At 72.0% G+C, this 55,486-nt stretch carries 54 protein-coding genes and 1 tRNA gene (2 of these 55 cut by a window edge); 24 read left to right on the forward strand and 31 right to left on the reverse strand.

What is annotated here, in order from left to right; all coding sequences use genetic code 11:
• Window positions 1-230, reverse strand: partial view of an MFS transporter gene (locus ACIP89_RS21990; RefSeq protein WP_402116270.1) — the 5' portion only. It extends 1,408 nt beyond the left edge of the window; the window shows 230 of its 1,638 coding nt (coding positions 1-230); its start codon is at window positions 228-230; its stop codon lies off the left edge, out of view.
• A 161-nt stretch (window positions 231-391) separates the two neighbouring features.
• On the opposite strand from ACIP89_RS21990, the gene yhfZ reads away from it, so the two are divergent.
• The 9 genes from yhfZ to ACIP89_RS22035 all read left to right on the forward strand — a co-directional run bounded on the left by yhfZ (window position 392) and on the right by ACIP89_RS22035 (window position 8,540).
• Window positions 392-1,330 carry a GntR family transcriptional regulator YhfZ gene (gene yhfZ / locus ACIP89_RS21995; protein ID WP_401929042.1) on the forward strand — a complete coding sequence of 313 codons (939 nt, stop codon included), beginning with the start codon at window positions 392-394 and terminating at the stop codon, window positions 1,328-1,330.
• Window positions 1,331-1,425: 95 nt separating this feature from the next.
• Window positions 1,426-1,812, forward strand: coding sequence for a transcriptional antiterminator (locus ACIP89_RS22000; protein ID WP_401928494.1), 387 nt, complete (start codon window positions 1,426-1,428; stop codon window positions 1,810-1,812).
• A gap of 64 nt (window positions 1,813-1,876) precedes the next feature.
• Window positions 1,877-2,233: a DUF2620 domain-containing protein gene (locus ACIP89_RS22005; RefSeq protein ID WP_024491812.1), complete on the forward strand. Its 357-nt coding sequence runs from the start codon at window positions 1,877-1,879 to the stop codon at window positions 2,231-2,233.
• Window positions 2,234-2,276: 43 nt separating this feature from the next.
• Window positions 2,277-3,611 (forward strand): YhfT family protein, encoded by a 1,335-nt coding sequence (locus ACIP89_RS22010; RefSeq protein ID WP_402116272.1) that lies wholly within the window; start codon window positions 2,277-2,279, stop codon window positions 3,609-3,611.
• Between the two features lie 89 nt (window positions 3,612-3,700).
• The gene (locus ACIP89_RS22015; RefSeq protein ID WP_402116274.1) at window positions 3,701-4,657 is read left to right on the forward strand and encodes a phosphotriesterase; all 957 of its coding nucleotides are present in this window, start codon (window positions 3,701-3,703) and stop codon (window positions 4,655-4,657) included.
• A gap of 1 nt (window position 4,658) precedes the next feature.
• Entirely contained in the window at window positions 4,659-5,783 is a 1,125-nt protein-coding gene (locus tag ACIP89_RS22020) for an aminotransferase class V-fold PLP-dependent enzyme (RefSeq protein ID WP_401928490.1), read from the forward strand.
• A 2-nt stretch (window positions 5,784-5,785) separates the two neighbouring features.
• Window positions 5,786-6,949, forward strand: a complete 1,164-nt coding sequence (locus ACIP89_RS22025; protein WP_402116275.1) for an alanine racemase — start codon at window positions 5,786-5,788, stop codon at window positions 6,947-6,949.
• Window positions 6,950-6,959: 10 nt separating this feature from the next.
• Window positions 6,960-8,201, forward strand: a complete 1,242-nt coding sequence (locus ACIP89_RS22030) for a phosphopentomutase (protein WP_402116277.1) — start codon at window positions 6,960-6,962, stop codon at window positions 8,199-8,201.
• Between the two features lie 87 nt (window positions 8,202-8,288).
• A complete protein-coding gene (locus ACIP89_RS22035; protein ID WP_402116278.1) occupies window positions 8,289-8,540 on the forward strand; it encodes a hypothetical protein in 252 nt (83 codons plus the stop codon).
• A 398-nt stretch (window positions 8,541-8,938) separates the two neighbouring features.
• On the opposite strand, the gene ACIP89_RS22040 is transcribed toward ACIP89_RS22035, so the two are convergent.
• Both ACIP89_RS22040 and ACIP89_RS22045 read right to left on the reverse strand, forming a co-directional pair.
• Window positions 8,939-9,478, reverse strand: coding sequence for an AAA family ATPase (locus ACIP89_RS22040; protein WP_402116279.1), 540 nt, complete (start codon window positions 9,476-9,478; stop codon window positions 8,939-8,941).
• Between the two features lie 40 nt (window positions 9,479-9,518).
• A complete protein-coding gene (locus tag ACIP89_RS22045) occupies window positions 9,519-10,322 on the reverse strand; it encodes a sulfite exporter TauE/SafE family protein (protein WP_402116281.1) in 804 nt (267 codons plus the stop codon).
• 93 nt (window positions 10,323-10,415) lie between these two features.
• Between ACIP89_RS22045 and ACIP89_RS22050 the strand changes: the two genes are divergently transcribed.
• Entirely contained in the window at window positions 10,416-11,207 is a 792-nt protein-coding gene (locus tag ACIP89_RS22050; protein WP_401928478.1) for an AraC family transcriptional regulator, read from the forward strand.
• On the opposite strand, the gene ACIP89_RS22055 is transcribed toward ACIP89_RS22050, so the two are convergent.
• Window positions 11,208-12,416, reverse strand: a complete 1,209-nt coding sequence (locus ACIP89_RS22055; RefSeq protein ID WP_402116283.1) for an MFS transporter — start codon at window positions 12,414-12,416, stop codon at window positions 11,208-11,210.
• Window positions 12,417-12,470: 54 nt separating this feature from the next.
• Between ACIP89_RS22055 and ACIP89_RS22060 the strand changes: the two genes are divergently transcribed.
• The gene (locus ACIP89_RS22060; protein WP_402116284.1) at window positions 12,471-13,214 is read left to right on the forward strand and encodes an AraC family transcriptional regulator; all 744 of its coding nucleotides are present in this window, start codon (window positions 12,471-12,473) and stop codon (window positions 13,212-13,214) included.
• Between the two features lie 51 nt (window positions 13,215-13,265).
• Entirely contained in the window at window positions 13,266-13,922 is a 657-nt protein-coding gene (locus tag ACIP89_RS22065) for a GNAT family N-acetyltransferase (protein ID WP_402116286.1), read from the forward strand.
• Here ACIP89_RS22065 and ACIP89_RS22070 read toward each other — a convergent pair.
• Window positions 13,898-15,010: an alkene reductase gene (locus tag ACIP89_RS22070; RefSeq protein ID WP_401929061.1), complete on the reverse strand. Its 1,113-nt coding sequence runs from the start codon at window positions 15,008-15,010 to the stop codon at window positions 13,898-13,900. The two genes, ACIP89_RS22065 and ACIP89_RS22070, sit on opposite strands and share 25 nt — an antisense overlap.
• A gap of 53 nt (window positions 15,011-15,063) precedes the next feature.
• Between ACIP89_RS22070 and ACIP89_RS22075 the strand changes: the two genes are divergently transcribed.
• Window positions 15,064-15,462, forward strand: a complete 399-nt coding sequence (locus tag ACIP89_RS22075; RefSeq protein WP_402116288.1) for a MerR family transcriptional regulator — start codon at window positions 15,064-15,066, stop codon at window positions 15,460-15,462.
• Between the two features lie 83 nt (window positions 15,463-15,545).
• Here ACIP89_RS22075 and ACIP89_RS22080 read toward each other — a convergent pair.
• Window positions 15,546-15,619 (reverse strand) — tRNA-Met (locus tag ACIP89_RS22080).
• A gap of 150 nt (window positions 15,620-15,769) precedes the next feature.
• Between ACIP89_RS22080 and ACIP89_RS22085 the strand changes: the two genes are divergently transcribed.
• Window positions 15,770-15,958, forward strand: a complete 189-nt coding sequence (locus ACIP89_RS22085; protein ID WP_401928466.1) for a DUF6381 family protein — start codon at window positions 15,770-15,772, stop codon at window positions 15,956-15,958.
• A gap of 101 nt (window positions 15,959-16,059) precedes the next feature.
• Here the strand turns inward: ACIP89_RS22085 and ACIP89_RS22090 are convergent, their stop codons facing one another.
• The 8 genes from ACIP89_RS22090 to ACIP89_RS22125 form a co-directional block, all read right to left on the reverse strand.
• Entirely contained in the window at window positions 16,060-16,458 is a 399-nt protein-coding gene (locus tag ACIP89_RS22090; RefSeq protein WP_401928464.1) for a DUF6221 family protein, read from the reverse strand.
• Between the two features lie 263 nt (window positions 16,459-16,721).
• Entirely contained in the window at window positions 16,722-17,168 is a 447-nt protein-coding gene (locus tag ACIP89_RS22095; protein WP_401928461.1) for a nitroreductase family deazaflavin-dependent oxidoreductase, read from the reverse strand.
• 808 nt (window positions 17,169-17,976) lie between these two features.
• The gene (locus tag ACIP89_RS22100) at window positions 17,977-18,492 is read right to left on the reverse strand and encodes a lytic polysaccharide monooxygenase auxiliary activity family 9 protein (RefSeq protein ID WP_402116289.1); all 516 of its coding nucleotides are present in this window, start codon (window positions 18,490-18,492) and stop codon (window positions 17,977-17,979) included.
• 323 nt (window positions 18,493-18,815) lie between these two features.
• Window positions 18,816-19,538, reverse strand: coding sequence for a DUF4230 domain-containing protein (locus ACIP89_RS22105; RefSeq protein ID WP_401928454.1), 723 nt, complete (start codon window positions 19,536-19,538; stop codon window positions 18,816-18,818).
• A gap of 387 nt (window positions 19,539-19,925) precedes the next feature.
• Window positions 19,926-20,753, reverse strand: a complete 828-nt coding sequence (locus ACIP89_RS22110; protein ID WP_401929072.1) for a DUF4389 domain-containing protein — start codon at window positions 20,751-20,753, stop codon at window positions 19,926-19,928.
• Window positions 20,754-20,902: 149 nt separating this feature from the next.
• Window positions 20,903-21,694 (reverse strand): VanZ family protein, encoded by a 792-nt coding sequence (locus ACIP89_RS22115; RefSeq protein ID WP_402116291.1) that lies wholly within the window; start codon window positions 21,692-21,694, stop codon window positions 20,903-20,905.
• A gap of 206 nt (window positions 21,695-21,900) precedes the next feature.
• On the reverse strand, window positions 21,901-23,151 hold the full coding sequence (locus tag ACIP89_RS22120) for an NAD(P)/FAD-dependent oxidoreductase (protein WP_402116293.1): 1,251 nt from the start codon (window positions 23,149-23,151) through the stop codon (window positions 21,901-21,903).
• Between the two features lie 146 nt (window positions 23,152-23,297).
• A complete protein-coding gene (locus tag ACIP89_RS22125) occupies window positions 23,298-24,302 on the reverse strand; it encodes a MerR family transcriptional regulator (protein WP_402116294.1) in 1,005 nt (334 codons plus the stop codon).
• A gap of 171 nt (window positions 24,303-24,473) precedes the next feature.
• On the opposite strand from ACIP89_RS22125, the gene ACIP89_RS22130 reads away from it, so the two are divergent.
• The 4 genes from ACIP89_RS22130 (at window position 24,474) to ACIP89_RS22145 (ending at window position 29,053) form a co-directional block, all read left to right on the forward strand.
• Window positions 24,474-25,091, forward strand: a complete 618-nt coding sequence (locus ACIP89_RS22130; protein ID WP_402116295.1) for a sigma-70 family RNA polymerase sigma factor — start codon at window positions 24,474-24,476, stop codon at window positions 25,089-25,091.
• Window positions 25,092-25,294: 203 nt separating this feature from the next.
• Window positions 25,295-26,839, forward strand: a complete 1,545-nt coding sequence (locus tag ACIP89_RS22135; RefSeq protein WP_402116297.1) for an SDR family oxidoreductase — start codon at window positions 25,295-25,297, stop codon at window positions 26,837-26,839.
• 70 nt (window positions 26,840-26,909) lie between these two features.
• Complete coding sequence (locus tag ACIP89_RS22140) at window positions 26,910-28,283, forward strand: cryptochrome/photolyase family protein (RefSeq protein ID WP_402116299.1); 1,374 nt, start codon at window positions 26,910-26,912, stop codon at window positions 28,281-28,283.
• Between the two features lie 101 nt (window positions 28,284-28,384).
• The gene (locus ACIP89_RS22145) at window positions 28,385-29,053 is read left to right on the forward strand and encodes a YoaK family protein (protein WP_402116300.1); all 669 of its coding nucleotides are present in this window, start codon (window positions 28,385-28,387) and stop codon (window positions 29,051-29,053) included.
• A gap of 209 nt (window positions 29,054-29,262) precedes the next feature.
• Here ACIP89_RS22145 and rpmG read toward each other — a convergent pair whose 3' ends face one another.
• On the reverse strand, window positions 29,263-29,427 hold the full coding sequence (rpmG, locus tag ACIP89_RS22150) for a 50S ribosomal protein L33 (protein ID WP_402116301.1): 165 nt from the start codon (window positions 29,425-29,427) through the stop codon (window positions 29,263-29,265).
• A gap of 641 nt (window positions 29,428-30,068) precedes the next feature.
• Here rpmG and ACIP89_RS22155 point away from each other — a divergent pair.
• Complete coding sequence (locus tag ACIP89_RS22155; protein ID WP_402116303.1) at window positions 30,069-31,526, forward strand: PP2C family protein-serine/threonine phosphatase; 1,458 nt, start codon at window positions 30,069-30,071, stop codon at window positions 31,524-31,526.
• Window positions 31,527-31,565: 39 nt separating this feature from the next.
• Here the strand turns inward: ACIP89_RS22155 and ACIP89_RS22160 are convergent, their stop codons facing one another.
• Window positions 31,566-33,065: a hypothetical protein gene (locus ACIP89_RS22160; protein ID WP_401928432.1), complete on the reverse strand. Its 1,500-nt coding sequence runs from the start codon at window positions 33,063-33,065 to the stop codon at window positions 31,566-31,568.
• Window positions 33,066-33,296: 231 nt separating this feature from the next.
• Here ACIP89_RS22160 and ACIP89_RS22165 point away from each other — a divergent pair, with 231 nt between their 5' ends.
• Window positions 33,297-34,433 carry an aminoglycoside phosphotransferase family protein gene (locus ACIP89_RS22165; RefSeq protein ID WP_401928429.1) on the forward strand — a complete coding sequence of 379 codons (1,137 nt, stop codon included), beginning with the start codon at window positions 33,297-33,299 and terminating at the stop codon, window positions 34,431-34,433.
• 91 nt (window positions 34,434-34,524) lie between these two features.
• On the opposite strand, the gene ACIP89_RS22170 is transcribed toward ACIP89_RS22165, so the two are convergent.
• Window positions 34,525-35,856: an N-acetylmuramoyl-L-alanine amidase gene (locus ACIP89_RS22170; protein WP_401929088.1), complete on the reverse strand. Its 1,332-nt coding sequence runs from the start codon at window positions 35,854-35,856 to the stop codon at window positions 34,525-34,527.
• A 297-nt stretch (window positions 35,857-36,153) separates the two neighbouring features.
• Between ACIP89_RS22170 and ACIP89_RS22175 the strand changes: the two genes are divergently transcribed.
• Window positions 36,154-38,367 carry a germacradienol/geosmin synthase gene (locus ACIP89_RS22175; RefSeq protein ID WP_402116305.1) on the forward strand — a complete coding sequence of 738 codons (2,214 nt, stop codon included), beginning with the start codon at window positions 36,154-36,156 and terminating at the stop codon, window positions 38,365-38,367.
• Here the strand turns inward: ACIP89_RS22175 and ACIP89_RS22180 are convergent.
• The 7 genes from ACIP89_RS22180 to ACIP89_RS22210 form a co-directional block, all read right to left on the reverse strand.
• Entirely contained in the window at window positions 38,343-40,583 is a 2,241-nt protein-coding gene (locus ACIP89_RS22180) for a glycosyl hydrolase family 95 catalytic domain-containing protein (RefSeq protein ID WP_402116501.1), read from the reverse strand. The two genes, ACIP89_RS22175 and ACIP89_RS22180, sit on opposite strands and share 25 nt — an antisense overlap.
• Before the next feature lie 315 nt (window positions 40,584-40,898).
• Complete coding sequence (locus tag ACIP89_RS22185) at window positions 40,899-41,399, reverse strand: hypothetical protein (RefSeq protein WP_073738907.1); 501 nt, start codon at window positions 41,397-41,399, stop codon at window positions 40,899-40,901.
• A gap of 89 nt (window positions 41,400-41,488) precedes the next feature.
• Complete coding sequence (locus ACIP89_RS22190) at window positions 41,489-41,896, reverse strand: ACT domain-containing protein (RefSeq protein ID WP_402116307.1); 408 nt, start codon at window positions 41,894-41,896, stop codon at window positions 41,489-41,491.
• 67 nt (window positions 41,897-41,963) lie between these two features.
• Window positions 41,964-43,130: a thiolase domain-containing protein gene (locus tag ACIP89_RS22195; RefSeq protein ID WP_402116308.1), complete on the reverse strand. Its 1,167-nt coding sequence runs from the start codon at window positions 43,128-43,130 to the stop codon at window positions 41,964-41,966.
• Complete coding sequence (locus tag ACIP89_RS22200) at window positions 43,123-44,175, reverse strand: thiolase domain-containing protein (RefSeq protein WP_402116310.1); 1,053 nt, start codon at window positions 44,173-44,175, stop codon at window positions 43,123-43,125. Before ACIP89_RS22200 ends, ACIP89_RS22195 begins: the two co-directional genes overlap by 8 nt.
• Window positions 44,176-45,117, reverse strand: coding sequence for a Zn-ribbon domain-containing OB-fold protein (locus ACIP89_RS22205; RefSeq protein ID WP_402116311.1), 942 nt, complete (start codon window positions 45,115-45,117; stop codon window positions 44,176-44,178).
• A 14-nt stretch (window positions 45,118-45,131) separates the two neighbouring features.
• Window positions 45,132-45,932 (reverse strand): crotonase/enoyl-CoA hydratase family protein, encoded by an 801-nt coding sequence (locus tag ACIP89_RS22210; RefSeq protein ID WP_401928413.1) that lies wholly within the window; start codon window positions 45,930-45,932, stop codon window positions 45,132-45,134.
• 166 nt (window positions 45,933-46,098) lie between these two features.
• Between ACIP89_RS22210 and ACIP89_RS22215 the strand changes: the two genes are divergently transcribed.
• The 3 genes from ACIP89_RS22215 (at window position 46,099) to ACIP89_RS22225 (ending at window position 50,153) form a co-directional block, all read left to right on the forward strand.
• Entirely contained in the window at window positions 46,099-47,727 is a 1,629-nt protein-coding gene (locus tag ACIP89_RS22215) for an acyl-CoA synthetase (RefSeq protein WP_402116313.1), read from the forward strand.
• 237 nt (window positions 47,728-47,964) lie between these two features.
• Complete coding sequence (locus tag ACIP89_RS22220; RefSeq protein WP_401928408.1) at window positions 47,965-49,038, forward strand: nitrous oxide reductase family maturation protein NosD; 1,074 nt, start codon at window positions 47,965-47,967, stop codon at window positions 49,036-49,038.
• 35 nt (window positions 49,039-49,073) lie between these two features.
• Window positions 49,074-50,153 carry a methyltransferase gene (locus ACIP89_RS22225; protein ID WP_401928406.1) on the forward strand — a complete coding sequence of 360 codons (1,080 nt, stop codon included), beginning with the start codon at window positions 49,074-49,076 and terminating at the stop codon, window positions 50,151-50,153.
• Window positions 50,154-50,228: 75 nt separating this feature from the next.
• Here ACIP89_RS22225 and ACIP89_RS22230 read toward each other — a convergent pair whose 3' ends face one another.
• The 7 genes from ACIP89_RS22230 to ACIP89_RS22260 form a co-directional block, all read right to left on the reverse strand.
• On the reverse strand, window positions 50,229-50,561 hold the full coding sequence (locus ACIP89_RS22230; protein ID WP_401928404.1) for a TcmI family type II polyketide cyclase: 333 nt from the start codon (window positions 50,559-50,561) through the stop codon (window positions 50,229-50,231).
• Window positions 50,562-50,636: 75 nt separating this feature from the next.
• On the reverse strand, window positions 50,637-51,116 hold the full coding sequence (locus tag ACIP89_RS22235; protein ID WP_401928402.1) for an SRPBCC family protein: 480 nt from the start codon (window positions 51,114-51,116) through the stop codon (window positions 50,637-50,639).
• 1 nt (window position 51,117) lies between these two features.
• Window positions 51,118-51,375: an acyl carrier protein gene (locus ACIP89_RS22240; protein ID WP_401928400.1), complete on the reverse strand. Its 258-nt coding sequence runs from the start codon at window positions 51,373-51,375 to the stop codon at window positions 51,118-51,120.
• A gap of 40 nt (window positions 51,376-51,415) precedes the next feature.
• Window positions 51,416-52,663, reverse strand: coding sequence for a ketosynthase chain-length factor (locus ACIP89_RS22245; RefSeq protein WP_401928398.1), 1,248 nt, complete (start codon window positions 52,661-52,663; stop codon window positions 51,416-51,418).
• Window positions 52,660-53,928, reverse strand: a complete 1,269-nt coding sequence (locus ACIP89_RS22250) for a beta-ketoacyl-[acyl-carrier-protein] synthase family protein (RefSeq protein WP_328697915.1) — start codon at window positions 53,926-53,928, stop codon at window positions 52,660-52,662. Before ACIP89_RS22250 ends, ACIP89_RS22245 begins: the two co-directional genes overlap by 4 nt.
• The gene (locus tag ACIP89_RS22255; RefSeq protein ID WP_401928395.1) at window positions 53,925-54,365 is read right to left on the reverse strand and encodes a cupin domain-containing protein; all 441 of its coding nucleotides are present in this window, start codon (window positions 54,363-54,365) and stop codon (window positions 53,925-53,927) included. The genes ACIP89_RS22250 and ACIP89_RS22255 overlap by 4 nt, the downstream gene beginning before the upstream one ends.
• Window positions 54,366-54,441: 76 nt before the next feature.
• Window positions 54,442-55,486 carry the 3' portion of a TcmI family type II polyketide cyclase gene (locus ACIP89_RS22260; protein WP_401928392.1) on the reverse strand. Its footprint extends 77 nt past the window's final position, so 1,045 of the gene's 1,122 nt are visible here — the last part of the coding sequence; its start codon lies beyond the right edge, outside the window; the stop codon is at window positions 54,442-54,444.

A 55,486-nucleotide genomic window follows, 5' to 3' on the forward strand; every position in this document is an offset into this window, starting at 1 on the left:
GCGGCGAGCGTGAGCAGGTAGGCGTTGATGACCCATTGCATCTGCGAGGAGGTGAGACCCAGCTCGTGAATGATGTCGGGGGCGGCGATCGCCACGATGGTCTGGTCGATGAACGTCATCGACACGGCGAACATCATCGCGGCCAGTGCCAGTGTCTGGTTCGGCGGCCCGCTCGCACCGGCCTTCGCGGGGTGGTCCGGACCCTGCGCCCGTGGCGCCGAGTTGCTCATGGCCTCATGTTGTCCGCGCCCGTCCCGCCCCGCACGCCGGACGGATCAGCGGGAGGAGACCCGGGCACGCGGGGCGGCCGGAAGGGGTTCTGGGAGGGGTTCCGGGAGGGGTTCCGGGAGGGGCCTTGTCAGTATCCAGAATCCTGGTTACTGTTTGATTCGTGAACGACTTCGACGACCGCTTCCTCACCCGCAACGGCCTCGCCGCGCGGCAGCTCGCCGTCCTGCTCCTGCACCACGAGCCGGACACCCGCCTGCCCCGTGTGCGCGACTTCGCGCAGGAGCTGGGCTGCGGAAACGGAACCGTTCAGGCCGCCCTCCACCTGCTGGAGGAGGCCGGCGCGATCTCGACGACCGCCCGCGGCCATCTCGGCACCTTCCTCGTCCACTCGGACCGCACCGTCCTGTGGCGGCTGTCCGGCCTGGGCACCCTGCTCGCGGCGATGCCACTCCCCTACTCACGGCGGTACGAGGGCCTGGCGACCGGGCTGCGCAGCGCGTTCGAGGAGGCCGGCGCGCCGTTCGCGATCACGTTCATGCGAGGCGCCGGAGCCCGGACCGCGGCGCTGCTGGAGGGCAAGGTCGACCTGGTCGTCCTGTCCCGGTTCGCCGCCGACCAGCTGATCGCCGAGCACCCGGTGGAGCTGGTGGCCGATCTCGGCCCCGCCACCTACGTCGGCGCGCACGGCATGCTGGTGCGGCACGGGGTGGACCTGGACACGCCCGGACTGCGGGTGGCGGTCGACCACGCCTCCGAAGATCTGCGGATGCTCGTGGAGCGGGTCTTCGCCGACCGGGAGGACGTCGTGTGGCGGGAGGCCTCCTACATGCAGCTGAGCGACTTGTTCGCGCGGAACGAGGTGGACGCGACCGTCTGGAACCTGGACGAGGCGCAGGACCGGCTCGGGGTCGGCGTCGACGTGCTCCCGCTCGGGGACGAGGTCAACCGGGAGCTGGCCCTGCGCAACTCCACCGCCGCGGTGATCGGCCGGTCCGAGGGGGCCAAGGCGCTCGCCGCGGTCCGCGATTCGCTCGACCTGTCGCTGGTGACCCGGCTGCAGAGCGAGGTGCTGCGCGGTGAGCGCGTCCCCTCGTACTGACCAGCGGGCCGCGTGACCGGGGTCTCACAACTCCGGGGCGTCGCTCGCCCTCAAAATACAAAATCCTGGTTACTGTTGATTTTAGGAGGATCACCATGGACGACCAGCTCGCACTGCGGATCCAGCTCTTTCGCGAGGGCGGCACGGTCAGGCCGGAGGTGGCCGACTTCGTCACCACCGAACTGACCTCCCTGGAGGCGGAGGGCCACACGGTCACCGAAGCGACGGCAGGCATGCTGACCAGCCATCTGATGATGGCGCTCGGCCGGATCCTGGACGGCGAGGCGATCGAGCAGTTCCTCACCGACGAGCAGGTCGCCGCCGAGCTGGCCGGACATCCCGACGCCGTCGCCCGCGCCCGTGCCGTATCGGCCCGCGCCGAGCGGGAGCTCGGAGCCGCGCTCCCGGAGTCCGAGGTCAACTTCCTCGGGATGCACCTGGCCGTCCTGGCGCAGCAGCCCCCCTCCGCACCCACGTCCTGACCGGTCACGGCAGGCGTCCCGCTCCTACCCCGCAGCACAACCCGACGCAGAGAGAAGAACAGCCATGACGAAGATCCTCACCGGTGGAGTCGGCAAGGTCGAGGTCACCGCGGCCATCGGCAAGCTCGGCATCGACTCGCTCGACGTCGTCGCCTCCAGCGACATGGACGCCGCGATGAAGCTCCGGGCCGGCCAGGCCGACTACTACCTGGGTACCTGCCACACGGGCGCCGGCGCCTCGCTGGGCGTGCTCGTCGGGCTCATGGGCAGTGCCGCCTGCCACACCTTCGGGCGCAGCGTTCCGACGGAGGAGCAGGTCACCGCCCTGCTCGCCGAAGGCAAGAAGGTCTTCGGCTTCTCGATGGACCAGATCGACATCATCGCCCCCCTCATGGCGCGCGCCATCGCCGCCCGCGGCTGAACAACAGCCCGTTCTCATCATCCCGGGCACCAAGGAGTGACTCGTGAGCACCACACTCGCCGCCGGCGCCAGCCTCGACTTCACGCTGGCCCAGCAACTGACCGTGATAGCCCTCTGTGCGCTGACGGCCTACATCTCGCACATGGCCCTGGCCGTCTTCAACGACGGGGTACGCCCCTTCATGCTGGACTTCATCCAGGGGCGCACCACCCGTAGCGCGACGACGGCTGTCTCGTTCGGTCTGTCCGCCGGGTTCATCTTCGGACTGGGTGCGCCGATGGCCCTGTCCACGGGTGTGCTGAACCCGTGGCTGGTCTTCCTGCCCACGGACATCCTCGGGATGCTGGCACCGAAGAAGTGGCTCGCCCCCATTCTCGGTGCCGCCTGGGGCGCGGTGGTCGTGTTCGGGCTGAACGGCGCGAACAACGTCGCCCACGACCTGGCGGTCGACTTCCTGACCGCGATGCAGCAGATGTCGACGCCGATCCTGTTCCTGTTCTCGCTGTTCCCGGTGCTCGCCATCACCAAGCAGTTCGGCCGCAAGTGGGGCGGGATCGCGGGCGTCCTCGAACTGGCCCTCGTCGTCATGACCATGAAGCTGTGGCCGAACATGTTCGCCGGAGCGCTGGCCATGGCCGTCGGCGTGCTGATGCTCATCGGGCTCGCGGTCGCCAAGGACGTCCGGCAGCGCCGGGCCGACCGGGCGGCGGGCGTCGAGGAGGTCGTCCTGGAGGACGACCCGATGGCGTCGCTGTTCAGCGCGAGCGCGGCCCGGCTGCGCCGGTACCTGCCGCTGTTCATGGTGCTCGGGGCCGGGGTCTGTGTGCTCGCCCAGATGCACATATTCGGCGGCGGCGAGGCCACCAGCTTCCTCATCGCGAAGGGGCAGTACTCGGAGGCCGCGCAGGTCGACTTCTACCGGGTGTTCGGCTTCATCCCGCTGATCGCGACCACCGCACTCGCCTCCGGGGCCTACGGCATCGCCGGCTTCACACTGGTGTACCCGATCGGCTACCTCATGCCGAACCCGTTCCTCGCCGCGGTCGTCGGCGCGCTCGTGTTCGCGGCCGAGGTGCTGGCCCTGTCCTGGATCGGCCGGCTCCTCGGCAAGCTGCCCAGCGTCCGGGACTCGTCGGAGCACCTGCGCAGCGCCATCGGTGACACCCTCCAGCTCGCGATCCTGTTCGGTTCGCTGATGGCCGCCAACGCCATGGGAGGCGGACTCGGCATCCTCGTCGTCGGCGGGCTCTACCTGCTGAACGAGGCGATGGGCCGGCCCGTCGTGAAGATGGCCGCCGCACCCGCGGCCGTGATCATCGGCGGCATCCTGCTCAACATCCTGTACTGGCTCGATCTGTTCACCCCGGTCAAGGGCTGACACCCCCGCGGCCGGGACCTGTTCACCCCGCGTCAGGGCCGGCACGCCACTGACCGGACCGGGCCCGTACACGAAGAAGGAACCCCACGATGAACCACCCCGCCCCGCACACCCTGCGCACCGTCACCGGCGATATCGCGACCGCTTCGGTGCGCGGCCCGGCCCTCGCCCACGAGCACCTGGTCCTCGATCTGGACCAGCGGGGCGACGGTGCGGCCGTCCTGGACCCGCGGCGCCACGCGGCGGCCGTGACCGCCGAGCTGAGCGCTCTGCGGGAGGAGTTCGGGCTCTCCCTCGTCGTCGAGCTGACCTGCCGGGGCATGGGACGCGACGTCGGCGCCCTGGCCGCGATCGCCCGGGACGCGCGGGTCGCGGTGGTCGCCGCGACCGGCTGGTACTACGAGCCGTTCCACACCCCGGAGATCGACACCGCCGACGTGGAACAGCTCACCGAGGTCCTCGTCCGCGAGATCGAGGACGGCATCGGCGCGACCGGCGTCCGGCCCGGTGTGCTCGGCGAGATCGGCAGCCACGGGGACGTCCCCACCGCTCCCGAGGCCAAGGTGCTGCGGGCCGGCGCACGGGCCGCGCGGGCCACCGGGCTCTCCCTCGCCACCCACGCGCAGCTGGGCCGGGGCGGGCTCGCCCAGCTGGAACTGCTCACCGGTGAGGGGCTGCCCGCCCACCGCGTCAGCATCGGCCATCAGGATCTCCTCGACGACCCGGGCGTCCACCGGGAGCTCGCGGCGCGCGGGGCGTACGTCGCCTTCGACACCGTGGGCAAGTCGGCCTACCAGAGCGACCGGACCCGGCTGCGGCTGCTGCTGGCCCTGGTGGAGGCCGGGCACGCCGACCGGGCCCTGCTCAGCTGCGACATCTCCCGCCACGGCTACCTGCTGGACGAAGGCGGCCAGGGCTACGGGCACCTCTTCCGCGGCTTCCTGCCGGAGCTGCGCGCGGCGGGCGCCGACGACGATCTGATCGACCTGCTGACCCGACGCAATCCGCTGCGCTTCCTGACCGGCGCGAGCGTGGAGGAGAACTGACATGAGCCCCGTACCTCCCGTGCTCCCCGCCACCTTCCCGCTGGCGACCGTGGATCTGGACGACGCCGTGGCCAGGCAGTTCCGGCTGCTGGAGGCCACCGCCGCCCATTTCGAGGGGCAGCAGCTGTTCTCGTCCGACGCGGGCGTCGTACCCGGTCTCGGCCGGCCGCGCACCACCGCCCGGGTAGAGGCCGTGCTCGCGGACTTCTTCGGGGCCCAGGACGCCGCCTTCGTCCAGGGCGCGGGCACCGGCGCGATCCGGGCCGCCCTCAACGCGGCCGTCCGGGCGGGCGACCCACTGCTCATCCACCGCGCCCCGGTCTACCGCACCACAGAGGTCACGCTGCGGGGCATCGGCGTGCACACCGTCGAGGCCGACTTCAACGACGCGACGGCGCTCCGCGAGGCCCTGGAGTCCGGGCGCTTCCGGTGGGCGTACGTCCAGCACACCCGGCAGCGGCTCGCGGACTCCTACGATCCGGCGGAGGTCATCGCCGCCTGCCGGGCCGCCGGGGTGCGCACGATCGTCGACGACAACTACGCCGTGATGCGCACGCCCGCCGCCGGGGTGGAGCTGGGAGCCGACGCCTCCTGCTTCTCCCTCTTCAAGCTGCACGGGCCGGAGGGCGTCGGCCTCGTCGTCGGGGCGCGCGACCTGGTCGAGCACGTCCGCCGTGACAACTACTCCGGCGGCGGGCAGGTCCAGGGCCACCAGGCGCTCGACGCCCTGCGCTCCCTCACCCACGTTCCGGTCATGTGGTCCGTGCAGTCCCGGGTGGGCGCCGAGGTCGCGGAGCGGCTGGCGGCCGGCGAGGTGGACGGGGTGGCGGAGGTACGCATCGCCAACGCCCAGGACCGCTGCCTGCTCGTACGGCTCGACCGGCCCGTCGCGGCGGGACTGCCCGCCGTCGCCGCGCGGTTCGGCGCCGCCCCCTACCCCGTCGGCTCCAACTCCCGGTACGAGATCGCGCCGCTCTTCTACCGGATGTCCAGCTCGGCTCTCGACGACGCCCCCGAACTGGCCGACTGGACCGTACGCATCAACCCGATGCGGGCGGGCGCGGACCTCGTCATCGACATCCTGCGCCGCTCGCTCGCCGCCCTGGACGACCCGAAGGACGACTGACCGTGTTCCTCGACACCGTACTCACCCGCAATCCCGGGCTCGTGGACGCCGCGGCCGCCCTGCACCGGAACGGCGACATCCCGCCCGACACCTACGTCGTCGACCTGGACGCCGTCGAGGCCAACGCCGAGCTGCTGGCGGCAGAGGCGGACCGCCTCGGCATCAGCCTCTGGTTCGTCGTCAAGCAGCTGGGCCGCAACCCCGAGCTGATCCGGGCCATCGCCCGGCACATCCCCCGCTCGGCCGCCATCGACCCGGCGGAGGCCCGCACCCTGCACGCCGCCGGAGCCCGGCCCGGCAACCTGGGGCACCTCGTCCAGATCCCCCGGCGCGCGCTGCCCGAGATGCTGGCCTGGCGCCCGGAGACCGTCACGGTCTTCGACCTGGCCAACGCCCGCGCCGTGTCCGAGGCGGCCCGCGAACTGGGCTTCGTCCAGCCTGTACTGATCAGGCTCGAAGGGGCCGAGGGCGACGTCTATCCCGGTCAGGAGGGCGGCGTACCGCTCGGCCGCCTGGACGCCTTCGCCAAGGAGGCCGAGACACTGGGCGGCATCCGGATCGACGGCGTCACCGCCTTCCCCTGCGTACTGTGCGACCCGGTGACGGGCGTGCCCGCCGCCACCCCCAACTTCGGCCTGGCGACCGAGGCCCGCGAACTCCTGACCGCACGCGGACACCGCGACCTCAAGCTCAGCGCCCCCAGCGCCACCTCGATGGCGTCCCTCCCGCTCCTCGCCGAACTGGGCGCCACGCACGGCGAGCCGGGCCACGCCCTCACCGGCACCACCCCGCTGCACGCGGTCGATCCGGCCCAGCCGGAGAAGCCCGCGTACGTGTACGTGAGCGAGGTCGCCCACACCCTGGACGACGGCCGACCGGCGATATTCGGCGGCGGCTTCTACCCCCGCGCGCACATCCGGAGCGCGCTCCTGCCGCGCACCGGAACCCGGCTGGGGGTCCAGAACGCGCCCGCCGAGAACATCGACTACTACCGGCTGCTCGACGCGCCCGGCCGCGCGGCGGACGCCCGTGCCGGGGACACCGCGCTGCTCGCCTTCCGTACCCAGATCTTCGTCACTCGCTCGACCGTCGCCGTCGTCTCCGGGCTCGCCGCCGGCACCCCCCGGCTGAACGGGCTGTACGACGCACACGGCCGAGCCCTGTAAGGAGCACCTCATGGCCAAGACCGTCATCGTCGTCATCGACGGATTCGGCGTCGGCGCCATGCCCGACGCGGGCACCCTGCGCCCCGGCGACCTCACCGCCGACACCTGCGCTCACGTACTCGACCACTGCCGGGCCGCTTTCGGGCGGCCGTTGCGCCTGCCGGTGCTCGGGGCGCTGGGGCTCGGGCTGGTCCACCCGCACCCGGACCTGGCGCGCCGCACCCATCTGCCCGTCGCCGCGGGCAGGGCCGCGCTCGGCTACCCGGGCGCGGACACCTTCGCGGGACACCAGACCATGATGGGCGCCGACTTCAGCCGGGTGACGGTGGCCCGGCTCGCCGACCACCTCGACGAGGTGTCCGGCGCTCTCACGGCCGCCGGTCACCGGGTCGAACGCCTGGACGGCAAACCGCTGCTCGTCGTCGACGGGGCGGTCCTGGTCCACGACAACCTGGAGGCCGATCCGGGAATCAACTGGAACGCCTCCGGCCGCCTCGACGACCTCCCGTTCGACGGGCCCGGCGGCATCCTCGCCATCGCCCGTACCGTGCGCGCCGTGGCCCCGGTCGCGCGGGTCATCGCGGTCGGCGGCCACGCGGACGGACCGCTCCGCGACTTCGTCCGCCCCGGCGACGGGGAGACGGTCGGGCTGGACACTCCGGCCACCGGCTTCTACCGCAACGGCGGCCTCCAGGTGCAGCACCTGGGCGCCCCGCTCGACCACACCCGCCAGCTCCCCGAGCTGGCGGCTCGGGCCGGGATCCCGGTCACCCTGGTGGGCAAGGCCGCCGACATCCTGGTGTGCGGGGCGGCGATCCGTCATCCGGCCGTCGCCACGGCCGACGTGCTCTCGCACACCCTGGACGCGGTACGCGCGGAGGGCGACGCCCTGGTGGTCGCGAACGTCCAGGAGACGGACCTGGCGGGCCATCAGCAGGACACCGAGCGGTACGGGCAACTGCTGGAACAGGTGGACGCCGGGCTGGCCGGGCTCGTGGCACTGCTCGCGGACCCGGGCGACCGGCTGATCGTCACCGGCGACCACGGCAACGACCCCACGATCGGCCACGCGCACCACACCCGGGAGTACGTCCCGGTGCTGATCCACCGGCCCGGCGCGGACGGCGTGGAACTCCTGCCCGACGCAGACAGCCTGGCGGACGTCGGAGCCACCGCCGCCCTGTCACTGGCGCTGGACCCGGAGGGCCTCGCCGGAGGCACCCCGCTGCACACGGGCCGCCGCGCGGCCTGATCCGAACGGGAGGCTCCGGGCCCCGGACGGGTGACGTGGCCTCCATAACCTTCCCCGGGGGCGGCGGAGCGGCTATGTCTGTTGCCCATGCTCACGAACCTGCTGCGCGCCGGGGCGCCGGTCGCCCTCGCCGCCCTGTCCCTCACACTGACCGGTCCCGCAGACGCCGTGGAGGGCTCCGCGGCACACCGGGCGAACCCGTGCGCCACCGTCCTCGCGCCTCTCGGCTCCGTCTGCGTCCCGGCGCCCAAGCAATGCTTCACAACGCCGTGCTACCAGTACGACATCGTGCCGATCCTTTCCACGCCCTGGCCGCCGGGCCGGGCCCGCACCGCCTGATCAGTCCTTGTGACCGGCGGGCGATCCGCTCGACGAGGCGAAGCAGCGGCGCCCGGGGCCGGTTCCGTAGGCGGCGAGCAGTGGGCTTTGCCTTGCGGGAGCCGTTGTCGCCTACGCGGCGACGGTCCTGATCACAGTGACCACCGAGTGGTCGTGACTGCCTGGTTCCGCCGGGCGTGATGCGAGTGGGGAGCGGTTCTCACAGGAGTTCCACGGTGAGTCGGGCCGCCCCACGAACGGGGAGTGACCCCGTCTGCCCTTCGCGTACGTCACTGCGGCGCGAGGCCAGGGTCCGTCCCGACGGCCGCGGCCGCCGGCGGAAGCTGACGGCCCATCACCAGCCGCGGGCCGGGCTGGGCTGCCCGCCCGGTGGGAGCAGCCCTGCCCCGGTCAGCCGGTCACAGCCAGCCTGCCTGCTCGATGACCGATGCGGCGATGCCGGTGACCGAACCCGTGGTCGTGTCGACGGTGAAGTCGTCGACCGTCGAACGGTCGAGGATGGCGTCCAGTTCGCCGCACCGGTCCAGATGCCATCGCAGTGCTTCGGGTTCGCCGTCGTGGCGGCGGGTCAGACGCCCACGAAGGACAGCGGGATCGGCCCTGAGCCGGCACACCGTGAGTCCGGCGCCCACGGCCTCGGCCAGTCGTCGGCGCTCGTCGGGCTGCTCGATCACACCCGCGAGCACGAGACGGGTCGCGCCCGCGTCGAGATAGTTGGCGGCGACGCTCCGCACGTTCCGCAGCAGCAGGCCGAAGTTGAAGCGGTCACCGGGCAGCGCGGGCCACGACTGTCTCAGGCTGTCGAGGTCGAGCACCGCGTGGGAGATCCCGGCGTCGGCGAGGAGGTCACCCACTGCCTCGGCGACGGTCGTCTTGCCCACGCCGACGGTGCCGTTGACCAGAAGGGCGGAGGCATCGCCGTTGCCGTGTACACGCATTGCGGCATCCTAGTGTGGCGTCCCGGCCGGACCCCCGGCCCTACGCCGCGAGCGGCATCGCCACCATCACCGTGGCCAGCAGTCCGACATACGCCCAGGCATGGGTACGGTCGGCGATCCGAGGCGGGCGCCGGCGCAGCACCGCGATCACCGGCAGAGCCCCGAGAAGCAGCGCGGAGGCGGCGCGGAGGTCGACGAGACCGGCCAGGTGCGCGTGCGCCTCCGCGGCGGCGGGGACCGAGGCGCCGCACAGCGACACCGCGGTGGCCGGGAGCGCGATGGCGAGGGTGAGCGGGTTGGCCAGGGCGGTCGCCACCCGCATCGGGTGCCCGGCGCGCCGCATCGCGGGGACGGTCATCACGCTGCCGCCCACGCCCAGGAAGGCCGCGACCGCGCCGACCGGCGCGCCCAGGAGCGCGGGCAGCGGGCGCGGAGTGCCGGGGACCTCCTCGGCCCGCGGGCGCGGGCGCAGGAATCCCGGGCGCAGCAGCAGGTCGACGATGGTCAGGGCGACGTACCCGACGAAGGCCCAGCGCGCCGGACCGGCCGGGGCGAGCGTAGCGGCAGCGGCTCCGGCCGAGGCGCCGGCCGCCAGGAGGAGGAGCAGCGCGCCGCTGCCGCGGAGTGCGCGGAGCACCTGCCGGGGTGTGACGGCCGTCGCGAAGCCCGCGTTCACCACCATCACCAGCGCGGAGGTGGCCGTCGCCACCCGCATCGCGTCCCCACCGAGTGCGGCGTCCGCCCACACCACGACCGGCACCGCGACGAATCCGCCGCCGAATCCGAACAACACCGTCGTCAGCCCCGTGAGGAGTCCGATCCCTGCCAATGCCACCACGTCCATGGGCACCACTCCATCAGCGCGGGCGGGCTGCTCGCATTCGATGACCGGCACCGTTCCTTCGCGTTTCGGCCAGCGGCGTGGAAGGCTGGAACGGTGAAGAACGTTCCCCTGGCCGACGTGGACCACATCGACCGGGCCGTCCTGCCGATCGGCACGGACTACCCGCCCGGTCACGTACTGGACTGGCACGAACACCGGCGCGCGCAGTTCCTCTACGGCGCCACCGGGGTGATGGTCGTCGACACCGCCGACGGCACCTGGACCGTTCCGCCGGAACGCGCCGTTCTGATCCCGGCAGCCACCCGGCACCGGGTCCGCATGCTGGGAGTGAGTACCAGAAGCCTGTACATCGAGCCGGCCGCGGTCCCCTGGTGGCCGGTGACCTGCACGGTCGTGGACGTCTCCGCGCTGCTGCGCGAACTGCTCCTGGCCGCGGTCGGGTTCGAGAGGGATTACGCGCTGTCCGGACGGGAGGGGGCCGTCGCCGCGCTCCTCCTCCACGAGATCGCCGAGCGCGCCCCCCTGCCGTTCCACGTCGGGATCCCCGCATCCGCCGACCTCGCGAGCCTCTGCCGCGAGTATCTGGCCGCCCCTGACGCGACGGTCACCAACACCGCGTGGGCGGCGCGGACGGCCATGAGCGAACGGGCCTTCACCCGGCGCTTCCGTTCCGAGACGGGCGACAGCCCCGCTGTCTGGCGGGCGCGCGCCCGGCTGCTCGCGGCCGTCGCGCTGTTGCGGACCGCGTCGGTGAGCGAGGTCGGCGGCAGGCTCGGCTACGCCTCCCCCGCCGCGTTCACCGCCGCCTTCACCCGCACCTTCGGCCAGCCGCCGTCCCGCTTCACCGGTGACCGGCAGGGCGCCGGGAGCCGGCGCCGCTCCTGATCAGGAGGCCCCTCGCCGGACAGGAGGACCGGCCGGCCGCGCCGCCGCAGGCTTCGCAGCGGTCAGCTTCGGCGCGGTGGGCTCGGGCAGTGTGCGGAACAGCAGCCAGCTCAGGGCGGGCATCAGGATCAGTGGTGTCAGGGCGGTACGGAGGGAGGTCGCGTCGGCGATACCGCCGATGAGGGGGCTGGCCAGGCCGCCGATGCTGACGGTCAGCCCGAGGGTGATCCCGCTCGCGGTGCCGACGCGGGTGGGCAGGTAGTCCTGGCCGAGCGTGACCTGGAGCGAGAAGGGGACGTACAGACCGGCGGAGGTCAGCACCACGCATATGTAGACCGCCGGGCCGGGTACGTACACGACCCCCGCGACGGCGGCCACCGAGACGAGGTACGACCAGCGGGCGACCACGACCCGGTCCCAGCGGTTGGCCAGACTGCCGCCCAGCACCGAGCCCACCGCGCCGCCGAGATAGAGCACGAACAGCGCCGCGGTGCCGGCCGAGGTGCTGCCGCCGAGGCGCTGCTTGACGTAGAGCGAGATGAAGGTGCTCAGGCCGATGAAGGCGATGGACCGGCAGACCACGGCCAGCGACAGCTTCACGAACGACGCCCTGTCGTCGGCATCGGCCCCGGCCGCCGCGCTGCCGGAGCCGTCCCGTGCCGTCCTCTCCAGCGCCCGCAGGACGGGCAGGCACAGCACGCTGCCGACCAGAGCCGGCACCACGAACAGCGGTGCCAGGCGCAGGCCGCCGGAAGCGGCGACCGCGGTGACCATGAGCGGGGCGGCGGCGAAGCCGAGGTTGCCGCCGACCGAGAACCAGCCCATCGCGGTATGGCTGCCCCGGCTGACGAGCCGCGCGACGCGGGCGGACTCGGGATGGTAGGCGGCGACGCCGACACCGGACACGGCCACGAACGTCAGCGTCAGGGCATAGGAACCGCTCACACAGCTCAGGGCGATGCCCAGCCCGCCGAGGATCGTGCTCACCGGCAGCAGCCAGGGCATCGCCCAGCGGTCGGTGAGCAGTCCGAACACCGGCTGGGCCACCGACGACAGCAGGGACGCGGCGAGCACGACCCCCGAGACCGCCGCGTAGCTGTAGGCGCGTTCGGCGACGAAGAACGGCACGAGCGACGCGACGGCGCCCTGGTAGATGTCCACGCAGGCGTGGCCGACCGACAGCATGAGGATGGTCCTGTTTCTTGGCACATCGCCATGTTCATCGCCGGAGGACATGACGCGCTTCCGATATACTGCCAAGCAATGACGGAAATCCGCCACGAGCCCGTGGCTCCGACCCGCACCCTGTGGCTGGCGTCCGGAGCGGCCATCGACGCCCACCGCCACGACGGCCACCAGATCGTCTACGCGGGCCGGGGAGTACTGGCCGTGACGACCGGCAAGGGCACCTGGATCGCACCGGGCACGCGTGCCATCTGGGTACCGGCCGGCACCGTGCACGCCCACCAGGCCCATGGCGAACTGGAACTGCACCTGGTCGGTCTGGACGCGGGTGACAACCCGCTCGGCCTGGACGAGCCGACCGTGCTGGCGGTCGGTCCCCTCCTTCGTGAGCTGATCCTCGCCCACACGCGTATCCCGTACCACGACGGGCCCGAGCGCGGCAGGCTGCGGGCCGTGCTGCTCGACCAGTTGCGGGCCTCGCCCCAGGAGCCCCTGCACCTGCCCACTCCGACCGCCCCTCAACTGCGGGCGGTGTGCGAGATCCTGCGCACGAATCCGGCCGACGACCGCACGCTGGCCGCACTGGGCAGGGAGGCCGGCGCCAGCGACCGCACGCTCTCCCGCCTGTTCAAGGCCGATCTCGGCATGACGTTCACGCAGTGGCGCACCCAACTGCGCCTGTACCACGCGCTGGTCCTGCTCGCCGAGAACATCCCGGTGACCACCGTGGCCCACACGTGCGGCTGGTCGTCAGCCAGCGCGTTCATCGATGTCTTCCGCCGCGCCTTCGGGCACACACCGGGCGCGCACCGGCCCCGCTGACCTCCTCGACACCTACCCGCGTCTTCGTGCGGCCCGTGGCAGGGTGTGCGCATGACTATTGAGGTTCGCCCGGCTTCGGTCTTCGAGGACACCCGCACTCTGCTCGGCCCGAAGTCACTTGCTTCCACCGTCTGTTGGTGTCTCAGCCACCGCATCCCCGCGAAGCTGAGCAACGAGCTGCGGGGTCCGGCCCGGAGTGAGTACGTGGCCGAGCTGTGCCGTAAGCAGCCCCCTCCGGGGGTGCTGGCCTACGACGGCGGGGAGCCGGTCGGCTGGGCCGCCGTGGCTCCCCGCTCGGACACCTCCTTCGCGCGCAGCCGCAAGATCCCGCACGTCGACGACCTGCCGGTCTGGTCCCTGTGGTGCGTCCGGGTGCGCCCCGGCCACCGGAAGAAGGGGATCTCGCACGCGCTCATCGCGGGTGCGGTGGAGTTCGCCCGCGCCCAGGGAGCACCGGTGATCGAGGCGTATCCGCTCGACAACGGCGACGCCAGGGTCGACCTGACGATGGCGTACGCCGGGATCCGGAAGAACTTCGAGCGTGCCGGGTTCACCCACGCGGCCGACACCACCTCGGTGCTCGCCGGCCATCCCCGCGTCCTGATGCGGCTCGACCTGCGCTGCCCGTCAGCTGCCCCGGCGCGCCCGTCTGCGCCGAACCGCCGTCATCCGGTGCGCGTGGTTCACGGACGGCCCAGTGCGGGGTAGTCGTTGTAGCCCTCCGCCCCGTGCACGTGCATCAGCAGTTCCGGGCGGATCTCGTTGAGGGGCGCGCCGGTGCGCAGCCTCTCGACGAAGTCGGGGTTGGCGAGGAAGCCCCGGCCCAGCGCGATCAGGTCGGCGCCCTCGGCCAGCAGCCGCTCGCCCCGCCGCTTGCCGCCGTCGGCCGCGCCCTCCTCGCGGGAGAGGACCGGGTTCGCCATCAGGGTGCCGGGCCAGGCCTTGCGGATCCCGGCGAAGAGCGCGCTGTCCGGGTCGGCGTAGACCAGGTGCAGATAGACCGGGTCGATGCGCGCGAGGGCGGGGAGCAGCGCCCGGTAGATGTCCTCCGTGTCACCCTCCTCGACACTGTTGACGCCCACTCCGGGTGAGATCCGCACGCCGACCCGGTCAGGGCCGATGGCTTCGGCCACGGCCCGAACCACCTCGGTGGTGAACCGGATCCGCCCCTCCGCCGGCCCGCCCCAGCCGTCGGTCCGGCGGTTGGTGTTCTTCGCCAGGAACTGCTGGAGCAGATGGCCGTTGGCGGAATGCACCTCCACACCGGCGAACCCGGCCTCGACGGCGTTGCGTGCGGCGGTGGCGAAGTCCGCGATGGTGGACCTGATGTCGCGGACGGTCATCGCGCGGGGTTCGACACCGCGCTGCGGTCCGCTGGGGGTGTGCAGCGCTTCCGGGAACCGTACGGCGGAGGGGGCGAGCGGGATGTGGCCGCTGGTGTCGGGGTGGCCGACCCGGCCGCCGTGCTGCAACTGGAGGAACATCCGGGTGCCGGAAGCCGCGCGCACCGCGTCGGTGACACGGCGCCAGCCGGCGATCTGGGTGGAGCTGTGGATGCCGGGGATGTGGGGGTAGGTCTGGCCGACGGGGTTCGGCGTCGTGCCCTCCGCGATGATGAGGCCGGCCGAGGCGCGCTGCGCGTAGTGGGTCGCCATCAGCTCGCCGGGAACCCCGTCGGCCCCGGCCCGGTTACGGCTCAGCGGTGCCATGACGAGCCGGCTGGACAGCTCCAGGGGGCCGAGGCGGGCGGGCTCGAACAGCCGGGATACGGCGGGGGCCTGCTGTGTGTTCGTCATGCCGGTAACGTAGAACCTGACATTGATGTCAGGTTCAAGTCGCGGGGTGGGAAGTGCGTATCGGAGAACTGGCTTCACGCACAGGTGTCAGCGAGCGGTCGCTGCGTTATTACGAGGAGCGGGGACTGCTCGCGTCCAGCCGGACGCCCGGCGGCCACCGGGACTTCTCCCCATATGCCGTCGATCGCGTCATCCGCATCCAGGAGCTCTACGCGGCAGGGCTCCACAGCTCAGCGATCGGGCGGATCCTGCCCTGTATGCGGGACGACGACGGGGGCCCGGCCGCCAACGCCACCCCGGCGCTGGTCGCCGAACTCACCACCGAGCGGGACCGGATCGACCGCACCGTCAACGACCTGCTCCGCTCGCGCGACGTCCTGGACCAGGTCATCAGCACCGCTGCGGCCGGGAGCGCTCCGGTCCCGCAGGGCCAGGAGCGGCCCCGGGGGTGAGAGGCGGTGGGTCCCCGCCCCGGACCGGCCGGAGGAAACCAGCAGGGCCCGGAACCTTGTGGTTCCGGGCCCTGCTGCGAAAGTAGCGGGGACAGGATTTGAACCTGCGACCTCTGGGTTATGAGCCCAGCGAGCTACCGAGCTGCTCCACCCCGCGTCGTTGTGATCCCCACCCTACGCCACCTCGGCGGGCGTCCCGACCACCTCGCGGCGCATTCGTAGCAGTCGGTCACCGTTCGAGATGCAGGTGCGCGGGAGCGCTGATTCGCTGGGGGCGTCGGCTCTCCCCCGAGATCCAGGAGTGATCATGAGTGTTGCGGACGAATCCGGAGGCCGCGCCGAGCGTATTCGCGCCAAGGCGCAGGAAATGCAGGAGGCCGCCGAGCGGGCCTCCGATCCACATGAGCGGGAGCGCCTCAAGGACAAGGCGCGCCGGCTCCAGGAGCGAAGTGATCAGGTGAGCACGAAGGGCGACGGCGGCATGAATGCCCTCTGAGCATCCCGGTGAGGTCCCCGTCGGCCGCCGTCCGCGGGTGCGGTGGTCACCGGGGCCGGTGGGCGGCCGGGCAAGAGCGCCGCGGCGGCCCGGCCGCGTCGCTACTGGGTGAACCGCGGCAGCCACTTCACCTGGTAGTCCGGGTGTCCCGCGTGCTCGGCGGCCATCTGCCGGACCACGAACCCCAGGCCGAAGGCGCGCCCCGAGGCGAAGTCCCGCTCGGGGCGGTCGGTGTCCAGCGCGGCCACCTCCGCGTACTCGTCCAGGAGCACGCGGCTGGTCTCGATGCGCTGGAGAGTGCGCGCGGGATCCTGCCGGGCGATGTGGTGATTGTAGCCGTGCGTCCGCAGACTGAACGCGATCGCGCCGGCGCGGTCGTGGATCTCGCCCGGCACCTCGGCCGGACACCGCCAAGCCTCACCACCGGCCGCACGCGCGACGTCTTCTTCCTCGTCGAGACGCGCCCGGACGAACGCGACCAGGCGGACATTGTCTGTCATCAGGTTCTGAATCCTTCCCACTCGGCCCCGCACCTCAAGGGGCCGTGCTGGAGAGTATCCCGCCGCGCCGGGTGCCCCGTAGCAGCTCATCGCCCGCCGTGTGTCCGCCGTTGCGCACGGGGCCGCGGGGCAGGTGTCCCCGGCCCGGCGTGAGGACCGGAGAGACGGCCGGAGGCCCCACAGTCCCGGAGGGAACCGGTGGGGCCTCCGGGGCGCGCTCAGCGGTACGGCCGCGCCCCGTTCTCGTACCCGTGCCGGGCCGGTCAGTGGCCGGTCTCCGCCGGTTCCAGGACGAAGACCGGGATCTGCCGGTCGGTCTTCTTCTGGTAGTCGGCGTAGTCGGGGAACGCCTCGACGGCCCGCTCCCACCACAGCGCCTTCTCGTCCCCGGTCACCTCGCGGACGTTCATGTCCTGGCGTACCGGGCCGTCCTGCAGTTCGGCGCGCGGGTCCGCGGTGAGGTTGTAGTACCAGACGGGGTGCTCGGGGGCTCCGCCCTTCGAGGCGACCACCGCGTACACCCCGTTGTGCTCGACGCGCATGAGCGGTGTCTTGCGGATCTTCCCGCTCCTGGCTCCCCGGGTGGTCAGGATGATGACGGGCAGGTCCCGCATCGTCGTCCCTTCCGTACCGCCCGAACTCTCGTACTGCTCGACCTGGTTCCGGACCCACTCGGAGGGGCTCGGCTCGTACTCACCTTGCAGAGGCATGATGTCTGTCCCGTCTTCGACGATCCGGCCGTGACACTTCATCGGCCGCAATTCCTCATCATCGCTTCAACCGTATCGGCCGCCCCGAATCCCGGGCGCGGCCGACGTGTCGCGTCGGCCGGTGTGAGCCGTGGGGCCGGCGTCCGTAGCCGCCGCGCCCGCGGGCGGCGGTGACGAAGCCGCCGACCGCGAACACCCCCAGCCCGGCGGCGCCTCCGGCCACCGCGAGCACCAGCGCCCCGGTACCGGGCGCCGAGCGGCCCGATGGCCTCGCCGCTGTCCGGCCCGAACGCGCCGGGCGGACCGGGCGGACCGGGCACCAGCACCGTCGCGGCCCTGACGTCTCCGTCCCGGCCCGGTGCGGCGCGTACGGCCTCCGCCGCCGCGACCGGCACCGCTCCCGCGCTCAGCGCCACGACGAGGACGGCCGCGAAGGCGTATCCGCGACGCCAACGCGCCCATGCACCGGAAGGACCTGGGCGGCTGAGGCCCAGAGGGTTCGATATGAGCATGCTGATCCCGTTTCTGCGGACGCGGTGACGGACTCAGCGTCGCCGTGCCCGGCCGGATCGGCGCGGCCCGTACAGCATGCGGGTGACGGGCCCTGCCATCCGGGTACCGCCCGCCCGGCGCCCCGTCCCGCCGCCGGGGCGGGGCGAGCCGGGATCGCGGTGGCCCTGCGGGACCGCTGTGCCACGAGAAGGACCCCCGCCCGGTACCGGGCGGGGGTCCTTCTCCTACCGGCCCGCCGAAGGCGGCGCCGTGGCCGGCCACGGCCCTCCGGGGCGGCGGGGCGGTGCGTGCGGGGTCAGCTGACGTTGACGTCGATGCACGCGTAGAAGGCGTTGGCCGTGTCGGCGATGTTCCAGACCGCGAGGACCTTCTGCCGGCCCTTGAGGCCGCCGAAATCGACCTGGTGGATGACGGTCGCGCCGGGCTGGGCGCCGTTGTCGTTGAACTCCGCGATCTTCTGGCCGCTCGCGAAGTACTGCCAGGTGCTGGTGGAGTGACGTGCCGTCAGCACCCACTGGAACGCAGTGCTGGAACTCACCGGAGTGACCTTCCAGCCCTTGGCGTCGTCGTCGAGTTCGGCGAACGCGCTGTTGCCGCCGCTGCAACTGGTCAGCCCCTTGGGGCCTTCCACGCTCTGGGGCTCGTAGGTGATGGAACCGCAGCTGACCGTACCGGCGGCACACTGCGCCTGCCTGCTCGGCGGTGACGAGATGTAGCCGTGCGCGCTGGCCGGCCCCGCCGGGAGGGACAGGGCGAGTACCGGTGCGAGTACGGCACCGACGGCTACGGCGGTCTTCCTTTTCGCGTGCATGCTTCTCCTTCACATGAGGCGTCGCTGCGACGCGGGCGGGCCGTGGGGGGCCCGGTAGCGGCAGTCCAGCCTCTCAGGTGTGGGGCCAAGAGGCGCGAAGGGAACGGCAGGATCCATGACCGGACATACCCCTGGAATGCGGAAGTCCGGCGCCGTCCCTGCACTTGGACTAGACCATACCCATCGAGGCGCAACCGTCAAGGGTGCGGCATCCCAAGGGAGTTGGGATGCCGCACCGCGGGGAGTCCGGCGAGGTACCGGCCGGGAGCGAAGTCGGGGACCGGAGCCGGGCGGCGGCGCCGGACCCGCCCGGTGGCCGTGTCCTACTTTCGGGCGTCACCGTAGTGGACCGTGACCTCCTCGAAGCCGAGCGAGCCGAGCAGCCCCTGGAGCATGGCGGTGGTGTTCTTCTCGGCGCGCTGGGTCAGCCCGCTCTCCTTCGCCGCCTCACCGATGTGCTGGGCCGCCAGCTTGTTCACCGCCTGCTCGCTGCCGGGATTGTCGGAGAAGAAGTCCCCGATCCGGTCCAGGAGCCCGCGCTGCTTGGACACCGCGTAGGAGCGGTCGGGATCGAGGGCCGGTTTCCCGAGCACGGCGTGCGGCAGGCGGAGTTCGGCCGTGGTCCGGTCCTCGTTGACGACGACTCCGTTCTCGGCGACGTCACCCAGGTCCACGGAGGCGCCGACCGTACCCGCGCCCACGTACAGCGTGCGCGAGCCCCGGATCGCGTCGGGGAGGAACTTCGTGTCCTTCTCCAGATCGACGACTACCTGGAAATTGCCCGCTGCCGCCTCGTACTTGCTCATGTCGCGAATCGACTTGAGCACGGCGGGGCCGGAGCGGTCATGGGTCTTCTCGCCGAAGATGTCACCCAGCCCCGGGAGCAGACTGAGCCGCGTGCCGAGGAGAAGCAGCGCGACGGCGACCGCGAGGACCGCGGCCGCCCTCCCCCATCGCCGGCCGCGGCGGGGGCCGTTGCCACGGCCGTCGCCCGCTTGCCCGTCGGACTTGCCCGGTGCGTCTGTCGGTAAGTCGGTGGAAGTCATACTCACCGTGTGACCCGCCTGTCCGGATTCACTCCGCCTCCGCCGCGGTTCCGCTCGATTCCGTACCTTGATACAGACGGCCGGCCGCGCCGGCCCTGCGCTCACGCCCCTGTGACTCCGTCCAGCCGCTCGCTCACCGGGCCGGCGTGGCCGATCTGGCGGGTGTACTCGCTGATCAGATGGCTGTGCACCATGCGCGGGCGGTGGACCCCGCCGTCCTGGGTGAAGGTGTCGTCGAACGAGGCGCCGGCGACGGCCTCGTCGGCCAGCCGGGCCCCTCCACCAGCCGGGCGCAGTCCTCGGCGGCGGTGGCCGGATCGAGACGGTCGAAGTCCGCGTCCTCGCCGTCCGCGGCGCGTGTGCGCACTGCTTCAGTGGCTGTCCATGTCATCGCCCGGCCATGTCTGTTGACGGGTGCACGACGCGGCCGTTCTGCTGCCGCATCCACGCATCGGTGTCGTCGGAGGATGGCCGGGTGGCGGAGGTCGTGATGGCGCTCACGAGCCCGAGGACCAGGAAGAGCACCAGTAGCGCCTTGGCCCCGCCGCTCATGACCAGCGGCCGGGTGGCGGAGCGCCCCTGCCGCTCCGGCACGGAGAGCGCGTCCTCGCCGAAGAGACGCTTGGGGTAGGCGGGGCTGAGCAACGACATGTAGGCGGACACGCGCATCTCGTAGCGCAGCGTGGCGGCCGTGGCCTGGAAGAGGGGGCGGGGCATACGTCCCAGGATCAGCGTGATCAGCCACCACAGGATCGCCAGGACGTACCAGCCGGACGTGACGAGGCTCTGCACGATCGCGGCGGGGATGACCAGGATCAGCCGGAAGAAGACGGCCAGCCTGTTCAGCCTCGTCGGGCGGACGTCGATCTGAACCGGATAGCCGGGCGGCGGGTTCAGCGCGAAGGGCGGATAGCGGTCGATCAGCAGCATCGCGCTCGCCGCGACCCTCGTTCGGTAGCCGAGCACTCCGGCGAGGAAGCGGAAGACGGGCTCGGGCAGCCGGCCCAGCACGAGCGCGGCGAACCAGCCGAACACGGCGGTGAAGAAGGCCGCGATCTCCAGGAAGAACAGCACGACGAAATGCGGAATCAGCAGGAGCAGCCGGAGCAGGACGGTGAGCCGGCGCTGACGGATGGGCTCGATGAGGTCCAGCACGGGCAGGAATTCATCCGCGTCCCCCGCCCTTCGCCCCGGGCTCCACTGGGCGTCGGCCATGGCGCTCGCCTCCGGCAGGTGATCGCGTACGCCCTCTGCGCACTCCGCGTCCCCCACCCTCGGGCCCGGGTAACCGGCCCGCAAACGGTCACGGGCCGATCGGGTGCCCGCCGGTCCGGCCCGGACGGTCAGCGACCGGGCCCGGACGGTCAGCGACCGCGGAACCGGTCCAGCAGCGCGCGGCCCGGGCCGGTGCGCTCCTTGTCCTCACCCGGGGTCCTGCCGCGTGCCACCGCGGACTTGGGCTTGGCCGTTGTGGCACCGGACTTGGGCTTGGCCGTTGCGAGGGGCTTCGCGACGGGCTTGGGCGGGATCTTCGCGTCCGCCCCGGCCTTCGCCGCCGGTTGCTTCGAGGGTTTCGTCTCTGGTGTCGTCGCCGGCTTCGTCCGTGCCGTGGCCTTCGCCCACGCCCCCTGCCAGGGCCGACGGCGCGTCTCCGTCTCGTGCGCGCCGCTCCCGGCCGGCCCGGCAGTACGCGTGCGTTCATCCGCCGGCTCCGGGACCGGCTCCGGTCCGGCCGCGAGCACGTGGTAGCGGTGGCTCAGGCGACGGCCCAGCAGCAGATAGCCGAGGAGCGCTCCGGCGGTGTTGAGGATGACGTCATCGACGTCGAAGGCCCGCCCGGCGACGAGCGCGCCCTGCACCAGTTCGACGATCGCTATGACCAGCACGGTCAGCAGGATCATCCGGATCATCCGCAGGCGGCGCGGTACCAGAATGGGCAGAAGCACGCCGAACGGCATGCCCAGCACCAGGTTTCCGCCCGCCTGCTTGCACGCCGCGAGGAACGTGTAGTCCTCGGCGTACTGCCGCAGCGAACGGCCGGGATGCAGATTCGACTTCACGAGTTCCTCCGAGGCCGGCGACGGGGTCAGCGTCACCTTCGCCAGTACCACGGAGAAACCGACCATGGCCAGGAAGGCCAGCACCAGGAAGGTCACCTGCAGAAGTACGCTTCCCCATGTTCTGCGCGGCGTTCCGCTCCGCGTACCACTCTGCGTACCGCTCTCAGCCTCTGCACTCATGGGCGACAGTTGCCCCCGTCCGGTGGTACCACACCTGGCAGTTGGAGCCGTCCCGGAATCGGCGCGCCCCTTCGGCACCGCGGAGCCGGCCCCCGTACGGCGGAACAGCCGTGGCCACGCGGTCAGCCCCGGTCCGCGAGAACCTCACGGGCCGCACGTGCCCCGGAGGCGAGTGCTCCCTGCACCGACCCGGTCGCGCGGTGGTCTCCGCACACGTACCGGCCCGGTCCGACGCGTGAGGTGCGGGACAACGGCCACGGGGGCGGCATGGCGGGCAGCGCTCCCGGCACCGAGTAGGTGGCGACCAGGTCCCAGGCGGCGGTGTCGGTGGCGTGGACGTCCGCGAGATCCCGCCGGATCCGCGCTTCCCGGCCCGGCGCGTCGGCGCCCGTCACCGATGTCGAGACCAGCGCGTACCCGACGGGTGCGCAGCCGGGTACGACCTCGCTGAGTACCACGGTGTTCAGGAAGCGGCGCCTGCTGTCCACGAGCAGGGTCGGTTCCCGCAACGGGGACGAACGGGCCACGTGGTAGTACGTCGTGACGGTGCGGGTCTCCGGAACCGTCAGGCCGGGCAGCAGCCGCGCGGCCCGTTCCGGTCCCGTCGCCACCACCACGGCGGCCGCGGGACGCTCCGTACCGTCCTCGCAGAGCACGCCGTCGTCGGTGAGGCCGTGCACGGGGGTGTCCACCGACAGGGTGCGCGGCGGCAGCGCCGCGGCGAGCGCCGCCGGTACGGCTCCGATGCCGGCTGCGGGCAGACAGAGGGTGCCGCGCAGCATGCTGCGCCAGACGAGGTGGAAGACGCGGGACGAGGTCTCCAGTTCCTCCTCCAGGAAGACGCCCGACAGGAACGGCTGGAGCAGGGTCCGCACCAGCTCCTCGGAGATGCCCGCGTCGGCCAGTTCGGTGCGCGTCGTGCGGTCGGCGCGCCGCTTGATCGCGCTCACCGGGCCGAGCATGTCCCGGGCCGAGAGCACCCCGAGCGCCAGCAGGTCGCGGCCGGAGGCCAGTCGTCCGGGCAGCAGTTCACGGACGGAACCGGGGCGGCGGGTCGGGTCGCTGAACCGGACTCGGCCGGTGGAGCCGGTCCCGGTCTGCACGAGCATGCCCGGCGTGAAGGGGTGCAGCCGCAGATCACGGAGGGTCAGACGCTTCCTGACCTGCGGGTAGGACGTGTTGAACACCTGGAACCCGCGGTCGAGGAGGAAGCCGTCCCGGCGGTCGGTACGCATGCGGCCGCCCACGTCGTCCGATGCCTCCAGGAGGTGGACGGAGAGTCCGGCAGCGGTCAGGTCGGCCGCACAGGCCAGGCCTGCCACTCCCGCTCCGATCACGACGACATCGGACCGGGGCTCCGCTGGGTTCGCCATGGGATTCGCCTTTCGTACGGGCTGGGGGCCGCGGCCGGGGCCCGGCATGGAGCCGGACCCGTGCGACCGGTTCGGTCCGTGCCGGGCTCATCGCGCATGTTCCCAGCTCGGGGCGGATCCGCCCGGCAGGCGGTGGGCGGCGCGTCCTACCGCGCGCACAGTCCGGTGAGCATCCTGATCGCCTCGGCCAGCTCCCGTGGCCGGTGCGTGCCCGGCATCGGGGGGCCCGCCCAGCCGGGCCCGGCGATCAGCACGGCCGGACGGGTCCTGGCGCCCCGTACCCCCCGTTCGCTGGATGCCACGTGGTGCGCCAGCGGGCGGGCAGCCGTGTTCCGCGACTGGGACCACAGCACCACGGCCGACGGGCCGGTCCTGCGGACCGCCTCGGTCAGCGCCTCGCCCGGCACCGACGCGCCGAACATCCGTACGCCCAGGCCTCGTTCGGTGAGGCAGGCGGCCAGCGCCTCCAGGGGGAGCGTGTGCGTCTCGCCCGGTGTGCAGGCCAGCAGGGCGAGGCCGGTCCCGTCGTCGGCGGCGGCGGCCTGCGGTACGGTCACCCGCCGCAGGGCACTGGAGACGTGCCAGGACAGCAGGTGCTCGACCTCGACGTACTTCTCACCGGACGTCTGCCATTTGCGCCCCACCGCGTGCAGCGTCGGCATGATCACCTGGTCCCAGGCGGCCACCGGTCCGTACCGGCCGATCGCGGAGGTCAGCCGGTCGTCGATGGTCCGCGCGTCCAGCCGGAGTGCCGCACTCATGAGCCCTCGGCGTTCGTGGCGCGCGGCGTCCGGTGCGAGCTCGTCCGGCTCCGCGCGGGAGGACGCCGGGCGCGGCGGGAGTGCGGGGGGCACCGGGTGGTGCGCGGCGGCCCGGGTCCGAGCGCCGGGAGCCGCGTTGAGTGCCGTGCGGGCGGCCTCCGCCGGGGGGACGCCGGAGCCGGTCAGATCGCACATGTGTGCCAGTACGGCGATGTCCTCGGCCGTCCACCGCCGGTGCCTGCCGCCCTGCCTGCGGGCGGGGCCGATGCCGTAGCGGCGGTCCCAGGTCCGGAGTGTCGTCGGCGCGACGCCGAGCCGGCGTGCCACTGTGCCGGTGGTCTGGCCCTGGGCGGTGGTTCCGGCCTGGGCCCGTTCCGTGGAGGACGCCATGCGTTTGATCATACGACGCAGAATCGACGCAGCTTGTCCGGGCGGGATCGCTGTTGGAACGCTGCCGGTCGAGGGCCCCCGACGGAGGCCCGGAGAGCAGACCGGACGGCGCCGGCCGGCCGCGGCGCGAGACGCGGCTCCTGGGCCGGGGCGCCCGGAGGAAGGACGGCCATGACCGCGCTCGCACCGCAGGACACGCTGCCCGGCAGACCGGACCCGCGACCGTGCGTCGCGCAGGACCTCGCCGACGAGGAGCTGGCCGCCGGCCTGGTGCGCGGCAGCGAGGACTGCTTCGCCGCCGCCTACCGGAGGTGGGGCGCGCTCGTGCACTCCCTGGCCGCCCGGTCCCTGGGCGACAGCCGGGAGGCGGAGGACGTCACCCAGCAGGTCTTCATGGCCGCCTGGCGCGGCAGGCTCGGCTACCGTCCGGAGCGCGGCCCGCTGCCCGGCTGGCTCGTCGGCATCACCCGGCGCAAGATCGCGGACGCGCTCGCCGCCCGTACCCGCCGCGCCGAACTGGCCGCCGCGACGGCGGCGCGGCTGCGGCTCCTGGAGGCCGGCGCGGCCGGGGGGCCGGACTCGGCGCTGGACCGGGTCCTGGTCGGCACGGAGCTGGGGAAGCTGCCCCAGGTACAGCGGCGCATCCTGCACATGGCCTATTACGACGGTCTCCCCCAGACCCGCATCGCGGAACTGACGGGGCTCCCGCTCGGCACGGTCAAGAGCCACGTGCGCCGCGCGCTGCACCGGATCCGGCGCTCGCTGTCCGGCGGCGACGCGGAGCCCTGACCGGCCGGATGGGCAACCGGGACGCGGCGGCAGCCGAGGCGCAGCGTGTTACCGACGCACAACCGACGCGGCGCGCCTCGGGACCCCGCGAGTGTGACCATGAGCGGATGCGTCCGCCGCATCCGGACGCCTCGGAGAGCGTGATGCGTGACGACGAGGCACGGTGAAGCGAGCGGTAACCGGCCGGCCGATGCGGAGAACCCATGAGGACGAACAGCACGGAGAAGTCCGAGAAGCTCTTGCGCTGCCTGGTGACCGGGGCCACCGGATACATCGGGGGCCGGCTGGTGCCCGAGCTCCTGGAGGCCGGGCACCGGGTGCGGTGCATGGTCCGCACCCCCCGGAAACTGCGGGACTACCCGTGGGCCGCGGACGTCGAGATCGTCCGGGGCGATGTCACCGACGCGGAGTCCGTCGCCTCCGCGATGGCGGACATCGACGTGGCCTACTACCTGGTGCACGCGCTGACGACCGGTGCGGACTTCGAGGAGACGGACCGCAGGGCGGCCACGGTCTTCGCCGGGGCGGCCGTCCGGGCGGACGTCGGCCGGATCATCTATCTCGGCGGGCTCACGCCGCCCGGCGTACCCGAGCGGGAACTCTCGCCGCATCTGCGCTCGCGCGACGAGGTCGGCAGGATCCTGCTGGATTCCGGGGTCCCGACCACGGCCCTGCGGGCCGCGGTCATCATCGGATCCGGTTCGGCCTCGTTCGAGATGCTGCGCTATCTCACGGAGCGGCTGCCGGTCATGGTGACGCCGAGCTGGGTCTCGACCCGGATCCAGCCGATCGCGGTCCGGGACGTGCTGCGCTACCTCGTGGGCAGTGCCCGGATGCCCCGGGACGTGAACCGTACGTTCGACATCGGCGGCCCCGACGTCATCACGTACCGCGAGATGATGCAGCGGTACGCGGAGATCGCGGCGCTCCCGCACCGGCTGATCCTGCCCGTACCGATGCTGACACCACGGCTGTCCAGCCACTGGATCGGGCTGGTCACGCCCGTCCCCAGATCGATCGCGCGGCCGCTCGCGGAGTCGCTGCGGTACGAGGTCGTGTGCCAGGAGCACGACATCGCGCGGTACGTGCCCGACCGGGCCGGGCAGCCCTTCACGTTCGAGAAGGCCCTGCGACTGGCCCTCCAGCGGGTGCGCGAGGCCCGGGTCACCACCCGGTGGTCGTCGGCGTCGGTGCCCGGCGTGCCCAGCGACCCGCTGCCCACCGACCCCGACTGGGCCGGCGGCAGCCTGTACACGGATGTGCGGGAACTCGACGTCGAGGCCTCGCCGGAGGCCCTGTGGAAGGTCGTCGAGGGCATCGGCGGCGATCACGGCTGGTATTCGTTCCCGTTGGCGTGGGCCGTGCGGGGCTGGCTCGACCGGCTGGTGGGAGGGGTGGGCCTGCGCCGCGGGCGCCGGGACACCGACCGGCTGCGGGTGGGCGACTCGCTGGACTTCTGGCGGGTCGAGGAGATCGAACCCGGCCGCCTGCTGCGGCTGCGCGCGGAGATGCGGCTGCCCGGCCTGGCCTGGCTGGAGATGTACGCGGAACGGGACGAGCGGGGCCGGGCGCACTACCGGCAGCGGGCGCTGTTCCATCCCCGCGGACTGCTCGGCCACGCGTACTGGTGGAGCGTGTCGCCGTTCCACGCGATCGTGTTCGGCGGCATGGCCCGCAACATCGCACGGGCTGCCGCGGCGCTGCCGTCCTCCCCGGCGGCCGAGGACCACGGTGCGCTGACCCGGTGACCACCGCATCCGCCGGGTGCCCGCGGACGGAACAGGAACATGTCCACGCCCCCGAGCAGGAGTTTGCGCCATGACCGTAGCGGTCGTCCTCTTCACCGCCGATCTCCGTCTGCACGACCATCCGCCGATGCATGCCGCGCTCGCGTCCTCGGACGAGGTCGTGCCGCTGTTCGTCCGCGACCCGGGAATCGACGCGGCGGGGTTCGGCGCCCCGAACCGCCTCGCCTTCCTCGCCGACTGCCTGCGGGATCTCGACGCGGCGCTGCGCGAGCGGGGCGGCCGGCTGGTGATCCGCTCGGGCGACACGGTCACCGAGGTGTGCCGGGTCGTCTCCGAGACCGGTGCGGTCGACGTCCACCTGGCCGCGGGGGCCAGCGCCTACGCCCGCCGCCGCGAGGAAGGGCTGCGGGCGGCCCTGGAGTCCGGCGGGGCCCGGCTGCACGTCCACGACGGCGTGGTCACCGCGGTCGCGCCGGGCGCCGTGACCCCCGCGGGCTCGGACCACTTCGCCGTGTTCACCCCGTACTTCAGGCGCTGGTCCGGGGAGCGGATGCGTGACCCCTTCGGTGCGCCGCGGGCGGTACGGGTGCCGGACGGTCCGGGGTCCGAGGACGTGCCGGTCCGCGCCGCCGTGTCCGGCGTCTCCGCGGGGCTCGCGGAGGGCGGCGAGCGGGAGGCCCGTAAGCGGTTCACGGCCTGGCGGCGCCACGGGCTCGCGGCGTACGAGGACAACCACGACGACCTGCCGGGAGACGCCACGTCCCGCCTCTCGCCGCATCTGCACTTCGGCACCCTCTCCCCCGCGGAACTGGTCCACCGGGCGCGCGCTGCCGGTGGCGTGGGAGCCGACGCGTTCGTACGGCAGCTCTGCTGGCGCGAGTTCCATCACCAGGTCCTCGCGGCCCGGCCGGGGGCGGCCCGCCTCGACTACCGGACCCGGCACGATCACTGGCGGTCCGGGACCGCTGCCGCCGAGGAGACCGAGGCCTGGCGGCAGGGCCGCACCGGCTATCCGGTGGTCGACGCGGCCATGCGCCAGCTGCGCCACGAGGGCTGGATGCACAACCGCGGACGGCTGCTCACCGCGGGCTTCCTGACCAAGACCCTGTACGTGGACTGGCGCGTCGGCGCCCGGCACTTCCTGGAGCTGCTGGTGGACGGAGACGTCGCCAACAACCAGCTGAACTGGCAGTGGATGGCCGGAACGGGGACGGACAGCCGCCCCAACCGGGTGCTCAATCCGGTGCTCCAGGCCAAGCGCTACGACCCGGACGGCGACTACGTCCGACGGTGGGTGCCGGAGCTGGCGGCGCTGGCAGGACCCGCCGTGCACGAGCCGTGGAAGCGGAGCGGCGCGGAGCGCGCCCGGCTGGACTACCCGGATCCGGTGGTGGACCTGGCCGAGGGGCTGGGCCGGTTCAGGCAGGCGCGCGGCCTGGAGTGAAGGACGCGGGCGCTCCGGTGTGCCGCACGGCCGGTGCGACGCGGCACGCCGGTCCGGCGGCAACCCGCCCCTGCGGGCCGCGCGCCAGCGAAAATGCGGCCATGCCGACTCCCGACGCGCCCGCCGCCCCGGCCGGCCCCGCCACCGTGGACGAGCCGCGCGGCCATACGGCCCTGCTGCTCCTGTCGGCGGCGTCCGGCGCGGCGGACGCGTTCGTCTTCATCTGCGTCGGCCAGGTCTTCGCCGGGGTGATGACGGGGAACCTGATCCTGCTGGGGGCCTCCGCCGCCGGGGCGGGTGAGGAGGGGGTGGCGCTGCGGGTGGTGACCGCGCTCGTCTCGTACGGCCTCGGGGTGGCGTGGGGTGCGGTGGCGGGCGGGCGGGTGTGGCGGCGGCTGCCGGTCATGCTGGCGGCCGAGGTCGCGCTGCTCGCCGCGGCCGCTGTGCTGTGGGGGCTGGGTCTGATCACGTCGGACGCGGAGCGGCTGGGCCTGCTGTCCCTCATGGGGCTCGCGATGGGGATCCAGGCCCGGCTCCGCGCCACGCCGACGAACTACTTCACCGGCACGCTGACCTCCCTCGTCGGCCGGCTGGCCGCGGGGTCCTGGCGGCGGGGCGACGGCTGGGCGGCCGCCCAGCTGGCGGCCGTGGTGGCGGGGGCGGCGGCGACCGCGCTGGCCGTGCGCGAGCGGCCGGATACCGGGGCTGTGGCAGCGGCGGCGCTCGCCGCGGCGGCGCTGCTGGTCGAGGCCGCACCGCGCCGGCGGTGAGCCGGGGCGGGGCCGCGACCCCGCAAAACAGCGAAGCCCCGGCCGGATCGGGGGAATCCAGCCGGGGCAGTTCTTGGGTGTGTGCGCTCAGCGCGTCATCACATATAGGTGAACGATAAACCATCGCCTCGCGTTCCCGGGAATCCGCGCCCCGGACTGTGATCCGAAGCACGGACGGACGGGCGGACGGGCGCCGGGATGCCCAGCGGTCAGCGCTCCTCGCGGAAGAGGACGTGCCGCCCGGCGGCCGGGTCGTACTTGCGCAGGACCAGCCGGTCGGGGCTGTTGCGGCGACTCTTGCGGGTCACATACCGCTGCCCCGTTCCCGCGGTCGAACGGAGCGTGATGACGGGACGGGCTTCACTTCGGGCCATGGGAACCTCCGCACTCGCGAACCGGACCCACTCTTGATGGGAACGGGATTCGTTTTCGTTCTGCCGGTGCAACGCGGCACCGGGCGGCCGCATTCCCACCGGCTTCCCGGCCCGGATTCCGGAGCGGGCGGCCTCAGGCCCGACGCTCGTCCACCACGGGTCCGGCACTCTTCCACGACGCCGTCACGCGAGGCCGTCACGCTCGTTGACCGCAGTACCCGGCACAGCGAACGACCGCCCGAGGAATATGACCCATGCACCCCAAGAGCCTCCTCTCCGCCGTCACGACCACCGCGATGACCCCGCCCGCGCACTGACGGGGGCGGGGCCCGGCGGCCGCCCACGGAACCCGGCCCGCGGAACCCGCGTCCCGCATATGCCCCGACGTGTGCCGCGCGCACCGCACCGGTCCGGCGCGAAAGGGCACACGGGGGACCTCCACGCACCGGACCGCCTGGCTCAACAGCCTTTGAAAGAAAGGCTGTTCGAAAGATCGTCACACCGCTCAGCCGCTGGCATATGTCAGAAGCAAGAACGCGTCGAGTGTTACCAAACCGCTTACGGGCCCCAGCCGGCTGTGCGACAGTCGTATTCGGTCCACCCTCAGACCTGGTTGTACCGCGCCTGTATCGGAGTACGTCATGCCGTCCCATCTGTCCGCGGACCGCCCCGCCCCCCAGCCGCCCGAGCGCGATGCCGTCGACGCGTTGATCAACCGGACGCGCCGGCTGCGCGGCGATGTGGACGCGGTGCGGCGCGACGCCGTGGCTGTCGACGCGGACGATCCGCAGCTGCGCTGGCAGCGCGCGCTCTGCGATCTGGCGGTCCATCACCTGGACGATCTCGGCGCACATCTGGGACAGCTCAGGGAGGGGCTCCCGCCGGAGGCCGCGGAACAGCTCGCGGCCGAACTGTCGCTGGGTACGGGTCCGGTGCCCCTCAGCGAGGAGCGGGCGGGTTCGCTGATCGGCCGGGTGGGCAGCGCCGAGTGGAATCTGCTGACGGACGAGGTCAGCTGGTCCGAGGAGCTGCTCCAGATCTTCGGCCGGACCGCGGAGGCCGGACCGCTCTCCCTGGACGACCTGCCCACCGTGCTGTTCCCCGAGGACCAGCCCTTGCTCACCGCCCTGGTGACGGACTGCCTGGTCGACGGCAAGCCGATAGACGGCGAGTTCCGGATCCGCCGCGCCGACGGGGAGACCCGGACCCTGCACATGATGGGCGAGCCCGTCCTCGACACGGACGGCTGCACCGCTTCGATGTGGGCGGTCCTCCGTGACGTCAGCGAACTGCGGCGCAGCCAGCAGACGGTGCGCCGCACCCATGACTCGCTCCGCCGCCAGCAGCACATCGACCGCACCGAGCGCCGGATCGCGGTCGAGCTGCAGGAGGCCGTGCTCCCGCCGTGGCGGGGTTCGCTGCGTCTCCCGGACCGGGGGCCCGGAGTCCTGGACATCGCCGCCCACTACCTCCCCTCCGGTTCCGGCGACCTGATCGGCGGCGGCTGGTACGACGCCATGGAACTGCCGGACGGCCGGACGCTGCTCACGGTCGGTGATCTGACCGGTCACGGCATCCAGGCCACGTCGGCCATGGCGATGATCCTCGGTGCGCTGCGCGGCATGGCGATGGCCGGCATCGACCCGGGAGCCCTGATGGGGCATCTGAACCAGTTGCTGGAGACGTCGGTCCAGCCCGCGCTGGGCAGCGCGGTATGCTGCCGGTTCGACCCCGCGACCCGCACCCTGGACTGGGCGCAGGCCGGGCACCCCGCACCGCTGCTGTTCCGCGACGGAACGGGGCGCCCGCTGCCGCAGCCCGACGGTGTGCTGCTCGGAGCGGCCTCCGGGGTCGCCTACGAGCAGGACGAGGCGGCCCTGCTGCCCGGAGACGTGCTGGTGCTCCACACCGACGGACTGGCCCGGACCGACGAGGGGCGGGGCGGCCTCCGTCAGGGCACGGAGACGCTGCTCGGACTCGCGCCGCGTTTCGCCGTGGCCCGTACCGCGCAGGACTGCGTACGCGCCGTCGCCGAGGAGTTCGGCGGCGCGAGCCGGCTGGACGACGCCTGCGTACTGATCGCCCGCATCGGCGGCTAGGGTCTGTCCGGTGGATCAGGGTCGGATCCGTGCCCGGGGTCAGATCTCGGAGCTCCTGGTCCGCTGCTTGACGAGGGTCCTCTGGGGCAGTGAACGCTCGATCTCCTCGCGCAGGTCCTCGATCTTCCCGTGGCCCGCGAACTGGCCGGTGAGCCGGTACATCTCGCGCAGCCGGTCCCAGGTGCGGTGCGAGGAGGTCTCCCCCATCGACACCAGGGCGAGCCGGGCATAGCGGTCGGCCTGCTCGGGGTCGTCGGCGATGAAGCACGCGGAGGCGAGCGAGATGTAGTCGAAGATCTTCGACCGCTGGCGCCCGTTGACCCGCAGTTCGAGTGCTTGTTTCGCGTGCCGCTGGGCCATGACGGCGGCCGAGGGCTCGTGCTCGGCGAGGGTGCGGAACGCCAGCGCCTGCATACCGTGCAGATCCGCCTCGTCGAACATCTGCATCCAGCTGGGCGATGGGACATCACCCTTGTCCGAGACGAAGAGCTCCTCGGCCAGGCCCAGCGTGCGCCGCATGGCCTGGCCGCGCCCCATCGAGGCCTGCGCCCAGGCCTCGATGGTGTAGAGCATCGCCTGGGTGCGCGGCAGAACCATGTCGCCCGAGCCGGACTTGGCGAGCTTCATGAGGTCGAGCGCGTCGTCCGGACGGCCCAGGTGGACCATCTGACGGGCCGCCCTGGACAGCGCCTCGCCCGCGCGGGGCCGGTCGCCGCCCTCGCGCGCCGCGTGCGCCGCGATGACGAAGTACTTCTGAGCCGTTGGTTCGAGGCCGATGTCGTGGGACATCCACCCCGCCAGTACGGCGAGGTTGGCGGCCACGCCCCAGAGGCGTCGCTGCAGATGGTCGGGGTGGCGGTAGGCCAGCATGCCGCCCACCTCGTTGAGCTGGCCCACCACGGCCTTGCGCTGGAGACCGCCGCCCCGGGAGGCGTCCCAGGCGCGGAACACCTCCACGGACCGCTCCAGCTCCTCGATCTCCTGCGAACCGATGGGCGCGGCCTCGTACCGGTCGAAACCGGCCGGGTCCGCGTGCACGGGATCGTCGATGCGTGGGGCGTCGGCCGCCAGTACGGGGTCGGTGTGCAGCCAGTCGTGCATGGGGCCGGCGATGGTGGAGCCGGCGGCGAGCGCGGCGCCCGCGCTCACCAAGCCGCGTCGGTTGAGCATGAGGTCCATTCCCGTGAATTCGGTGAGGACCGCTGCCGTCCGCTCGGGCGCCCAGGGGAGTTGGTCGGGATTGTGTTCCGTCCCGGTCTCACGCCGTTTCCCCACACGCCCGCGCCGGCCGAACCCGAGGTCCTCGATGGTCACGACACGGCCGAGCCGCTCGGTGAACAGGGCTGCCAGCACTTCCGGGACGGGATCGCGGGGGGACTCCCCCATGTCGATCCAGCGTCTCACCCGCGAGGTGTCGGTGGCGAGCTGGGGGTGGCCCATGGCCGCCGCCTGCCTGTTCACCATTCTCGCGAGTTCGCCCTTGGACCAGCCGGCAAGGCCGAACAGGTCCGACAGACGGGTGTTGGGTTCTCCGGTCACGTCAAGCCCCCAGGTTCTCGGCTGTGTTGACAGTAACCCCCTGTCAGACGCCCTGCGACTATTCGCCAGGGTTCGCCAGGGTCCGCCACATGGTCTGCCACCCGCGCGCCGGTGTCAGGTAGGAAAGCGCCACCCCGCCCGGCAGCCCTAGGTACTCCCCAGGGTGCCGAACGGCCGCCGGCCGGGGCGGCGCACGCAACTTGTCGGCGCGCGAAGGGATCTGTCTCGCCCATGTACACAGCATCGTCCTCCGTGTCCGCCCCGCCCCGGCCGCTCCGTCCTCTCGGGTCGGGCGGCGGACCGTATCTCGACCCCCGCGCCGCTGTTCCGGCGCCCGGCATGGGTCGGGCCCGGCGCATGGCAGGGCCGGGTGCCCCCTCACTCAGCGGGAGACTGGACCTGTCCGGCCCGCAGGGCGCGCAGCTGAGGATGGCGATCGCCTCGGTGCACCGGATCTGCCCGGAGTTCAATCCGGTGCAGGTGCTGCGGCGCAGCGGCCGTTCGGTGCTGCTCGTCGGTTCGACCGGACGCGCCACCGCGGTCGCCAAGTGCTTACTGGACCACTCCCCGGCGTGGTCGGAGCGGTTCCGCCACGAAATAGCGGCATACCGGGCGTTCGTCCGGCACCGCCCGCCGGTACGGGTTCCCCGGCTCATCGCCGCGGACCCGGAGAACTGCACCCTGGTCATCGAACGGATGCCCGGCCGGGTGGCGGCGCTGACGAGGCATCCGTCGGAGGCGCCGCCGCGGGCCGATCTGCGGGCGGTGCTCGGAGCGGTCAGCCGGGTGAACGCCTGGCGGCCTCCGTCCGGACTCTTCGAGGCCCCGCTCGACTACGCGGCGCGCATCAACCGCTATCACGAGCTGGGGCTGTTCACCGACCGCGACCTGGGTGACCTGCAGAAGCTCCTGCACGGTCTGGCCCACGCGGGCGGCCGTCAGGGGATGGGACAGTTCTGCCACGGTGACGCGCTGCTCTCCAACATCCTGCTGTCGCCCACCGGTCCGGTGCTGGTCGACTGGGAGCACGCCGGCTGGTATCTGCCGGGGTACGACCTGGCGACGCTGTGGACGGTGCTGGGCGACGCCCCTGTGGCCCGGCGCCAGATCAGCCAGCTGGCCCAGGTCGCGGGCCCGGCGGCGCGGGACGCGTTCCTCGTCAACCTGATGCTCGTGCTGACGCGGGAGATCCGTACGTACGAGACGGCCGTGCAGCGGGCCATGCGGGACACCGCGGGCCCCCGGGCCGGTCAGGACCGGCCGGGCGCCCTCTCGTCGGGCGAGGAGCAGCGTCTGCTGCTGCGCCGGCTGCACGACGACTGTGCGCTGGCCAGGCGGGCCGTCCGAGCCGCGGTCGGCACTCGCTAGACCCTCCAGGGGGACGCGCGCTGCGGGTCCGGTGCCGACACACCGGACCCGCAGCGCGCTGTGTCGCGCCCGCCGCCGGACGGGCGCGCTCTCAGTGCGCGCGGACGATGTCCACGTCGGCGGCCTTCACGAAGGCGATGCGGTGGCCGATCTGGACGGTCACGTACTTCTCCTTGCCCTTGAAGAAGGCGTGGTCCAGCGGGTAGGAGGCGTCGATCGTCGGCGCGTAGAAGAAGCCGGTGGGGGCCTCGCCGCCGCCGGGGTAGGACTGGCCCGCCTTGATCGTGTACTGGAGCGGCGTGCCCACCCGCTGGTCCGCGAAGTCCGCGGGGTACTCGGACTTCTCCGGGTATGCCACGCCGTACACGGGCACCTCGGCCCTGCCCGCCTTCGGCCTCACGACGTAGCCCTTGGTGGGGGTGGTGGTGCGGGTGCGGGCCGGGGTCTCGAACCAGGCCTTCTGTCCGTACCACCAGATCGCCGTCCAGCCGGGCGCGTGGCCGGCGACGACGGCCTGCTGGGTCGCGCTGATCTTGCTGCCCCAGTCGGCGGCGCAGTTGGTGCCGGGCGAGCCGTCGGTGTGCAGCCCCGGGTCGGAGAAGAGCGGTGCGTCGGTGGCGGGCCCGGTGTGGAGCGGGACGGCGCTGGAGCCCTGGACGGGCAGGTCGACGTCCTTCTCGCAGTCGCGGAACGCCTGCTTGTTGTCCTTGAACCGCGGGCTGACGGTGATGAGTTCGCTGCTCTTGCGGGCCGTCGGCACGGTGGGCCTGCCGAGCAGGGCCATGAAGCGGTTCCAGTCCCAGTAGGGGCCCGGGTCCCAGTGCATGCCGGCGGTCCCGGAGGCGCTGGTGGGCGGTACCCCGTCGTGGCCGATGATGTGCTGGCGGTCGAGCGGGATGTCGTACTTGGCGGCGAGGTAGCGCACCAGTGCGGCGGTCGAGCGGTACATCTCGGGGGTGTACCACTTGGCGCCGTCGACGGCGACGCCCTCCTGCTCGATGCCGATGGAGTTGGAGTTGAGGTACCAGTTCCCGGCCTGCCAGGCGACGTCCTTGTTCTTCACCATCTGGGTGACATGGCCGTCCCCGGAGCGCACCACGTAGTGGGCGGAGGTCTGCTTCAGCGGGTTCTGGAAGATGTCCAGGGTGGTGTCGAAGTCCTCCTCGGTGTCATGGAGGACGATGAATCTGATCTTGTTGGTGTGCGGCCGGTCCGCGGTGTCGTAGTTGCCGTACGTCTCCTTGTCGGCCGGGTCGCCGGTCTGCTGGTAGGCCGCCGGGACCCAGTCGCATTCGAGGCCGCGCGGGCACTCCGGCCGCACCCCGTCCGCACCGGCCTGCGCCGTGGGACTGAGCAGCGCGAGACTCAGTGCGCCGACGGTGGTGAACGCGACCGCGAGTCCGGTCCTCTGCTTGGACGTCATGACAACCCTTCTTGGAACTGTGCGCTTTCCGGGCTTTGCCTCGTGCGCGCACACTCTGTGACCTGAGGTGAGAGGACGTCAAGAGCACTGTGAGGGCGATGGTTCGAGCCAGTGGACCAGACCACTGGCAGGGGTGCTGACCTGCGAAGGGCGGTGGGCGACGACTATCTGACAACATCAAGGTTTGTATGACTATTCAGGGTTGCGCGTACCCCGAACGGCCGAAGGGTAGTGCTCGCGCGGACACGACGAACCGCGTGACGCTCACGCGAAGGCTCATCGAAAGGCCGTACGCACATGGCTCAGCCCTTCACCCTGCCGGACTTCTATGTTCCGTATCCGGCGCGGCTCAATCCTCATGTCGAGGAGGCCCGGCAGCACACCAAGGGGTGGGCGCGGGCCATAGGGATGCTGGAGGGGTCGGGCATCTGGGAGGAGAAGGACCTCGATTCCCACGACTACGCGCTGCTGTGCGCGTACACCCACCCCGACTGCGCGGCAGAGGCGCTGTCGCTGGTGACCGACTGGTACGTGTGGGTCTTCTTCTTCGACGACCACTTCCTGGAGCTGTTCAAGCGCACCCCGGACCGCGCGGGCGGCAAACGCTATCTGGACCGGCTGCCCGCCTTCATGCCGATGGAGCGCGGCGCGCCGACGCCCGAGCCGGAGAACCCGGTGGAGGCGGGGCTGGCCGACCTGTGGGCGCGGACCGTGCCGGGGATGTCCGACGGCTGGCGGGCGCGGTTCGCGGAGGCGACGAAGAACCTGCTCAACGAGTCGCTGTGGGAGCTCGCCAACATCAACGAGGGCCGCATCGCGAACCCCGTCGAGTACATCGAGATGCGCCGCAAGGTGGGCGGCGCCCCGTGGTCGGCGGGTCTGGTGGAGTACGCGGCCGGTGCGGAGGTGCCCGACGCGGTGGCCGGTGAGCGGGCGTTGCGGGTGCTGCGCGACGCCTTCTCCGACGCCGTCCATCTGCGCAACGACCTCTTCTCGTACCAGCGCGAGGTCGAGGACGAGGGTGAGAACAGCAACGGCGTGCTGGTTCTTGAGCACTTCCTGGAGTGCTCGACCCAGGAGGCCGCCGAGGCGGTGAACGACCTGCTGACGTCGCGGCTCCAGCAGTTCGAGAACACGGCCCTGACCGAGCTCGGCCCGCTCTGCTCCGAGAAGGCGCTGGATCCCGCACAGACGGCGGCGGTCCTGGCCTACGTCAAGGGCCTCCAGGACTGGCAGTCCGGCGGCCACGAGTGGCACATGCGCTCCAGCCGCTACATGAACGGCGGAGGGGCAGAACAGGCGACGTCCGGCTTCGGGATGGCGGCCGCGTCGATCCGGTTCACCCCCCGGTCGGAGTCGGCCAGGCTGCGGAGTCACACGTATCTGCCCTACCAGCACGTCGGCCCGTCCCTGCTGCCCGATTTCGAGCTGCCGTTCGGCACGACGCTCAGCCCGCATCTGGAAGGGGCCCGCCTGCGGCTCGTCGACTGGTCGTCCCGGATGGGCATCCTGGAGGCGCAGCCGGGGGTGCCCGGCTCGCACATCTGGGACGAGCGACGGCTGCTGGCGATCGATCTGCCGCTGTGCGCGGCGGGGATCCATCCCGACGCCACCCCGGCCGAGCTCGATCTCTCGTCGCAGTGGCTGGCCTGGGGAACCTATGGCGACGACTGGTTCCCGGTGGTGCACGGGCGGGCCCGTGACCTCGCGGGGGCGAAGGTGGCCAACGCCCGTCTGTCGCAGTTCATGCCGCTGGACGGGACGGCCGGGCCCGAGCCGGTCAACGCGCTGGAGCGGGGGCTGGCCGACCTGTGGGAGCGCACGGCGGCGCCGATGGACGAGAGCGGCCGGCGCGCCTTCCGTACCTGCGTCGAGGACATGACGGCGAGCTGGGTGTGGGAGCTGGCGAACCAGGCACAGAACCGGATTCCCGATCCGGTGGACTACATCGAGATGCGGCGGATGACCTTCGGTTCCGACCTGACGATGAGCCTGTGCCGGCTCGGGCACGGCAGGAAGGTTCCTGCGGAGATCTACGTCAGCGGCCCGCTGCGCTCCCTGGAGAACGCGGCGGCGGACTACGCCGCGCTGCTCAACGACCTCTTCTCGTACCAGAAGGAGATCGAGTACGAGGGTGAGGTGCACAACGGCGTCCTGGTGGTGCAGAACTTCTTCGGGGTGGACTACCCGACCGGGATGCGGCTCGTGTACGACCTGATGAAGTCGCGGCTGCGTCAGTTCCTGCATGTCGCCGAGTACGAACTCCCGGTGCTGTACGACGACTTCGGGCTGGATGACGAGGCACGCGAGATCCTGGCGGGGTACGTGCTGGAGCTGAAGCACTGGATCGCGGGCATCCTGATCTGGCACCGGGGCTGCCGGCGCTATCGCGAGGAGGATCTGCGGCAGGGCGCGGCTGCCCCGTGGCACCTCAGCGGTCCCACGGGGCTCGGCACCTCCTCTGCCCGGGTGTCCTCGCTCTTCGGTCAGCTCTCGGGGGTGAGCGGGTAGCTCTCTCCGGCGAGCGCCCTGAAGGTCTTCGTACCGCTCGGGAACAGGGTGCTGCTGACCGTCACCTCGCGGGTGCGGCTCGCCGTGATGACCACGCGGCGGGCCTTCCCCGAGGCCCATTCGACATCGACGGTGAAACCGCCCCGGGCGCGCAGGCCGCGCACCGATCCGTCCGGCCAGCCGGCCGGGAGGGCGGGGAGGATCTCGACGGTGCCGTGCTGGCTCTGCAGCAGCATCTCCGCGACACCCGAGGCCGCACCGAAGTTCCCGTCGATCTGGAACGGCGGGTGGTTGTCCCAGAGGTTGGGCAGGGTGGAGGACTTCAGCTGCTCGGAGAGCATCTTGTGGGCGTGGTCGCCGTCCCGCAGCCGAGCCCAGAAGTTGATCTTCCAGGCCTTGGACCAGCCGGTGCCGCCGTCACCGCGGGCGCCCAGGGACACCTTGGCCGCCTCGGCCCACTGGCTCCCGGCCTCGATCTGCCGTCCGGGGTGGAGGCCGAAGAGATGGGAGACATGCCGGTGGTCGTCGGCCGGGTCGTCCCGGTCGGTCTTCCACTCCTGGAGCTGGCCCCACGAACCGGTCCGCAGTCCGGGGTCGAGCTGGTCCAGGACAGCCTCCAGCCTGCCCCGGAAGGCCGCGTCGTCGCCCAGGGTGCGGGCCGCCTCCAGAGTGCTGGTCAGGAGGTCGTGGACGATCTGCTGGGACATCGCGGCCCCGGCGGTGAAGTCGCCGTGCTCGGGCGAGTAGCTCGGGGTGACGACGAGGAGTCCGTCACGGGGGTCGGTGCGCAGACTGTCCAGCCAGAACTCCGCGGCCTCCTTCATCGCCGGGTAGGCGGTGGCGCGCAGATAGTCGGTGGAGCCGTTGAACCGGTAGTGCTCGTACATCTGCTGGGTGAGCCAGGCGGCGGCCTCGGGGAACCAGAACGAGGTGGAGTAGTCGTGGACACCGGTGAAGCCGTAGGGGTTGGTCTCGTTGTGCACGACCCAGCCGGCGCTCCCGAACATCTCCTTCGCCGTCCGGCGGCCCGGCTCTCGCATGGCCTCGACGTAGCGGTCGTACGGCGCGGTGGTCTCGGCGAGGTTGGTGACCTCTGCGAGCCAGTAGTTCATCTGGAGGTTGATGTTGGTGTGGTAGTCGGCGGACCAGGGCGGGGTGGTGGAGTTGTTCCACACGCCCTGGAGGTTGGCGGGCAGTGAGCCCTCGCGCGAGGAGGCGATCAGCAGGTAGCGCCCGTACTGGAAGAACAGCACCTCCAGGGCCCGGTCGGCCGGGGTGGCCCCTCCGGTGTACCCGCTGAGCAGCTGGTCGGTGGGGAGGTCCGGGTCGGGCGCTTGCTGGCCGACGTCGAGTGCCACCCGGTCGAAGAGGGCGCGGTGGTCGGCCGTGTGGGCGTCGCGGACCTGCTCGTACGTGGCGCCGGCCGCGGCGTCGACGGCCGCGGTGACCCTGTCGTGCGGGTCCGCGCCCCGGTAGTCCGGATAGGTGTCCGCGTAGTCGGTCCCGGCGGCGAGGAAGAACCAGGCGCTGTCGGCGCCGGTGACGGTGAGGCTCCCGTCGGCGCCGGCGGTGACGGTGCCGCCCTCGGTGCGGACCCGGAGCTGGGCTTCGAAGCGGAGCCCGTTGTCCTGGAGCGCTCCGCGTACGGTGAGCCGGTCGCCGGTGGCGGCTGCGGTGAAGTCGCCGCGCGGCGAGGTGTAGCGCAGGGTGAGGGTCACCTGTCCCGGCCGGTCCGCCGCGAACCGTCCGCCGATGACCGCCCCCGGGTGCGAGGCGAAGTACTCCCTGGTGTGGGCGGCTCCGTCCCGGGTGTAGCCGACGGTCGCGAGGGCGGTGCGCAGGTCGAGGGCGCGGCGGTAGGAGGCGTCGGGGGCGGCCGGGGCGCCCTCCACGTCGATCAGGAGGTCCCCGAAGACCTGGTAGGCGCCGTAGCCGCGGCGCGACTGGCCGAGTTCGGCGGCCACGGCGTCGGGGCCGAGGGCGCCCTCGGTGTCGAGGCGCTGCCGGACGGCGTCGAGGACGCCGGGTCTGGCGCCGGTCCAGTTCCCGAAGTCGTATCCGTCGGCCGAGCCGGGCCCGCCCGACCACAGGGTCTTCTCGTTGAAGGTGAGGCGTTCGGTGGCGAGCGTGCCGTGGACGCTCGCGCCGAGGGCGCCGCCCCCGATCGGCAGGGATTCGCTCTCCCAGTCGGCGGCCGGGGCGAGGTAGTGGAGCACCGGGTTCGGCAGCTCCCTCGCGTCTCTCACCTTCACCGATTCATCGGAGGTACCGGCGGCGGCCGCCCTACCGGACAAGCCTGGAACTCCCAGTGCCAGAGCCCCAGTTGCGCCGATCGCCGTCTTCATGGTGGTGCGTCGCGTCATCCCGGATGTCATGCCGAACGACGGTAGAGGTCCGACGACTACTTAGACAAGACGAATGACAAAGTCGCCTCTTGGGCAGAGTTGGGCAGAGGCGGGATGTGGTCGAAGGAAGTGCCGCCGCCGGACCGGACAGCGCGGGCTGTGCGACGGCCCGGCCGCGGGGGCGGTTCAGCCCTGCTGGAAGAGTTCCGCGGGCAGCGGCTTCAGAAGCGTGTACAGGTCATCGGTGATCGGACGGTCCCAGCTGGCGATCGTGACGAGCACACCGTCGCTGCGGTCGAACTGGACGCAGGCGATCCGGCTCTCGGAGAGCTTGACGCGGCGGACGATCAGCAGGTTGTCGCCCTGCATCACCGGCATGTCCTCGGTTCCGGTGACCTCGACCGGCTCGTCGTTCTCCAGCGCGAGCAGCAGCTGGGCCACCTCGAAGGGGACCTGGCCCTCCTCGGTCTCGCGGGCGGGCGAGCCCTCCGGGAGGTTGCCGATGATCATCGCGGGGCCGCGGCCGCCGAACAGGTCGTAACGGAGGAAGACGCCCTGACAGCTCCCGTCGGGAGCGGGCAGCAGACCGGCGCCGAGGTTTCCGGGCCAGTCCCCCGGGTCCATGGCCAGGACGTCGAAGTCGGGGCCCGCGGGGGTGGCGGCGCTACGGCGGCGGAGGAAGGACATGCGGACATGTTACGTGGCCGGGCCCACCTCGCGGCGCCCGGTCCCACGGAGGCCCGGACGACACCGGAGGGGCATCGTCCGGCACCCGGTCACCCCGTCTTCGACTCCGCCGCCAGCCTCTCCAGGACGGTGACGGCGACGGCGGCACGGTCGTGCGGCACAAAGAGGTGGTCGTGGTGGAATCCGGCCACCACGTTGCAGCTGATCCCCGCGTCGGTGAGGGCGAGGGAGACCGCGGCGGTCAGTCCGACGGCGTCCAGCGCCGAGTGCACCCGGAGCGTGATCCAGCCCGCGGGGTAGGAGTGGCTCAGCCCCGCCGTCACGGCCTCCGCCTCCGGCAGCACCAGCGTGAGCCCCTCGGCCTCACTCACCGTGACGGCAGGGCGGACTCCGGCGGGCACCACGCCGTCCGGCACGGTCGCGAAGACGTACCGGCCGGGGTGCAGCTCCGGGCGAAGGTCGCGCAGCAGGGTTCGGAGGTCGCTCTCGGCGGTCACACCCACCAGGCTACCCACGGTGACCCCGGGCGTACCGCATGTGGCGGCCGCCCGGGACCGGGCGTGGTCAGCGCGTGGGCGGTTCGGCGCCGACCAGCCACATCGAGAAGAACTGCGCCCCGCCCCCGTAGGCGTGGCCGAGCGCCCGGCGCACGCCTTCCACCTGGTGCTCCCCCGCCTGTCCCCGCACCTGGAGGGCGGCCTCGGCGAACCGGATCATGCCGGAGGCGCCGATGGGATTGGTGGAGAGCACTCCGCCCGAGGGGTTCACCGGCAGGTCGCCGCCGAGTTCGGTGACTCCGGCCTCGGTGAGCTTCCAGCCCTCGCCCTCGTCCGCGAAGCCGAGGTTCTCCAGCCACATCGGCTCGTACCAGGAGAACGGGACGTACATCTCCACCGCGTCGATCTCCCGGCGCGGGTCGCTGATCCCGGCCTGCCGGTAGACATCGGCGGCGCAGTCCTTGCCGGCCTGCGGCGAGACGAAGTCCTTGCCGGCGAAGAGGGTCGGTTCGCTGCGCATCGCGCCGCCGTGCACCCAGGCGGGCGGCCGCGGTGACCGCTCCGCGCCCGCCCGGTCGGTGAGGACCATCGCGCAGGCCCCGTCGGAGGACGGGCAGGTCTCCGAGTAGCGGATCGGGTCCCAGAGCATCGGTGCGGACTGGACCTTCTCCAGGGTGATGTCCGGGTCGTGGATGTGCGCGTACGGGTTCTTCAGCGCGTTGCGCCGGTCCTTGTAGGCCACCAGCGAGCCGACCGTGTCGGGCGCTCCGGTCCGGCGCATGTAGGCGCGTACGTGCGGGGCGAAGAATCCGCCGGCGCCGGCCAGCAGGGGCTGCTGGAACGGGATGGGCAGCGAGAGGCCCCACATCGCGTTGGACTCCGACTGCTTCTCGAAGGCGAGGGTGAGGACGGTGCGGTGCACCCGGGCGGCGACGAGATTCGTGGCGACCAGTGCCGTCGAACCGCCGACCGAGCCGGCCGTGTGGACCCGGAGCATGGGTTTGCCGACCGCGCCGAGGGCGTCGGCCAGGTAGAGCTCCGGCATCATCACACCCTCGAAGAAGTCGGGAGCCTTCCCGATGACGACGGCGTCGATGTCCGCCCAGGTCAGTTCGGCGTCCTTCAGCGCGGCGACGGCGGCCTCGCGGACGAGTCCGGCGAGCGAGACGTCGTGGCGGGCCGCGACGTGCTTGGTCTGGCCGATGCCGACGACGGCCACGGGCTCCTTAGGCATGGGTGCTCTCCCCTTCGAGGACGGCGACCAGGTTCTGCTGGAGGCAGGGGCCGGACGTGGCGTGGGCGACCGCCCGGTCCGACTCGCCGCGGTGGATGCGGGCGGCGGCCTCGCCGAGGCGGATCAGCCCGGCGGCCATCAGCGGGTTGGCGGCGAGCGCGCCGCCGGACGGGTTGACACTGACCTCGTCACCGAGGCCGAGCGCCTTGCGCAGCACCACTTCCTGGGAGCTGAACGGGGCGTGCAGCTCGGCGGTGTCGACGGGCCGTTCGAAGACCCCGGCCCGTTCGGCGGCGAGCCGGGTCGACGGTGACTCGGTCAGCTCGCGCACCCCGAGGCCGTGGGCCTCGATGCGGTGGTCGATGCCGCGGATCCAGGCGGGCCGGGCGCACAGCGCCCGCGCGGTGTCCCCGGCGGCGAGGATCACGGCGGCGGCGCCGTCGCCGATGGGCGGGCAGTCGCCGGAGCGCAAGGGCCGCACGAGGTAGTCGCCGGCCGGTACGTCTCCGCTGAGCTGGGCGTGCGGGTTGTCCGACGCGGACTGGCGGCTGCGGGTGGCGATGGCCGTGAGTGCGCTCTCGTCGGTGTCGCCCGCGTCGATGAGCGCCTGGGCCTGGAGGGCGGCGAGTGCCACGGAGTCGGGCCACAACGGGGCGGTGTAGTAGGGGTCGAGCTGACGGGTGAGCACGTCGCGCACCTGGCCGGGCGAGGACTTTCCGTACGCGTAGACGAGCGCGGTCTCCGCCTCGCCGGTCTGGATCTTCACCCAGGCCTCGTACAGGGCCCAGGCGCCGTCCATCTCCACGTGGGACTCGGAGATCGGCGGGTGCGCGCCGACGCCGTCGAGCGCCATGGTGAAGGAGAAGGCGCGGCCCGCGAGGTAGTCGCTGGAGCCGGAGCAGGTGAAGTCGATGCCGCTGGTCCGCAGGCCGGTCGCGTCGAGGACCTGGTGCAGGACGGGCATCAGCATCTCGACTTCGGAGAGTTCGTCGGTGCGGCGCAGATGGTCGGTCTGCGCGAAGGCGACGATCGCTACGTCCCGCATCTAGACCAGCTCCTTGTACACGTCGTAGTCGGCGTCCGGTTCTCCGGTCGGCCGGTAGTGGTCGGGATGGCGGCTTCCCTCGGTCCACACGGGCTCGACGCGCAGACCCATCCGCACCTGGTCGTACGGGATGCCGCCGATCCGCGCGTGCAGGGCGAGGTCGGCGCCGTCCAGGGCGATGTGCGCGTAGACGTAGGGGACTTCGATGTCGAGGTTCTTGGCCTTGATGTTGACGACGCAGTAGGTGGTGACCGTGCCGCGCGGTCCGACCTCGACCCGTTCGTCGGTGGCGACGCCGCAGGTGGGGCAGGCCCCGCGAGGCGGTACGTACACCTTGCGGCAGGACGGGCAGCGTTCACCGACGACGCGTCGGTCCGCGAGCGCTTCGAGGTAGGCGCTCTGGGCGCGGCCCGGGGTGTAGATGTAGTCGAGCCGGGCGGGGGTGACGATGCCGGTGACGGGTTCGGTGAACTCGCCGTCGTGCGGCGCGGTTTCGCCGGGTTCGCTGTCGTACGGCTCGAAGCAGGCGATGTCCGTGACGGCTCCGGTGCGGTCCCGCGCCCAGCGGACGCGGACGCGCATGCCGGTGCGGACGGCTTCGGGCCCGGGTGCGTCCAGGACGTGCAGGAGCGCGGTGTCGGCTCCGTCGAGCCGTACGAGCACCCAGGCGAAGGGGGTGTCCAGGGGCTGGTCGCGGCGGGGCAGCGGATTCCAGGCCCAGGTGGTGACCGTACCGGTGGCGGCGACCTCGACCAGGTCGTGGATCTCCTCCGCGGTGACCGGGTCGTACTCGACGGGCGGGACCAGGACCTTGCCGTCGCCGGTCCGCACACCGAGCACGGTGCGTTCGCGCAGTCCGGTGAGGAACGCGCTCTGGACCGGGCCGAGGGAGCGGGTGAAGGGGAATTCGACCACCAGCGGTGCGCTGAGGATGTCGGGCACGGGTACCTCCTGATTCAGCCGCGCCGGTAGACGGGCGGGCGCTTCTCGGCGAAGGCGCGGGCGCCCTCCTTGGCGTCGGCGGTGGCGAAGACCGGCCAGCCGCGCTTGAGTTCCGCGGCGAGGCCGTCGGTCTCGGTCATCTCAGCGGTCTCGTACACCGATGCCTTGACCTCCTCGACGGCGAGCGGGCCGCAGGCGTTGATCTGCTCGGCGACCGCGAGGGCCGCTTCCAGCGCGGTCCCGTCGGGGACGACCCGGCCGATCAGTCCGATCCGGGCCGCTTCCCCGGCGTCGTACGGGCGGCCGGTGAGCAGCATTTCGAGGGCGTGGGTCCGGGCGATCTGGCGGGGCAGCCGCACGGTGGAGCCGCCGATGGGGAAGAGGCCGCGTCTGACCTCGAAGAGGCCGAAGGTGGCGCCCTCCCCCGCGATGCGGATGTCGGTGCCCTGGAGGATCTCGGTGCCGCCCGCCACGCAGTGGCCCTCGACCGCGGCGATGACCGGTTTGCGGGGGCGGTGGTGGCGCAGCATGGCCTTCCAGTGCAGGTCGGGGTCGGCCTTCATCCGGTCCCGGTAGCGCTCGCCGTCCATGCCGTCGCCCGCGAGGGCCTTGAGGTCCATCCCGGCGCAGAAGCAGCCGCCGGAGCCGGTGAGGACGACGGAGCGGATCCCGTCGTCCGCGTCGGCGGCCAGCCAGCCGTCGTACAGGCCGACCAGCATCGGCAGCGAGAGCGCGTTCTTGGCTTCCGGCCTGTTCAGGGTGAGCACCAGTGTGGCGCCTTCGCGCTGCACGGTGAGGTGTTCCGTACCGCCCATGGTCTGTCTCCCGTCGTAAGGCTAGAACAGGTTGCAGTAGTCGGGGAGGCAGTTCAATAGTTTTCTGACAGTCAGTCAGTTTTCTTCGCCTGGCCCCCTTCCCACTTGTGCCGGTCGGCGCTCTAATGACCGCCGGGCCACTCAGCAACCGGGGTCAGGAGGAACGGTGGAGTACAACCTTGCCGACCTGTTCGAATCGGTCGTCGACGCTGTCCCGGAACGCGAGGCGCTCGTCTACCTCGACCATCCCGGGACGGGCGCCGAGCGCAGGCTCACCTACGCGGAGCTGGACGCCGCGGCGAACCGCGTCGCCCATCATCTGATCGAGGCCGGCATCGCCCCCGGCGAGCACCTGGGGCTGCACCTGTACAACGGGGTCGAATACCTCCAGACGGTGCTGGCCTGCCTGAAGGCGCGCATCGTCCCGGTCAACGTCAACTACCGCTACGTGGAGGAGGAGCTGGTCTACCTCTACCAGGACGCGGACCTGGCGGCGCTCGTCTTCGACGCCGAGTTCGACGAGCGCGTCGCGGCCGCCGCGCCACAGGCGCCGAGGCTCCGCCATCTCGTCCGGGTGGGATCGCCCGCGGAAGGGGTACCCGGCCCGGACGCCGTCGCGTTCGCGGCGGCCGAGGCCGCCGGGGATCCGGGGCGCGGCTTCGCCCCCCGCTCCCCCGACGACCAGTTCATCATCTACACGGGCGGCACCACGGGCATGCCCAAGGGCGTGATGTGGCGCCAGGAGGACCTCTTCTTCTCCGGCCTGGGCGGCGGCGCGCCGACCGGCGAGGCGGTGAAGACCCCGCAGGAACTGGCCGAGCGGGTCGCGGCGGGCGGGGAAGGCATCACCTTCTTCCCCACTCCCCCGCTGATGCACGGCACCTCGACGCTCACGGCGTTCATCGGCTTCAACTTCGGGCAGCGGGTCGTGCTGCACCGCAAGTTCGTGCCGCACGAGGTACTCCGCACGATCGAGCGGGAGAAGGTCACCAGCGTGTCGCTGGTCGGCGACGCGATGCTGCGGCCGCTGATCGACGCGCTGAAGGGGCCGCTGAAGGGCACCGACTGCTCTTCGATGTTCTCCGTCTCCAGCTCGGGCGCCGTGATGTCGGACTCGGTACGCGCGGAGTTCCAGGCGCTGGTGCCCACGGTGATGCTGCTGAACAACTTCGGCTCGTCCGAGTCCGGATTCAACGGCACCGCGACGGCGGACTCCGGGCCGGAGAACGGCTTCCGGCTGCGGATGAACTCCCGTACGGCGGTCGTCGACCCCGCGACCTACGAGCCGGTCTCCCCGGGCGAGCCGGGGCGGATCGCGCAGCGCGGCCATGTGCCGCTCGGCTACTACAACGACCCCCGCAAGACCGCGGAGACGTTCTTCCGCAAGGGCGAGGAGCGGTGGGTACTGCTCGGCGACATGGCGACGGTCGACACCGATGGCATCGTGACCGTGCTGGGCCGGGGTTCGCAGTGCATCAACACCGGCGGCGAGAAGGTGTACCCGGAGGAGGTCGAGCAGGCCCTCAAGGCCCATCCGGACGTGTACGACGCGCTGGTCGCCGGCGCACCCGACGAGCGCTGGGGCAGCCAGGTCGCCGCCGTGGTACAGCTGCGCGAGGGCGCGGAGGAACCCTCGCTCGACGACGTCCAGGCCCACTGCCGGACCCGGCTGGCCGGCTACAAGATCCCCCGGCACCTGGTGATCGCCCCGCAGATCCGGCGCTCCCCCAGCGGCAAGGCGGACTACCGGTGGGCCCGCTCGGTCGTCGCTCCGGTCCGCCCGGCCGACGGCTGAGACGGGCGCCGGGCCCACGGCTGAGACGGGCGACCGGCCGGCGCCGGGGCCGGGACGGCGGGCGGCGGCCGGGACGGGGCGGCGGGCGGCGGTCGGCGCCGATATCACCCGAGTGCGCGGCCCCGCGTCCGCCGCGGACGGGGGCCGGGGGGCATGGCGTAAGCCATTCGGGCACGTCCGGTACCCAACCGCTCACCCTGCGTGGCATCGGGGGGTGATCGCCCATAGCTTCGGCTCATGAGGAAACGACACTTCACATGCCTCGTGAGCATCGCTGCCGCCTCGGCCGCCGGACTGGGCGCGGCTGTTCCGTCCGCCTCGGCCGCTGCCGCCGGCGACCGTGTGGTGTATCCGGGCCAGTCGATCCAGGCAGCCGTGGACGCCGCACGGACCGGTGACACCATCGTCGTCCGGCCCGGCACCTACCGCGAGAGCGTGCTCATCAGCACACCGGGCCTGACCCTGCGCGGCTCCGGGGACCGGACGGTCATCGTGCCGGACACCAGCCGCGCGCAGCCGGACAACGCCTGTGCGAAGGCCGGCAACGGTGTCTGCGTCCAGGGGACGGCCCAGCACACCGTGGACCACGTGTCCGTCCGCTCCCTCGCGGTCACCGGGTTCGCCAGGAACGGCGTCTGGGCCTCCTGGACGGACGGGCTGGAGGTCCGGGACGTGACCGCCGGCTCCAACGGCACCTGGGGCATCGCCCAGCAGCGCTCCACCCGCTCCGACATCCGGGACAACACCGCCCGCGCCAACGGCGACGCGGGCATCTTCGTCGCCAACAGCGTGGACGAGGAGGGCGGCGCCACGGACACCCTCGGCACCCGGGTCCGGGGCAACACGCTGACCGACAACCGGATCGGGTTCACCGCACGCCGGGTGCGGAACCTGCTCGTCGACGACAACACCCTCACCGCCAACTGCACCGGCGTGTTCGTCGTGGGCGACGAGGGGACGCCGAAGGCCGGCGCCATGACCATCCGGTCCAACCGGATCACCGGGAACAACAAGTTCTGCGGTGCCACCGACCGGCTGCCCGCCCTCCAGGGCTCCGGCATCGTCCTCACCGGCACCGAGACGACCCAGGTGCGCTCCAACGTGATCCGGGACAACGTGGGGGCCACCCCGCTCTCGGGCGGCGTCGTGCTGTTCAAGAGCTTCGTCGGAGCGAAGAACACCGACAACACCATCACCGGCAACGTGGTCACGGGCAACCGGCCGGCCGACCTGGCCAATGAGGACACCGGCACGGGCAACGACTTCACCGGCAACGTCTGCACGACGTCCGCACCGGCCGGAATGTGCTGACCGGTGCGCCCCCGTACGAGGAGAAGCGAGAGCCCATGACCACCGTGAGTACCACCCCCACCCCCGCCGCCGCACCCGCTCCCGGCCCGCCCGCCGCCGCGGCCGCACCGCAGCCGGCGATGCGGCTGCGTGAGATCGTGTTCGGCGCCGCCTGCGCCGCCGCCGTGCGTGCCGCGTGCCGGCTCGGTGTCGCGGACGCGCTGGGCGAGACACCCGCCACCGCGGCCGAACTGGCCGAGGCGGTGAAGACCGAACCGGTACCGATGGAGCGGCTGCTGCGCGCCCTGTCCTGCTACGGCATCTTCACCGAGACTCCGGACGGCGCCTTCGCCCACACCGAGATGTCGCGGCTGCTGCGCGAGGACGACCCGGACAGCCTCCGGTACATCTCGCTCTGGTGCACCGAGCCCTGGACCTGGGACGTCTGGCCTCGGCTGGACGACGCGGTGCGCTCCGGCCGCAATGTCTTCGAGGACGTGTACGGCAAGGAGTTCTTCGACTACCTCCACCAGAACGCCCATGAGTCGGCCCAGGTCTTCAACCGGGCCATGACCACGTCCAGCGTGCAGTCCGCGCTGGACGTCGCCGCGCTCCTCGACCTCACCGGGGTGTCCGTGGTCGCCGACATCGGCGGCGGTCAGGGGCACGTACTGGCGAGCCTGCTGGAGAAGCACCCCTCGGTGAGCGGGACCCTAATGGACCTGCCGGGTGTGGTGGCACGGGCCGACGAACGGCTGCGGGACGGCGGCCCGCTCGCCGGCCGGGCCGCCATCGTGGCCGGGGACTGCCGTGAGGGCATCCCGGTGGCGGCCGATCTCTACATCATCAAGAACATCCTGGAGTGGGACGACGACAGCACCCGCCGGGCGCTGCGCAGCGTCGTCGCGGCGGCCCGTCCGGGGGCCCGCGTCGTCGTCATCGAGAACCTCGTCGACGACACCCCCTCGATGCGGTTCACCACCGCCATGGACCTGCTGCTCCTGCTGAACGTCGGCGGCGCCAAGCACACCCGGCAGAGTCTGGTGGACCGGCTGTCGGAGGCCGGGCTGCTCATCGGTGAGATCCGGCAGGTCAACCCCTACCTCCACGCGTTCGAATGCGTGGTCCCGGACTGATTCCGCCGTTCCGGCGAACGCACGCGGATCGCCCCGGGCCCGGCCGAGAGGCCGGGCCCGGGGCGATCGTCGTCGTCAGGCGGAGGCGTCGCGCTCCCAGCGGTAGAACTCCTGGGCCATCGCGTCCTTGGGGCCCCGCCAGGTCTGCGGGTCGTACGGGCTGATGAAGGCGGTCAGCCGGTCGCTGAGCCCCTTGAACTCCGGGTGCTCGGTCGCCTTGGCGATCTCCGGTCCGGGCGGCCGCTCGGACTCGATCATGTGCAGATAGACGTCGCCGAACTGGAAGAGCTTGCGCCGGGTGACGCCGACCAGGTGCGGCAGCTCGGTGCGGTCGGAGGCGGCGAACAGCTCGGCGATGTCCGGCGCCGACTCCGGCGCCATCCGGGCGACGATCAGTGTGTGGTGCATCGGGTGGTGCCTTTCTGGTACCCGGCCCGGTACCCGGTACGGGGCCGGGTGGCCGGACCGTCGGCGGACGGGACGTCAGCCGGCCGTGACGGACGCCGAACGGTGCTCACGGTCGCGCTGCTCGATCTTGTCCCGGATGAGCTCCATCTGGACACGCGAGTTGCGGTTGATGTTGTCGGTCATCCAGGCGTCGTCGACCGGGGCGTCCGGGCGCATCGCGAAGTCCTGCGCCCAGTGCATCCGGGTGCCGCCGGGGACCTCGGAGTACTCCCAGTGGATGTCCATGTGCTGGAACGGGCCGGGCTCGATGCGACGGGCACGGACCTTGCGGGCGCGGCGGTCGGTGGTGCGCTCGGAGACCCAGCTCCACACCTTGTCGTTGTCGTCGGGGTGCATGGTGAGGCGGAAGGTGGTCCGCTCGCCGTCGCGCTCGATGATCTCGACCGCGGCGTACTCGCTGAACAGGTCCGGCCAGTTCTCGAGGTCGTTCGTCATGTCCCAGACGAGGTCCAGGGGGGCGGCGATGATGATCTCGTTCTCGGTGTGTCCGGACACGTCAGGCTCCTGTCACGAGGCTGTTGTTGACGAGGTCGAGGAACTCGCGGGGCGTCTTGCACCGGTCGGCGTCGGCCGGCAGCGGCTGTCCGTGCCGGTTCTCCAGCACGCCGACGATGCCGAGGAGGCCCAGGGAGTCGAGGCCGAACTCGTCGAAGGCGGTGCCGGGGCGGCTCTCCATCTCCCGGGGGTCGACGGTCAGTCCGGCGCCCTTCTTCATCAGGACGGCGAGTTCGTCGTAGGTCAGTCGGTCGGTCATGAGGGGCTTCTTCCTTCTCGCGGGGATTTTCGTTGGGCTCTCACGCGCCGTGGGCGGGGCGCCGCAGCACCATCGCCGCGTTGGAGCCCATGAGGCCGCGGCTGAGCACGAGCGCGGTCCGCAGTTCGGCGGGGCGGGCCCGTCCGGTGACGACGTCGAGGTCGTGGCAGACCTCGAACACGTTCGGCGTCGGCGGGATCAGGCCGTTCTCCATGGCGAGCACGGCGGCGGCCGCGTCGAGGACGGGGGCACCGCAGTACGCCCGCCCGATACCGGTCTTGGGCGCCGTCACCGGAACCCGCCTGCCGTGCGTACCGAGCGCGTCGGCCAGCGCCTGCGCCTCCGCACGGTCCGCGGCGGGTACGCCGAGGGCGTCCGCGAAGACCACGTCGATCTCCTCGGGCGCGCAGCCGGCCTCCCGCAGCGCACCCTCGATGGCGTGGGCGAGCCCCTCCCGGGACTCCTCCCAGCGCATCGCGGTGGTGAAGGTGGCCGCGTGACCGGCGATCTCGGCCCTGACCCGGGCGCCGCGCTCCCGCGCCGCGCCCTCCTCCTCGACCACGAACATCGCGCCGCCCTCCGCCGGCACGAATCCGCAGGCGTCAGAGGTGAACGGGCGGTAGGCCCGCGTCGGGTCCTCTGCGGAGCTCAGGTCCCGGTATCCGAGCTGGCAGACGACGGAGTAGGGGGCGAGGGGGGCCTCGGCCGCGCCGACCACCACCGCGTCGGTGCCGCGCCGGACGGACCGGGCGGCGTGCGCCATCGCGTCGAGGCCGCCGGCCTCGTCACTGGCCACCACCGCGCAGGGCCCCTTGAAGCCGCCGCGGATGGAGATCTGGCCGGTGCTCGCGGCGTAGAACCAGGCGATCGACTGGTACGGGCCGACGTACTTGGATCCCTGGCCCCACAGCCGTTGCAGCTCGCGCTGGCCGAACTCGCCGCCGCCGGAACCGGCGGCGGTCACCACGCCCACGCTGAACGGCTTGTCCTCGTAGTCGGCGCGGCCCAGCCGGGCGTCGTCCAGGGCCATGTCCGCCGCGGCCATCGCGAAGTGCGTGAACCGGTCGGTCTGGACGAGGTAGCGCTCCTCGATCAGGCTGACCGGGTCGAAGCCCCTGACCTCGCCGGCCACGCGCAGCGGCAGCTCCTCGCACCCTTCGCGGGTGACCCGGTCCAGTACGCTCAGGCCTTCCTGCGTCCGCTTCCAGAAGGTCTCGGTGGACGTGCCGTTGGGGGCGACGACCCCGATGCCGGTGATAACGGTCTGCCGGGCCTTGTCGGTGCTCATGGTGTCCTCCCACCGGTTCTGGTCAGGGCGACAGCGGACTGGAAGCCACCGAAGCCGCTGCCGACGGAGAGAACACTGCGCAGCTTCAGCGGGCGTGCGGTGCGCGGCACGTAGTCGAGGTCGCACTCGGGGTCCGGGGACTCGTAGTTCGCCGTCGGCGGGACCGTCTGGTGGACCAGCGCGAGTACGCAGGCCGCGATCTCTATCGCCCCGATCGCGCCGAGCGAGTGGCCGACCATCGACTTGATGGAGCTCATCGGTACGTCGTGGGCGTGCGCGCCGAGCGCCCGCTTCACGGCGGCCGTCTCGTGCCGGTCGTTCTGTTTGGTGCCCGAGCCGTGCGCGTTGACGTAGTCGATGTCCGACGCGGCGATCCCGGCGTGGCCGAGGGCCCGGTTGATGGCCTCGGCCATCTCCAGGCCCTCCGGGGTCAGCCCGGTCATGTGGTACGCGTTGCCGAAGGTCGCGTAGCCGGCGATCTCGCAGTACACCGTCGCGCCCCGGGCACGGGCGTGCTCCAGTTCCTCCAGCACGAGTACGGCCCCGCCCTCGCCCATCACGAAGCCGTCGCGGCGGGAGTCGAAGGGCCGGGAGGCGTGCTCCGGGTCCTCGTTGTTGGCGGAGGTCGCCTTGATCGCGTCGAAGCACGCCACCGTGATCGGGGTGATCGGGGAGTCCGACGCCCCGGCGATGCACACGTCGACGCGGCCGTCCTCGATGGAGTGGAAGGCGTATCCGATCGCGTCGAGGCCGGAGGTGCAGCCCGTCGATACGGTCTGCACCGGACCGTGCGCCCCGACCTGCTCGGCGACGGCGGAGGCCAGCGAACTCGGTGAGAACGCCCGCTCCAGATGGGGCCCGGCCGGACGGTGGTCGACGTCCCAGCGCGCGCCGCTGCCGCTGACCGCGACGTAGTCGTGCTCCAGCCGGGTGGTTCCGCCGACGGCCGTGCCGAGCGAGACGCCCATCCGCCAGGGATCGGTGCGCTCCTGGTCGAGGCCCGCGTCCGCGAGTGCCTCGCGGGCGGCCACCATCGCGAACTGGACGTACCGGTCGGAGCGGGCGACCTCGTCCGCGTCCAGCCCGTGGGCGGCCGGGTCGAAGTCGCACTCGGCGGCGATCCGGGACCGGAAGCCGGCCGGGTCGAAGAGCGTGATGCCGCGCGTGGCGGTGCGGCCGTTGGCGAGGAGGTCCCAGAAGGCCGGTGCGCCGATCCCGCCCGGAGCGACGACCCCGACCCCGGTGACCGCCACCCGCCGGGTCATGAAGCGGCCTCCGTTCGTTCTGGCGGCGCGCCCTGCTCGGGGGCGGCGTGATCGGGCAGCTCGGTGTCGACGTGTCCGAGTTCCGGGCGGGGCGCGAGGGGGCCGAGGTGGAAGACCATGCGGACCTCGGTGTCACCGACGTTGCGGAAGCGGTGGCGTACGTTCAGCGGGATCAGCAGCCCCTGGTCGGGCCGCATCGCGTAGGGCTCACCGTCCAGGTCGACCTCCAGGAGCCCGTTCACCACGTACACGAACTCCTCCGAGTAGGGGTGGTAGTGCTCCGCGATGCGGTCGCCGGGCTGGATGGTGGCCAGTCCCATGAAGCCGCTGGTCGCGCCTACGGCCGTCGGAGTGAGCAGGGCGCGCAGGTCTCCTCCGCGCCTGGTGTTGGGCTGGGTCTCGCTGAGGTCCACGATGCGTGGCCGGTGCGTGGTCATGAGTGTCTTCCTCCTGGCGCGTTGCGAGTTGTGCCGACGGGTTGAGCGAGAACCCCCCGCTCTGCTGGTACGCGGTTCAGGACTCCGCTGCCCGCCGGTCGGTGATCAGGTGCATCCCGGCACGGCTGAGGAAGCGCATGGCGTCCTGTTCGCCGGTGGGCACGGGGTTCGCCTCCCCGTCGAGGAGGCGGGCGAGCCTGACCGCCTTGCCGGGGCCGTGGATGCCCAGCGACCGGTCGGGCTGCGCGTCGAGGGGGCCGTCCACTTCCAGGAGCCGGACGACGATGTCGTCGCGCTGGAAGATGGTGCTGCTGTCGATGGGGCTGCCGGCGTCGTCGGCCTCCTCCTCGTCGTGCTCGGCCAGGAGGCGGGCCAGCGCCATGCCGCAGCCCTCCTTGGCCTGGTAGAAGAGCGCGTGGCGCTTGAGGTCCCGGTCGGGGTGGCGGCCCGTCGTCACGTGGTGGACGGTGGGCAGCGCCGCCCGGGTGAAGAACATCCGGGCGGAGTCGGGGTCGGCCAGGTCGCGGTCCTGCTCCAGGTACGGGTTGAGCGCTTCCTCGACGGCCCGGATCTCCGGCTGCCGGGAGACGTGGCGCAGGGCCGCGAGGAGATCGCCCTCGACCTCGACCGCGCGCACGACGCGGTTGCCGTGCATGAAGAGCGAGGTGCGGCGCAGCCGGGTGTGCTCGTCGACCCGTGCCTTCGGGGGGTCGTAGTCGGCGAGGATCTTGGCGACCCTCTCCTCGGTGCCCGGCTTCACGGTGAAGGTCAGCGCGTGGCGCACGATCCCGTCCCCGAGGCGGGGCGCGGCCTGCAGGCCGCCCTTGGCGGGCTCGAAGCTCTCCTCGAAGGCTGCGCCGGTCTCGCGCAGGACGCTGAAGCGCAGCGAGCGGGTGTCGCGCACGCAGCTGTGCAGGGGCTGGACCGTGGCGACGTGGTCCTCGCTGTTGACCCAGGCGAGGAAGGGCGGGGCGCTCTCCCACTCGCTGGTGATGAGCCACTGGGAGGGGTTCTCGATGGACTGGCACAGCTGGTCGCTGATGTGGCCGGGGATGGAGGCCACCTGGTTGCGCATGTGCTCGTAGGCCTCCAGGAACTGCTTCTGGGCGCCGTCGTGCAGG

The organism is Streptomyces sp. NPDC088730 (assembly GCF_044751215.1).
GTDB lineage: Bacteria > Actinomycetota > Actinomycetes > Streptomycetales > Streptomycetaceae > Streptomyces.

Coding starts and splice junctions, on each gene's coding strand:
- ACIP89_RS22090 (WP_401928464.1), bottom strand. CDS start 16,458: ATGACAGACAATGTCCGCCTGGTCGCGTTCGTCCGGGCGCGTCTCGAC.
- ACIP89_RS22250 (WP_328697915.1), bottom strand. CDS start 53,928: ATGACCCGGCGGGTGGCGGTCACCGGGGTCGGGGTCGTCGCTCCGGGC.
- ACIP89_RS22065 (WP_402116286.1), top strand. CDS start 13,266: ATGACTATTGAGGTTCGCCCGGCTTCGGTCTTCGAGGACACCCGCACT.
- ACIP89_RS22125 (WP_402116294.1), bottom strand. CDS start 24,302: ATGGCGTCCTCCACGGAACGGGCCCAGGCCGGAACCACCGCCCAGGGC.
- ACIP89_RS22195 (WP_402116308.1), bottom strand. CDS start 43,130: ATGCCTAAGGAGCCCGTGGCCGTCGTCGGCATCGGCCAGACCAAGCAC.
- ACIP89_RS22015 (WP_402116274.1), top strand. CDS start 3,701: ATGAACCACCCCGCCCCGCACACCCTGCGCACCGTCACCGGCGATATC.
- ACIP89_RS22225 (WP_401928406.1), top strand. CDS start 49,074: ATGACCACCGTGAGTACCACCCCCACCCCCGCCGCCGCACCCGCTCCC.
- ACIP89_RS22245 (WP_401928398.1), bottom strand. CDS start 52,663: ATGAGCACCGACAAGGCCCGGCAGACCGTTATCACCGGCATCGGGGTC.
- ACIP89_RS22030 (WP_402116277.1), top strand. CDS start 6,960: ATGGCCAAGACCGTCATCGTCGTCATCGACGGATTCGGCGTCGGCGCC.
- ACIP89_RS22165 (WP_401928429.1), top strand. CDS start 33,297: ATGTACACAGCATCGTCCTCCGTGTCCGCCCCGCCCCGGCCGCTCCGT.
- ACIP89_RS22060 (WP_402116284.1), top strand. CDS start 12,471: ATGACGGAAATCCGCCACGAGCCCGTGGCTCCGACCCGCACCCTGTGG.
- ACIP89_RS22110 (WP_401929072.1), bottom strand. CDS start 20,753: ATGGCCGACGCCCAGTGGAGCCCGGGGCGAAGGGCGGGGGACGCGGAT.
- ACIP89_RS22255 (WP_401928395.1), bottom strand. CDS start 54,365: ATGACCACGCACCGGCCACGCATCGTGGACCTCAGCGAGACCCAGCCC.
- ACIP89_RS22070 (WP_401929061.1), bottom strand. CDS start 15,010: ATGACGAACACACAGCAGGCCCCCGCCGTATCCCGGCTGTTCGAGCCC.
- ACIP89_RS22100 (WP_402116289.1), bottom strand. CDS start 18,492: ATGCACGCGAAAAGGAAGACCGCCGTAGCCGTCGGTGCCGTACTCGCA.
- ACIP89_RS22035 (WP_402116278.1), top strand. CDS start 8,289: ATGCTCACGAACCTGCTGCGCGCCGGGGCGCCGGTCGCCCTCGCCGCC.
- ACIP89_RS22085 (WP_401928466.1), top strand. CDS start 15,770: ATGAGTGTTGCGGACGAATCCGGAGGCCGCGCCGAGCGTATTCGCGCC.
- rpmG (WP_402116301.1), bottom strand. CDS start 29,427: ATGGCCCGAAGTGAAGCCCGTCCCGTCATCACGCTCCGTTCGACCGCG.
- ACIP89_RS22220 (WP_401928408.1), top strand. CDS start 47,965: ATGAGGAAACGACACTTCACATGCCTCGTGAGCATCGCTGCCGCCTCG.
- ACIP89_RS22170 (WP_401929088.1), bottom strand. CDS start 35,856: ATGACGTCCAAGCAGAGGACCGGACTCGCGGTCGCGTTCACCACCGTC.
- ACIP89_RS22140 (WP_402116299.1), top strand. CDS start 26,910: ATGACCGTAGCGGTCGTCCTCTTCACCGCCGATCTCCGTCTGCACGAC.
- ACIP89_RS22230 (WP_401928404.1), bottom strand. CDS start 50,561: ATGCACCACACACTGATCGTCGCCCGGATGGCGCCGGAGTCGGCGCCG.
- ACIP89_RS22005 (WP_024491812.1), top strand. CDS start 1,877: ATGACGAAGATCCTCACCGGTGGAGTCGGCAAGGTCGAGGTCACCGCG.
- ACIP89_RS22155 (WP_402116303.1), top strand. CDS start 30,069: ATGCCGTCCCATCTGTCCGCGGACCGCCCCGCCCCCCAGCCGCCCGAG.
- ACIP89_RS22105 (WP_401928454.1), bottom strand. CDS start 19,538: ATGACTTCCACCGACTTACCGACAGACGCACCGGGCAAGTCCGACGGG.
- ACIP89_RS22000 (WP_401928494.1), top strand. CDS start 1,426: ATGGACGACCAGCTCGCACTGCGGATCCAGCTCTTTCGCGAGGGCGGC.
- ACIP89_RS22130 (WP_402116295.1), top strand. CDS start 24,474: ATGACCGCGCTCGCACCGCAGGACACGCTGCCCGGCAGACCGGACCCG.
- ACIP89_RS22095 (WP_401928461.1), bottom strand. CDS start 17,168: ATGCCTCTGCAAGGTGAGTACGAGCCGAGCCCCTCCGAGTGGGTCCGG.
- ACIP89_RS22240 (WP_401928400.1), bottom strand. CDS start 51,375: ATGACCGACCGACTGACCTACGACGAACTCGCCGTCCTGATGAAGAAG.
- ACIP89_RS22120 (WP_402116293.1), bottom strand. CDS start 23,151: ATGGCGAACCCAGCGGAGCCCCGGTCCGATGTCGTCGTGATCGGAGCG.
- ACIP89_RS22135 (WP_402116297.1), top strand. CDS start 25,295: ATGAGGACGAACAGCACGGAGAAGTCCGAGAAGCTCTTGCGCTGCCTG.
- ACIP89_RS22175 (WP_402116305.1), top strand. CDS start 36,154: ATGGCTCAGCCCTTCACCCTGCCGGACTTCTATGTTCCGTATCCGGCG.
- ACIP89_RS22020 (WP_401928490.1), top strand. CDS start 4,659: ATGAGCCCCGTACCTCCCGTGCTCCCCGCCACCTTCCCGCTGGCGACC.
- ACIP89_RS22185 (WP_073738907.1), bottom strand. CDS start 41,399: ATGTCCTTCCTCCGCCGCCGTAGCGCCGCCACCCCCGCGGGCCCCGAC.
- ACIP89_RS22040 (WP_402116279.1), bottom strand. CDS start 9,478: ATGCGTGTACACGGCAACGGCGATGCCTCCGCCCTTCTGGTCAACGGC.
- ACIP89_RS22045 (WP_402116281.1), bottom strand. CDS start 10,322: ATGGACGTGGTGGCATTGGCAGGGATCGGACTCCTCACGGGGCTGACG.
- ACIP89_RS22200 (WP_402116310.1), bottom strand. CDS start 44,175: ATGCGGGACGTAGCGATCGTCGCCTTCGCGCAGACCGACCATCTGCGC.
- ACIP89_RS22145 (WP_402116300.1), top strand. CDS start 28,385: ATGCCGACTCCCGACGCGCCCGCCGCCCCGGCCGGCCCCGCCACCGTG.
- ACIP89_RS22210 (WP_401928413.1), bottom strand. CDS start 45,932: ATGGGCGGTACGGAACACCTCACCGTGCAGCGCGAAGGCGCCACACTG.